The sequence below is a fragment of the Streptomyces sp. NBC_00076 genome, assembly GCF_045041235.1.
GTDB lineage: Bacteria > Actinomycetota > Actinomycetes > Streptomycetales > Streptomycetaceae > Streptomyces.
Genome location: NZ_CP108242.1, coordinates 7,016,870 through 7,072,206 on the forward strand (window position 1 = coordinate 7,016,870; position 55,337 = coordinate 7,072,206).

The window sequence follows — 55,337 nt, forward strand, 5'->3', positions numbered from 1 at the left end:
CGCACCGGCCGCTTCGGCATCCTGGACGCGGAGGTCGCCACCCCCCTGTCGATGGTCCTGACGGAAATCCTCCAGAACGCCCTCGAGCACGGCTTTGGCGAGGGGGAGACCGGCACCGTCGAGGTCTCGGCCGTCCGCGGCGGCACCACCCAGGAGGCCCGCCTGCTGGTCACCGTCCAGGACGACGGGGTCGGCCTGCCCGAGGGCTTCGACCCGCACACCGCCGGCAACCTCGGCCTGCAGATCGTACGGACGCTGGTGGAGGGCGAGTTGGGGGGCACCTTCGACATGGTCCCGGCTCCGGGGCGGGGGACCCGGGTGATCCTGGACGTCCCGGTGCGGGCGAACAAGTAACGCCGGAGGGACGCGCCGGGGCGCGGATACACAGCAAAGAGCCCCGGACCGTTCAGGGGTCCGGGGCTCGTCATGCTCGTTGCCAGCATTTGCTGCGCATCGGGGGTACTGCGCGCTGCGGCTCGGGAGCGGGAGTTGCGTACTCGCTGTACGCGCCGCCAAGCCAGGCTGTCGCGGGGCGGGTGTGTCAGGCGGTGGCCTGACGGGCCCGGTTGCGGGCGGCGCGGCGCTTCATGGCGCGGCGCTCGTCCTCGCTGAGACCACCCCAGACGCCGGAGTCCTGGCCGGACTCGAGCGCCCACTGCAGGCACTGCTCCATGACGGGGCAGCGGCGGCAGACGGCCTTGGCTTCCTCGATCTGCAGCAGCGCAGGACCGGTGTTGCCGATGGGGAAGAAGAGCTCGGGGTCTTCCTCGCGGCAAACGGCGTTGTGACGCCAGTCCATGGCTGCTACCTCTCCTTGGTATTACGTGCGGGTTGCTTGTGAATGTGAACGCTTTCACGAATCCCTCAACAACGGAAGGGCCGCCCGCCAGCGTCAGCCGACGTGGTCCTGTGGTTTGAAGAGGGGTTCTGGTGATCAGTGGAGGCTGGTGTTGCGGGCCGTCCCGATCGCCATGTAGAGACTCGCAAACCTCAGCGGCGGATACAACCCCTACCGGAAAGTTTTTTTTGATTCCTCGGTGTCGACTAGGTCACAGCCGTACTTCCATGGGGTGGACCCTGGCCTAAACGTTCGAGTGAAAGGACTTCAGCCCTTTCTGCTCACACAATCACACGCAGTGCACGGCGTACGCCTGTGAACGTCACGCTCGTACGGAGCCCTAGGTGGTCGCCGTCCATCTGAAGGGGGAGTGGCACCTTCGAATGCAAGGTGAACTGGTCCATGTCGTGCAGGGATATCGCGTGCTTGCCATGCGGTCCGCGCTCGGGGGACGAAGTGAGCAACTGGGTGCCATACCGGGCAACCGCGGGTGTCGTCATACGGCTCAGACCGAGTACGTCGAGGCCTTTATCGAACGAGGCCTTAGGTGAGGCGTACATCGGGTGATTGCCCAGGAAGGTCCACGGAGAGGTATTCGAGACTATGGACAGCACCAGATCGGTCACCGGTTTCGCGTCCGGCCGCTCCAGCGTGATGGTTCCCTGGCGGCGGTGCGCCTCGCCGAAGAACTGGCGCATGGCCTGACGCACATAAAGCGCGTGGGTGGATTTCCTGCCTCGCTCGCGCTGCTGTTCGACGCGCCCCACGACGCCGGCGTCGAAGCCGAGGCCCGCGTTGAAGGTGAACCAGCGCGCCGGTACGGCCTCGTCCTCCGTGCCCGGGGTGCCCGAGGTCAGTCCCAGGCCTACGGTCCGTTCACTGCCCTCGCTCAGGGCGTCCAGCAGGGCGCCGGTGGCCTCCACTGCGTCGTTGGGCAGACCCAGGGCGCGGGCGAAGACGTTCGTGGAGCCGCCGGGGACCACCGCGAGGCCGGGCAGACGCTCCGGGTCCGGGCCTGCGTGAAGGAGGCCGTTGACGACCTCGTTGACCGTGCCGTCGCCGCCGAGGGCCACGACCAGGTCGACGTCCGAGCTGTCCGCTGCGTGCCGGCCCAGGTCGCGCGCGTGGCCGCGGTACTCGGTGGTGACCGCTTCCAGCTTCATCTCGCTCGCGAGCGCGTGGATAAGGACATCGCGCGTACGTGCGCTTGTGGTGGTTGCCGCCGGATTGACCACGAGAAGTGCACGCATGAGTTGCAGCGTACCTACTGCCTGGTACCGGGCACAGAGCGAGGTAGGGATCAAGTAAGACTTCGGGCGTGAACCTCGCCACGAGACCGTACGGACCGAGGGCTACCCTTCAGGGGTGAGCGCCGATCAGAACCCCACTCCCGAAGCGGAATCCGCCGGTCCGGCGGGGCCCCGTCCCGGTCGGCTGGCCGCCGCGGCGGCGCTGACCGCGCTGGAGGGACTCGCCCTGGTCGTCGGCGGTGCCTGGATGCTTGTGGAGGGTTTCGCGGGGGCCCCGGACGACCGGCGGTCGGCCGTCACCGGGGGCATCACCCTGATCGTGCTCGCGCTGCTGCCGCTGCTCGCCGCGCGCGGGCTGCTCGGCCGACGCGGCTGGAGCCGTGGGCCTGCCGTGATCACACAGATCATGGCGCTGCCGGTGGCCTACAACCTGCTCCAGGCAGACAGTGTGGCCATTCCGGCGGGGATTGCCCTCGGGGTGGTCGCGATCGCGGCGCTGGTGCTGCTCGTGAACGCGGGGACGACCCAGGCCCTCGGGATCAAGGGGCCGGGTCGTAGGCAGGAACCCGGCCAGTAACCGGTCCGGCCGGCGCTACCGTCCCGGCGACCGGCCGTCGTCCCGACGAGTAGCCGTCCGGCCGCTGCCGCGCCCGGGTCGGCGGCCGACTACTCCTCCACCAGAAGCTTCTCCCGCAGCTGGGCCAGCGTGCGGGCCAGCAATCGCGAGACGTGCATCTGCGAAATGCCGACCTCCTGCGCGATCTGCGACTGGGTCATGTTGCCGAAGAAGCGCAGCAGCAGGATCCGCTTCTCCCGAGGGGGCAGGTCCTCCAGGAGCGGCTTGAGGGACTCGCGGTACTCGACGCCCTCCAGCGCCTCGTCCTCCGCGCCCAGGGTGTCCGCGACCGCCGGGGACTCGTCGTCGGTGTCGGGGACGTCCAGGGACAGGGTGGAGTACGCGTTGGCGGACTCCAGACCCTCCAGGACCTCCTCCTCCGAGATGGCCAGCTTCTCGGCCAGCTCGTGCACCGTCGGGGAGCGGCCGTGCTGCTGGGACAGCTCCGCCGTCGCCGTCGTCAGGGCAAGCCGCAGCTCCTGGAGCCTGCGCGGTACCCGCACCGCCCAGCCCTTGTCGCGGAAGTGCCGCTTGATCTCCCCGACGACCGTCGGTGTCGCGTACGTCGAGAACTCGACGCCGCGGTCCGGGTCGAAGCGGTCCACCGACTTGATCAGGCCGATGGTGGCGACCTGGGTGAGGTCGTCCAGCGGCTCACCGCGGTTGCGGAAGCGGCGCGCGAGGTGCTCGACGAGCGGCAGGTGCATGCGGACCAGCTGGTTGCGCAGCTCCGCGTACTCCGGGCTGCCCTCCTTCAGGGCGCGCAGTTCGACGAACCTGGCGCGCGCCCCGCTGCGGTCCTGATGGTCGTGCCGGGTGGCCTGCACCCGCTGCGCGACCTTCGCGTCGTCCTCGGAGTTTCGCTGGTGCTCGCTCATCGTCCCGCCCGTCGCCCTTCCCCGAGCCCTCGCCTCGGCTCGGACAGGGGTGACCTCGATCCGTCCGTCCAGAGGCGTGCTCTGCACGGCACCTTCCCGATCATGCTGCCCGCCGTCCGGGAGGCCCGCCTCCGAGGAGTCGCCCTCCGGGTGCGGCCGGGCCTGCTCGGGGATGCCGTCGATGCCGTCCGCCATGCGCCGGGACGTGCTCGGACCGCCCGTGCCCGTGGCGGCCGGCTGCTCCCGTGTGCCGCGCTCTTCGTCCCGCACCGGCCCGTCCCCGTTCCTCACGCCGGCCCGGGTCCCGCGCCGCGCTGTTTGTAGAGGCTGATCGAAACGGTCTTGTCCTCGTCGACGGCCGATGAGACCTTGCCGGCGAGGGCCGACAGCACCGTCCACGCGAAGGTGTCCCGCGCGGGGGCGTGACCGTCCGTGGTCGGCGCCGAGACGGTGACCTCCAGTGAGTCGTCGACAAGGCGGAACACACAGCTGAGGACTGAGCCGGGCACGGCCTGCTGGAGCAGGATCGCGCACGCCTCGTCCACCGCGATGCGCAGGTCCTCGATCTCGTCGAGGGTGAAGTCCAAACGGGCCGCGAGACCGGCCGTGGCCGTACGCAGCACCGACAGGTAGGCACCCGCAGCGGGCAGCCGGACTTCGACGAAGTCCTGGGTCGCGGGCTCGCCTGCGATCTGGGACACCCTCACCTCCAAGGTGGTACAAGCTTTTCAGGGCCGAGGGTCGCCCCCCGGGATAACGCGATACATGGTTCAGCGGTGACGCTACCGCGCTCTGAACTTTCCTGTCCCCGGGACCCCAGCCCCTTGCTGTCACTCATAGTAAACACACGGACACGCTCCGTGGCTAGGGGGTCTGCGGGCCCAATTGGGAAGAGCGCGCGCCGGGTTGACGTACCCAGACGTCAGACGGTCGAACCGTCCAGATCCGGGGGCGGTCGGGGGTCATACGAGGACGTGGTCGACGAAGCACCACCGCCATGCCTCACCGGGCTCGAACGTCCGCATGATCGGATGTCCGGCGTCCTTGTAGTGCTCCGTCGCGTGTCGTCCCGGCGAGGAGTCGCAGCAGCCGACGTGGCCGCAGGTCAGGCACAGGCGCAGCTGTACCGGATGGGTGCCGGTCGCCAGGCACTCCGTACAGGTCTCGCTCAGTGGCTCGGGTTGGGGGTGCGGCAGCTCGTCGGCGTGCGTGCACTGTTTCATGATTGCCAGGTTACGACGGGTGCGCGGACGGCCGCGCGGAAAACCGAGGGCGGGCACCCGACGACGGACGAGGGTGGGCGGGAAACATGGACGTGATGCCACTGCTGTTGCTGGTGGCGGGCAGTGCCGTGGTCGCGGCGGCGGCCCGGCGCACCCCGGTGCCGGCGCCGCTGCTGCTGGTCGCGGCAGGACTGGCGATCAGTTACGTCCCCGGAGTCCCCGGGTACACCCTCGACCCGCATGTCGTCCTGCCGCTCGTGCTGCCCCCGCTGCTGTACACGTCGGCCGCCGACAGCTCCTACCTCGACCTGCGCGCGCAGTTGCGGCCGGTGGCGCTGCTGTCCGTGGGGTACGTCCTCTTCGCGACCTTCGCCGTCGGCTGGGCCGCCTACCTCATCGTGCCGAATCTGCCGCTGACCGCGGCCCTGGTGCTGGGCGCGGTGGTGGCGCCGCCGGACGCCGTCGCGGCCACGGCGGTCGCGCGCCGGGTGGGGCTGCCCTCCCGGATCACCACGATCCTGCAGGGCGAGTCCCTGGTGAACGACGCCACCGCGATCACGGCCTACCGGGTGGCCCTCGCGGCGGCCGTCGGAGAGGGTGCCACCTGGGCCGGCGGGATCGGCGAGTTCCTGCTCGCGGCGGTCGGCGGCGTCGGCTTCGGGCTGGTGCTCATGGTGCCGATCCACTGGCTGCGCACCCACCTGAAGGAGGCGTTGCTGCAGAACACGCTCTCCCTGCTGATCCCGTTCGTCGCGTACGCGGCCGCCGAGCAGGTGCACGCCTCCGGTGTCCTCGCGGTCGTGACCGTGGCGCTCTATCTCGGCCACCGTGCGTGGCAGGTCGACTTCGCGACCCGCCTCCAGGAGGAGGCCGTCTGGAAGATGGTGGCGTTCGTCCTGGAGTCCGCGGTGTTCGCCCTGATCGGACTGCAGCTGCCGGTGATCCTCAAGGGCCTGGGACGGTACGAGGGGGGTCGGGCCGCCTGGTACGCGATCGCCGTGTTCCTCGTGGTGGTCGCCTCCCGTTTCGTGTGGGTGTATCCGGCGACCTTCCTGCCCCGCAGGCTGTCGGCGCGGATCCGGGAGCGCGAGGAGAACCCGACCTGGAAGGCGCCGTTCGTCATCGCCTGGGCGGGCATGCGGGGCGTGGTGTCCCTGGCCATCGCCTTCTCGATCCCGTTGACCGTGCACGGCGGCGGCCCCTTTCCCGAGCGCAACCTCATCCTGTTCCTGACCTTCACCACGGTCATCGGGACCCTGGTCCTCCAGGGCCTCACCCTGCCCTCGCTGGTCCGCCTTCTGAAGCTCCCCGGCCGGGACCCGCAGGCCGAGACCCTCGCGGAGGCCAATGCTCAGGCGCAGGCCTCCCGGGCCGCCGAGCGGCGCCTGGACGAACTCCTCTCCGACGAGCGCAACGCCCTCCCGGGGCCGCTGGCCGACCGCCTGCGCTCGGTCCTGGAGCGGCGCCGCAACGCGGTCTGGGAACGCCTCGGCCAGGTCAACCCGCTCACCGGTGAGACCGTCGACGATGCCTACCGGCGCCTGTCCCGGGAGATGATCGGCGCCGAACGCACGGTCTTCGTCAAGTTGCGCGACTCCCGCTACATCGACGACGAGATGCTGCGGACCCTGCTGCGCAGGCTGGACCTGGAGGAGGCGGCAGCTTATCGGGAGGCGGTGTGAGGAGCGGTCGTTTCCCCCTAATGTGGTCACGACGGTGATTTCCGTACGCGGTGATCTCTGTACGTAGCACGGGGGGCGGGGCAGATGCAGGACACGTGTGAGCCCGGGGCGGACGTCACGCTCGCCATCAACCAGGTCAGTGCGTGGATCTCCGCGGCCGACACCAAGGCGGGGCTGCTGGCCGCGAGCCTGGGGGTCCTCCTCGCCGGGCTTCTGACCCAGGCGGATCCGCTGCGGACGATGGCTCCGCCGCACACGGTCCGGGAAACGCTGGCCCTGGTTCTGGCTCATCTGGTGATGGTCTCGGTCGCGATGTCGGGCTGGTTCATCCTCCGCACACTGGCCCCGAAGTCCACGTCGGGCCTGCCGACGCGGTACGGCTGGCCGACGCTCGCGCGGCGGACCGGCGCTCCGGAGCCGGCCCCGGAACCGGACGGGGGGAACGGGCGGGCGCGGGCCGAGGCATGGCAGCACGCGGTCGACCTCGCGGTCATCGCAGAGCGGAAGTTCGTCGCCTTCCGGGTCGCGTTGGGGTGGGCGATGGTAGCGGGCGGAACCCTCCTGTCGCTACTGATTGTCGTTGTTTGGGCATGATCTGATGATCCATTGGCTTAACACACTGCTCCTGGCTAATCTCTGATTTCTCCCCGCCGAGGTGGCCGGATCCGCCGCCTCACACATCAACGGCGGGGTGTTCTGGGGTGCTTGACCTTGGGGGACGAGCAGCTTGACCACTTCCGGTGTTTTTCCTGTTCATCACGTCATGCTCGGCATCGACATCCAGGGTTCCTCCCGGCCTTCCCGTGACGACAGCGTCCTGCCGACGCTCCGCGCGGCGCAGACCAGGCTGATCGCCGAGGCCCTGGGGCAGCAGGGCGTCGACAAGAGCGCGTACGCGCTGCGCAGCCGCGGCGACGGCGGTCGCTACGACTTCCGTCCGGGGGTCTCCCCGGTCCCCGTGGTGGAAGCGGTGACAGGCCGGCTCCCCGGCCTGCTGCGGCGCCACAACAAGGAGTCGTCGGAGGCGCTTCAGCTCGTGCTGCGGCTCGTCGTGCACGGCGGATACCTCGTGCCCACGCCTGACGGAGGCGACGCCGACGGAGCGGACGTCAACCTGTTGCACGGGATGCTGGACGCGGAGCAGCTGCGTTCCGAGCTGGCCGACAACAGTGCGTCGTACGTGCTCGCGGTGTCGGAGAGCATCTGGTACGGCGCTGTCCGGCACGGGCACGGCGAGCTCGACCCGGACGCCTTCACGCCCACGGAGCTGACCGTCAAGGGTGGCGTACGGGCGGCCGCCTGGCTGACCCCGGCCGCACGTACCCCGCGGCCCGCACTGAGTCCCGAGCATTCGGAGGCGGGGAAGGCCGGCCGGGCGCCTCGCCAGGACGGAGGCGACTCCGCCTCCCCGGACGAGCGTCCCCGGCCGGGCATCACCTTCAACGGACGGGTGCGGGCCAAGAACGTGGTCAGCGGCGAGCAGTGGAACATTCGGTGAGTCCGCAGGAGTCCCCGGACACCGCCGACGGGACCGAGGCGAAGGACGACGATTCCGCTGCTCGTGGGCCGGGCGGGACCGGCGACCAGGTCGACGGTGCCGACGGGGACCAGTTCGATCCCGGGGACATGCACCAGCTGCGCTCCGACCTGGACAACGACGTGGGCCGCTTCGACGGCGCCGGGTCGATGACCTTCCAACGCCGGGTGCGGGCCGAGTCGATCGTGGGCGGCGACCAGTTCATCCTCAACATGGCCCAGCGCCCCGCCCGCCGCGCCAGTTGGTACCGCCTCACGGACGCCGAGCTGACGGAGATGGAGCAGGTCTATGTGCGTCCGTCGTGCGCTCAGGACGCGGAGGACGCGCTGCGCCGCCACCATGTGCTCGTGCTGCGCGGTCCCCGCCACAGCGGCCTGCGTTTTCTCGCCACGGCCGTCGCCGTCACCCTGGCGCCGCCCGACGGACAGTGCCGGCTCCTCCACCCGGGCACCGATCCGGACGCCCTCGTGGCTCAGGACGTGGCCGCCGGCTGCGCGTACGTACTGGAGACCGGGCCGGGGCGGTCGGACCGCCCCCTGAGCGGCTTCACGCTGTCCAAGCTGTCGCAGATCCTCACCGACCGGGGCGCCTTCCTGGTGCTGACGGTCGACGACGCCTCGCCCGCTCCGACGGACACGGCCGCGTGGTCGGTGTCGGTGGACGAACGCCCGGACGGCGCCCGCCTGCTGCGCAGCCACCTGCGGCACCGGCTGCCCATGGCGCGGCGCTCGCACGAGGAGACCCTGCTCGGCCACGAGGAGGTGACCGAGTGGCTCGCGACCAGGCCGACACCGACGGAGATCGCGCAGACCGCACGCGAACTGGCGCGGACCGCCGACGGATCGGTGACCGTGGCCGAGTGCATGGCCCAGGTCGCCGTACGCATCAAGCAGGACGCGGCGGACCTGCTCAAGAACCAGGAGCTGCCCCGGGAACTGGCGCTCAGCGTGGCCTTCTTCGGCGGGTTCCCCTACGCGACGGTCACCCGCCTGGAGAACCGGCTGGCCGACGTCGTCCACGAGGCGATGGCACACGACGGAGCCCGCCCGCGCCCCTTCCTCAACGTCACGCGCAGGGAACGACTGGAAGCGGTACGCGCCGTCACCGCCACCGGGACGGTGTACACCCGCTACGGCAGCAGTCCGGCGGAGGTCGTGGACTTCTCCGCGCGAGGCCTGGCGCCGGCGCTCATCGACGCCATGTGGCTGGATTACGACGGCTTCGAGTTGCTGCGTTGGCTCTCCGAGCTCGTGCACGACCCCGACGCGGCGGTCCGGCGGCGCGCGGCGGTGTGCGTGGGCCGGCTGTCTCTGTTGAGCTTCGTCGAGATCGCGGAGGAGGTGCTTCAGCCGTGGTCCCTCTCGACCGATCAGCGCGACCGGGTGGCCGCGGCGATCGCGCTCTCCGTGGCGGTGCGCGACCCGGCCGTCGCGGGGCACGCTCTGGGCCTGGTGGAGTCCTGGGGCGCGGCCTCCAACCGGTACCGGCGCATGACCGCCGCGCTCGCCTGGGGACTCGCGGTGAGCCCCGTACAGCCGGTCGTCGGCATCCAGGGGCTCGGCCAACTCCTGGACACCAAGGACGCGGGCGTGGCCTGGTCGACGAGGGTGGGTCTGTCCGCCGCGTTCACCAGCGGGCTGTCCTCGCTCGTCCTGGAAGCGATGGGCACCTGGCTCGACGGCGCCGACGATCCCGCCCGCGGCCAGCTTCTCGCCGCGTTCCTACGGGTCTGCCGCCTGCGTGGCGCCGACGGCAGGCCGGACGCCGTGAACTGGCCCACCGTCCTGTGGCTGTTCGGACGGAGTGGGGCGACGGTGCAGGGCCGCCCCGGAGACCTGGGCGGCGCCGCCGGGGTCGACGATGACGTCGTCGACCTCTGGCGGTCAGCGCTCGCGCACCGTGCCACGGCCAGGGAGGCGCTCGACGTACTGGAGTCCTGGATCCGGCAGGCCGACCGCAACGGAGAGTGCCGTGAGGCACTGCTCGACCTGATCGACGAACTGATCGTGGACGCCGGCGACTTCCGCCGGCTCGACCATCACCTGAAGCGGCTCGCCCATGGGCGGCCCACCCCGTCCTACACCGCGCAACTGGCCCTCGACGAGCTGGACGCGCTGCGCTGAGCGGCAACGACACGAACGACAGGAGCCAGTGTGGCCATGACCAACGGGCCGGTGCGCGGACCCTTCCCGGTGACCCGCCCGCGTGACATCGGGGACCAGGGGCGCCCGGGAGCCGGCGAGTGCGCGGTGGTCCAACTCGGCAATCAACTCCAGCCGCTTCCCAAGGGCGAGCTGCCCACGTCCGGTATCGGCTGGTTCCGGCCCAAGGGGCAGTACTGGATCGTGGACCTGAGGGAACTTGGGACGACCCTGGACGTGGAACTCGAGAGCGCGGACAAGGGGCTGCGCTTCCAGGGCTCGGTCGAGGTGGCCTGGCGCGTCGCCGACGCCCGGCTGGCGGCCGAGCAGGCACCCTTCGACGTACCGAAGATCCTCAAGCGGCGTATCGTGCCGCGCCTGAACAGCGCCGCACGGAACTACGGACTGGACGCCGTGGGGGAGTTCGAGTCCTGGGCCGCCCGCGAGCAGTGGACCGGACACCTCGGTGACGGACTGCTGGAGGTTCTGGAGGTCGCCTGCGCCCTGCGGCCCGACGCCGAGGCCACGGACATCACCCGTACCGGCACGCTGAGCAGCATGCAGCGCACCAACGCGGCCGCGATCCTCAACGAGGGCGAGATCGGCCTGATGGCCGAGGCGCTCAGCAAGGACCCCGAGGCGGCCATGGAGTTCTACCGCGACCTCCGGGAGGACAAGCGGGTCGCGATGCTCGCCCATCTGGAGATCGTCAAGGCCGTGGCGGGGTCGGATTCCAGTGAGGAACACGAACGGGCCCACGCGGTCAACGAGTTGCTCGCGCAGATCCAGAACACCCTGCCGAGCTCGGCGACCCAGCTGCCGCCCGCGGCCTCGGCGAACGTACCCCGCCAGCTCGGCGAGGGCCGGTCCCGCCGCCGGGACCGGCGGGCCGGCCGCCAGGACGGCATCGCGTACGAGGACGTCCGCGACCACCGGCCGGGCTCCGACAAGGGCGACGACGCCGGACAGTCACGCCATGAAGACGACTGACGGGGCACGCCTGCGATGATCGAGACCTTCGACCTTCTCGTGGACGTGTGGACCGAGGCCTTCTCCTGGTTCGTCTATCCGATACGCGTCCCCCTGCTGATCCTCGCCGCGATCGTGGTGCTGTGGCTCGTCCTGCGCCATGTCGTACCGCGTGCGGGCGGGACCGCCGAGTGGACGGGAACGAAGCTGTCCGCGCTCGTCGCGACGGTGCTCCTCGCCCCCGAGTACGCGTGCACCCTGCTGTTCCTCCGCCAGGGCCGGGGTATTCCGCTGGTGCTGCGGATCTACGGCCAGTGGGCGGAGAACGTCTCCGACTGGACGAAGACCGCGGGCCGGAGCCTGGGCGCGGGTATGCGGGCCTGCACTCGGGTCTCCTTCAAGGCGGTCACCGCCGTGATGGTCGTCTACCTCGTCGGCTACAACGTGCACGCGATCGGCAGTGCCGAGCGACCGGCCTCCCAGGACGCCCCGGTGATCGTCTGGTGGGACTCCTTCCAGGGATGGATGGACGCCTCCGAGCATCCGCTGCTGGAGGAAGGGGGAACCCCGTCCGCGCGCCCCGCCGGCGCCCACCAGCCGCTGACCGTTCTGTCTGCCTGACCCGTCGGCCCCGCCCGTCCGCTACGGCCGCCCTGTGATCACCGCGGCCACGGTGGTTCCCGGCACGAAGAGACCCTCCTGCGCCTGAGCGACAAGTCCGTACAGCAACTTGGCGACATAGAGCCGCTCGACCGGCAGGCCGTGGCGGCTCTCGAAGTCGTCGGCGAAGTCGTCGAGTTCGGGGGTGGTACGGGCGTAGCCGCCGAAGTGGAATCGTTCGTCGAGGCGCCAGCTGCCGCGAGGGCCGCCGAAAGCCCGGTGCTGCAGGGCCTGTATGTCGCCGCTGAGGAAGCCCCCCTTGAGGACGGGGACGCCCAGCACGCGCCGACCGGGGCCGAGTCCGGCCGCCAGCCCCGCGAGCGTGCCGCCGGTGCCACAGGCGATCCCGACGACATCGGTGTGCCCGCGCAACTCCTCGCCCAGTGCCCGGCATCCCCGTACCGCGAGGGCGTTGCTGCCGCCCTCGGGCACGACGTACGCGTCCTCGGCGTGCGCCGCGCGCAGCACGGCCGCCAGGGTCTTCGGCTCGGTCTTGCGACGATAAGTCGACCTGTCGATGAAGTGCAGTCGCATGCCGTCGGCCGCGCAACGGGCCAGCGACTCGTTGAGCGGTCGGTCGGCGAGTTCCTGCCCGCGCACCACGCCGAGGGTGGACAGGCCGAGGAGGCGGCCCGCGGCGGCCGTGGCGCGAAGGTGGTTGGAGTAGGCGCCGCCGAAGGTGACGACGGTACGGCCGGCCGCCGCGGTGAGGTTCGGCGCGAGCTTGCGCCACTTGTTGCCGATGAGCTCCGGGTGGATGAGGTCGTCGCGCTTGAGGACGAGACGGACGCCGTACCGGGTGAAGCGGTCGTCCTCGATCTCCTGCAAAGGGGAGGGGAGCCGGGGGCGCAGGGAGGCGAGGCTGGTCACGGATCCATTGTCACCACGGGCCCGCGGCGTCCGTCACTTCAGACGGTCCCGGATCCGCTTCCGCATCGACGCCATGGTGAACCCCCGCGGGTCCACCTTCCCCGGCTGCCACTCCAGGTGGCCGATGACCGAGCGCTCCGTCCAGCCGTGATGCCTGCACACGGCCGCCGCGGCCTTCTCGATCGCCTCCAGCTGCGCCTTGGGCCAGGGGTCGTCCCCGTCGCCGAGGTTCTCGCACTCGAAGCCGTAGAAGTGCCGGTTGCCGTCGGTGTTGGTCTCGTTGTCGTGCGGCAGCGCCTTCTCGGCGATCACCGCGCGCAGGACGTCGTCGTCGCCGAGTCCGGCGTGGTTGGCCCGGCCGTAGCCGACGAGGTGGACCCTGCCGTCCTTGGTGATGACACCGTGGCACAGCGGCCCGGGCAGGTCCGCGTAGCCGTCGCGGCAGAGCTGCACGGTCCGTGCGCTGCCCTTGGTCACCGTGTGGTGGATCATCACTCCGTTGACCGGGCCCCAGGGACCTTTGTGGTTGCGATTGTGGTGCTTCCAGTCGCCCACCTCGACGACGGTGAGGCCCTCCGCCCTCAGAGCTGCCAGGAAACTACCCGCGGACATGGGTGAGGCCATGACCGGCTCCTTCGTGCTGCGCGCCGACCGCCCTGCGCGACCGTCTCGTACCGCTGCTTGTACCGGAACCCCCTCGATCGGCACACCTTCTTCGCGCGGGGTGCGAGCCGATCCGGACAATATCGTTCCGCCGGCCCGTGACCCGTCCCGATCGGACAGGAATCGCTCATGTGCCCAGTCGGCGGTGATCCAACCCCGCTCTTTCGTGTAATAGCACCGGCACGTTCCGTGATGGAAGGCTGATCCGTGCAGATCGATGCGCGGAGCAGACGCTGCCGCGTATGACCGGGAGGGCAATTCCTTATGTCGGTAGGCGAAGAGGTCCGCGCAGAGCAGGACAAGCCGCAGCAGAGTCTCGGCACGGCGGCCGCGCGGAACCTGGCCACCACCACCAAGTCCGCACCCCAGATGCAGGAGATCAGCTCCCGCTGGCTGCTGCGCATGCTTCCGTGGGTGAACGTGCAGGGCGGTACGTACCGGGTGAACCGGCGACTGACCTACGCGGTCGGCGACGGCCGGGTGACGTTCGTGAAGACCGGCGACCGCGTCGAGGTGATCCCCGCGGAGTTGGGCGAGCTGCCCGCACTGCGGTCCTACGAAGACGAGGACGTGCTGACCGAACTGGCGCGGCGCTGCGAGCAGCGGGAGTTCGGCGCCGGGACCGTGATCGCCGAGTTCGGCAGCCGGGCCGACGAGGTCTTCCTGTTGGCGCACGGCCGGGTGGAGAAGGTCGGCACCGGCCCCTACGGCGACGACTCGGTCCTCGGAGTCCTCGCTGACGGCGCGTACTTCGGCGACCAGGCGCTGCTGGACCCGGACGCCATCTGGGAGTACACGGCCCGCGCGGTCACCGCGTGCACGGTGCTCGTGCTGCCCCGCCAGTCGGTCGAGCAGGTCGCGGAGCGCACCGAATCCCTGAGCGAACACCTTCAGGAGCAGCGCTCGATCCCCTCGCAGCGCACCAACAAGTTCGGCGAGAAGGCGATCGACCTCGCGGCCGGCCACAACGGCGAGCCGGACATCCCGCACACCTTCGTCGACTACGAGGCCCGGCCCCGTGAGTACGAACTGAGCATCGCCCAGACGGTGCTGCGTATCCACTCCCGCGTGGCCGATCTCTACAACCAGCCCATGAACCAGACCGAGCAGCAGATCCGGCTCACCGTCGAGGCGCTGAAGGAACGCCAGGAGCACGAGCTCGTCAACAACCGCGAGTTCGGTCTGCTGAACAACTGCGAGTACGACCAGCGGATCCAGCCGCACGACGGCGTGCCCGGCCCTGACGACCTGGACGAGCTGCTCAGCAGGCGTCGCGGCACCAAGTTGCTGCTCGCCCATCCACGCGCGATCTCGGCGATCGGCCGTGAGCTCAACAAGCGCGGACTCGTCCCCGAGACCATCGAGGTGGCCGGCAACCGGATTCCCACCTGGCGTGGGGTGCCGATCTACCCGTGCAACAAGATTCCGGTCAGCGAGTCCCGGACGACCTCGATCATCGCCATGCGTACCGGCGAGGCCGAGCAGGGTGTCATCGGCCTCCAGCAGGCCGGCATCCCGGACGAGATCGAGCCGAGCCTGTCCGTGCGCTTCATGGGCATCAATGAGCAGGCGATCATCAAGTACCTGGTGACGGCGTACTACTCGGCGGCGGTCCTGGTGCCGGACGCGCTGGGTGTCCTGGAGAACGTCGAGATCGGCCGCTGGAGGTGACGTCTCCGCACCTGAAGGCCGTGTTCCCGCCCTTCGGGGCGGGTACACCCCGGTCGTCCGCGCCCCGCCGCGGCGCTGACGACACCGTCCGCGGACTCTCCGAGGGGGACCTCATGAACGAGTTCATGGCGGAGACGGAGCAACGCTCCACCGGGACGCACCCGCTCGACGGTCACGAGGCGGGGGTGATCCTGGAGCGGACGCGGGCGTCGGTCGATCCCGAACTGCGCTCCGCGCTCGAGTCGCTGCCCGCCTCCATGCGCCGTATCGCGCTGTACCACTTCGGCTGGGAGCACGCGGACGGCACCCCGGCGGCGGGCAACTCGGGCAAGGCCATACGTCCGGCGCTGGTCCTCACCGCGGCCGCCGCGCTCGGCGGACCGGGGGCGCGGGAGGCGGCGGTGCGGGCGGCCGCGGCGGTGGAACTGGTCCACAACTTCACGTTGCTGCACGACGACGTGATGGACCGGGACAGAACCCGTCGGCACCGTCCCACGGCGTGGACCGTGTTCGGCGACGCCGACGCGATCCTCGCCGGGGACACACTCCAGGCGCTGGCCCTCCGGCTGCTGGCCGAGGACCCGCATCCGGCGTCGGCGCGGGCCGCCGCCCGGCTCGCCGACTGTGTCGTCGAGCTCTGTGCCGGCCAGCACGCCGACACTGCCATGGAGGCGCTCGGCCCGCGCGACGTCACTCTCGACGAGGTGCTCGCCATGGCCGAGGCCAAGACGGGCGCGTTGATCGGGTGCGCCTGCGCCTTGGGCGCGCTGTACGCGGGAGCGGGGGAGGAGGAGGTCCGGGCGCTGGACGGGTTCGGCCGGGAGGCCGGGCTCGCGTTCCAGCTCATCGATGACGTGATCGGCATATGGGGTGACCCGCGCAGCACCGGCAAGCCGGCCGGGGCGGACCTGGCCGCCCGCAAGAAGTCCCTGCCGGTGGTGGCCGCGCTGGTCTCGGGGACCCGGGAATCCGCCGAACTGGCCGCACTGTACGCAGCCCCTTACGCCGAGGAGGACCTGGAGCGGACCGCCCTGGCGGTGGAGCGAGCGGGCGGGCGCGACTGGGCGCAGGTCCAGGCCGCCGACCGGATGGCCCGGGCGATGCAGGAGCTGGCCCGGGCGGTGTCCGACCCGGAAGCGGCGGGGGGTCTGCTCTCGCTGGCCGAGTTCGTGACCCGGCGCAGCGGCTGACGCGCGTCCATCGGGAGGCGTCCACCGGGGGGAGGGCGCCCAGGACCCGGAGTCCCCGGTGGCCGTGCGGTTCCTGACCCCGCACGGCCACGGGCTCCGGTCTCGGCGGGTCCCGCACATCCCCACGGCGTGCGGGCCCCGCCCTTTGTCCCCGTGCTTTGCCCCGTCCTCCGTCACCGTCCTCTGTCTCCGCCCTTTGTCCCTGCCCTTCGTCCCCGGCGCCGGGAGGTCCCGTATAGGCTCAACCGCCGTACAACCAAGGCTGGTTGAGGCGAAGGGGTGGACATGGGTGTGGCGGTGAGGACGGCGGGCGCAGAAGACCGGGAGTTGCTCGTCCGGTTGCTGGACCAGGCATTTCAGGACGATCCGGTGAGCTGCTGGGTCTTTCCGGGGGACGAGCACCGCCGTATGACTCACCCGATGCTGATGGGCGCGTTCACCGACATCGTGCTCGCCGAGGGCCGGGTCGACGTCACCGAGGACGGCACGGCCTGCGCGCTGTGGCTGTCCGTGCCGGGAGACGACCATGGGCACGACTCCGCCGCGGACGACTCCGCGGCGGACGGCTCCGGCTTGGACGACTCCGACGACTCCGTCAAAGGCGACGCCGCTGAGAGCGATGGCCCCGCCCTGCTGCGCGAGGCCGTCGACCCGGACAATGAGCGGGTCGAGCTGATCGGTCGGCTCACGGCGGACATCCACCCCGAGGGCCGCGCCCACGCCTACCTGTGGATGATCGCCGTGGCCCCCGAGCGCCAGGGGGAGGGCCTCGGCACCGCGCTCATGGCCTCGGTCCTCGACCGCTGTGACCGCGAGGGGCTGCCCGCCTATCTGGAGGCGAGCAACGCCCGCAGCCGCAAGCTGTACGAGCGCCTCGGCTTCACGCTCGCGGGCCGCCCCCTCGACCTGCCCGACGGCCCCACGATGTGGCCGATGTGGCGAGAGCCCCAGGGCTGAGCCGAACCGTCATCGGCCCCTCGAGCTCGACGACGTACGGACCTTCCAGAACGGCGTACCGGTGCGCACGTACAGCAGGAAGCGCTGACGCCGCGCTCGTCCTACTCTGAGGACATGGACAGCGACGCATATGCCTGTCCCGTCTGCGGACAGCCCGTCGATACGGTCGTCCGGCGTCACAAGACGCTGGGCGCGTGGGTCCCGGTGTGGGTGGCCGGACCGTGCCGAGATCCCGAATGCGCGGCGTACGTCGCGGAAGGCGCGGACAACGCGGAAGGCACCGAGGCCGGGAGGAAACCCGGAAGGCCCGAGACCGGCTCAGGAGATCCTCGGACCACCGCCGCGCACAGGACCGGGAAGAGAACCTGAGAACACGACCCGAACGGCGTCGAGAATTCCCGACCGGCTCCGACGTCCCCCTTGTGGGCGCCCCGTGCGAGCGCCCCCGCACAGGGGGACCACCGAAGACAGTCGAAGGAGTGGGCTCATGGCGAAGTACATGGTCATGGTGCAGGGCACCCAGGCGGACTACGAGGCGATGCGCGGCAAGACGACCGAGGGCTCCCCGGCCTGGAACGAACAGGACCTCCAGGCGATGTACGCCCACATGGGCGCGATCAACGAGCACCTCTCCGAGACCGGTGAGCTCGTGGACGCACAGGGCCTGGCCGAGCCGGCGCGGATCCGCACGGTCACGCTCGGCGAGGACGGCAAGGCAGTGATCACCGACGCGCCGTACAGCGAGACCAACGAGCTGATGGCGGGCTACTGGGTGGTGGAGTGCGCGAGCCTTGACCGGGTCACGGAGATCGCCGACCGTGTCACCCGCTGCCCCCAGCCCGAGGGCGCTCCCGTCCACCCGGTGGTGATCCGGCCCATCATGGACGGCGCGGGGGACGTCGGCTGAGAAGTCCGACCATGAGGCGCCGCCCGACCGCGGTCGGCTAGCGTGCGGTGCGTGCGGGAGACATGGGCATGACGGGGGAGAGGCCCCGCCGGGTGTGGCGGTGGGTCGTGACGGTGTGGCTGGTCGCCGTGGCGCTCGGGGGCGGGGTGACCCTGTGGCTCCAGGACTCGGCCCGGCCACCCGGACCGTATTCGTGGCAGCGGGCGGAGCCCACGGCGACCCCCTCGCCGCCGGAAGGCTGGGAGACCCGCTGCCCGAGTCCGACGACCGACCCCGACTCGTACGACCGGATACTCACCGCCTGCGCGTTCACGAGAGGTTAGGGAGCCCGCCCGTCTCGGGGTCGCGGCCCGTCAGGCAGTACGTGCCACCCGCCGGATCGCGCATCACGGTCCAGTGCCTGCCCTGGAAGACCGCCCTCGCCCCGAGGCGTTCGTGCGCGGCGCGGGTCGCCTCGATGTCCGCGCAGGCCAGATCGAGGTGGGCGGCGGCGGGGCGTTCCTCGTCGAGCCGTTGCAGGAGGATACGGACCGGCAGTCCCGGCGGCGGCTTGACCACGTGGAACTCGGGGAGCGAGCCGGGCCGGGATTCCCAGTCGGGCAGCAGGCCGCTCCAGAACGCGACTTCGGCGTCGTAGGACGACGGTGCGAGGTCGAGGCAGACCTGGTCGACGCGGCTGCCGAGCACCACCGGCGGCCGCCTCGACTCGCCGTTCCACCGCACCGCGCAGAACAGCAGACCGGCGGGGGAGCGCAGGACGACGAGGGTGCCGAGGTCGGTCACCGTCCGTGCCCCGAGCCGGTGCGCCGACGCGACGAACTGAGGCACGTCGTCCACGGCGAGGTCGAGATGCGCGCCGCCCTCGCCGTCGAGCACCCCCTGGACCTTCACACAGGCGTCGGACCCGTCCGCCAGCAAGGTCACGAACTCCTGCCGCTCACCCCGCGGTGCGGACAGCCGGGTGCCCGTGGCGGCGGTCCAGAACGCGCAGGTCCGGTCGAGCAGCGGGAGAGGCCGGTCGATGAAGGCGTAGGTCCACAGGACGGATCGGCTCATGGCGGTGATCGTAGATCGCCGAGGCCAGGGCCTCGCCCGAATTGCGTCAGGCCCGCTCCGTGAACCGCAGCGTGTTCCCCGCCGGGTCCCGGAACGCGCAGTCCCGCACGCCGTACGGCTGGTCCGTCGGCTCCTGGAGCACATCGGCGCCGGACTCCTGGACCCGGGAGAACAGGGCGTCGCAGTCGGCGGTGGTGAAGATGACCCCGCGCAGCACGCCCTTCGCCAGCAGCCGGGCCATCGCCTCCCGGTCGGCGGGCGAGGCGTCCGGGTTCGCGGCCGGCGGCTCCAGCACGATCTCCACGTCCGACTGCAGCGGTGAGCCCACGGTCACCCACCGCATCCCCTCGAAGCCGACGTCGTTACGGATCTCCAGGCCCAACACGTCCCGGTAGAAGGCGATCGCCTTGTCATGGTCGTCGACGGCGATGAAGCACTGCTTGAGTTTCAGATCCATGCTCGAAGCCTAGAACCGTGGCGGCCCTCCCGCCCCTCGTCTGGGGCGGGTGTACATCCGGGCCACGCACGCCGGGATCGCCGCGCCCTCCTCGTGCGAGCGGGCCCGGTAGGCGCTCGGGGTCTCGCCGACCAGTTCGGTGAAGCGGGAACTGAAGGAGCCCAACGAGGTGCATCCGACCGCCATGCACACCTCGGTCACGGTGAGATCGCCGCGGCGCAGCAGGGCCTTGGCGCGTTCCACCCGGCGGGTCATGAGATAGGCGTACGGCGTCTCGCCGAACGCCTCCCGGAAGCTGCGCTGGAAGTGGCCCGGTGACATCAGGGCGGTGCGGGCGAGCGCGGGGATGTCGAGCGGCTCGGCGTATTCGCGGTCCATCCGGTCGCGCGCCTTCCGCAGCCGGACGAGGTCCTCAAGGGTCACGCCCACAGCATCACACGGTCTCCATCACTTGTGCGCGGGGTCCTGGAACGGCCTTTGCCTCCGGTTCTCCGGCCATTGGCCTGGCCTTGTTTGCATGGCGGGATGGACCACATCACGTTCCTGGTGGCCGTCGTCATCGTCACGGCGCTCGCCTTCGACTTCACCAACGGGTTCCACGACACGGCGAACGCGATGGCCACCTCCATCGCCACGGGGGCGCTGAAGCCGAGAACCGCCGTCCTCATCAGCGGAATCCTCAACGTGGTCGGCGCCTTCCTGTCCACCGAGGTCGCCAAGACGATCTCCGGCGGCATCGTGGACGACACCCTGGTCTCGCCGGGAATGATCTTCGCGGGACTGATCGGGGCGATCCTGTGGAATCTGCTGACCTGGCTGGTCGGGCTGCCGTCCAGTTCGTCGCACGCGCTGTTCGGCGGGCTGATCGGGGCGGTCTGGGTCGGTGCCGGCTCCCACGGGGTGCACTTCGACAAGGTGGTCGAGAAGGTGCTGATCCCGGCGGTGGCCTCGCCGCTGGTCGCCGGGGTCGCGGCCCTGATCGCCACGTACTTCGCCTACAAGCTCACGGCACGGGCCCGCAAGGGGTCGGTGACCAAGGGCTTCCGGCTCGGACAGATCGCCTCCGCCTCGCTGGTCTCGCTCGCGCACGGCACGAACGACGCGCAGAAGACCATGGGCGTCATCACCCTGACGCTCATCTCGGCGGGTGCGCTCGGACACGACGCCGGTCCGCCGGTGTGGGTCGTCGCGTCGGCGGGGCTCGCCATCGGCCTGGGCACCTACCTCGGCGGCTGGCGGATCATCCGCACGATGGGCAAGGGCCTGACGGAGATCCAGTCGCCCCAGGGCTTCGCCGCCGAGACCGCTTCCACGACCGTCATCCTGACCTCCGCCCACCTCGGCTTCGCCCTGTCCACCACCCAGGTCGCCTCGGGAAGCATCCTCGGCGCGGGCCTCGGGCGGCGGCTCGCGGAGGTGCGCTGGGGTGTCGCGGGGCGGATGGTCGCCGCCTGGCTGATCACCCTGCCCGCCGCCGCGTTCGTCGGCGGTGTCTCCGCGAGTGTGGTCAAGCACGGCGGCAACCTCGGCACCGTCGTCGTCGCACTGGTCGGCGCGGCCGTCGCCGGGGGCATCGTGATCCTCTCCCGGCGCAACCCGGTGCACGCGAACAACGTCAACGACACCCATGAGGTCGCCGTCCGAGCCACCACGCCGGCCGGCGTCGGTACGGCCGCCTGAGACAGGGGAGTTCACAGCATGAGTCTCGACTGGAGCGCACTGGGCCAGGTCACCGCGGTGAGCATCGGCGTCACCGTCGCCGTGGTCGTCGTCTTCGCCCTCGGCGTCCTCGGCCTCGCGCGGTTCGAGGGGGCACGTGAGGAGAACGGCACCGTCCACGCCGGGAGCCTCACCCAGGCCGCCCTCTGCTTCGCCGCGTGCGCGGCGGTGGTGGCGTACGGGATCTATCTGATCGTGCCGCGCTTCCACTGACCTCGGTTCCCTCCACGCCGCCTGCCGTGCGGGAACAGCCAAGGGGCCCGGCCGGAACGTCTCCGGCCGGGCCCCTTCGGGGTCCGCGTCGATCACTGCGTCCGTTGCGGCGCCGCCCTGAACTACAGCAGCGCCGGCGCGTGGAACTCCCCGAGCCCCGACGTCAGATCCCGGTCCAGCCAGTAGCGGCGCGGTTCGGCGAGCATGACGGCGGCGCTGACCGTGAGGATGCCGGGGATCTTGGCGAGGTCGTCGTCGATGAAGACCGCGAGGGCGGAGCGGTCGGTGACCAGGCCGGCGCACAGGACGGACATGTCGCTGGCTACGTGGACGGCGAGCCGGGTCTGGGGGAGCTGGTCCAGTCGGCGCATGACGTCGGGGGTGTCGCCGGGGGCGACGCGTAGGCGCAGTAGGAAGGGGGTCTGGAAGCCGAGCCATTCCGACACGATCTCCAGGCGCGGCTTGACCCATTGTTCGTCGAGGACCCGGCGGACGACGCGGTGCGCGGTGGAGGTGGCCAGGTCCGCGGCCCGCGCGATGCTCGCCGCGGAGGACCGGCCGTCCCGCATCAGCAGGGTGACGGCCGCGCGCTCGGCCTCGCTCAGGGGTTTGGCGGGAGGGGTCGCCGTCGCGATGCCCTCCGGCTGTGCACCAGTGAGTGTCAGCAGGTCGGCCCGTTCGGTGTCGTTCAGGAGCTGCGGGTCCCAGGTGATGCCCCGGCGCAGGGTGCTGAGCGCGGGCAGGGCGTTGACGCGGCGGACTCCCGGGAGCGAGAACATCCGGTCGATGGCCTCGCTGGTGGCGGCCTCGCTGGGGGCGTGGACGACGGCATAGAGCGGATGGTCGCCGGAGACCTGCGCCAGGAGCTGCACGTGGGGCAGGTCACGCAACCGGTCGAGGACGGCCAGCGGGGTTTCGCCAGTAATGTCCAAAAACACGTGGATCGGCATCGCCGTGGAGTGCATGCCCCAGTCGGCCTGCCCGATCACGCGGACCATTCGGGCCTCGTGCAGTCGGTCGTAGCGGCGCTTCAGGGTGCTGGCGTCGGCGGACAGGATCCCGCCGATGTCGTCCCAGGTGGCCCGGGGTGCCAGGTGCAGCGCCCCGATCAGGCGCCGGTCGAGCTCGTCCAGGGGGAGGCGGGTCATGTGCCCACCTTAGACGGCCGTCGTCTGCTGGTTAATTCCACTGTTACATGCCGGCACTAGAGAATCTCTCATTTTGCTGTCATGGTTTGCAGGAACATCCCCCAGGCGTCATCTTGAGCCCTCCCCGAATGCACGAAGAGGTACCCATGAGTGCCACCGCCACCGAGCCCCAGCCGACCGAACCACCTTCGAGAGTCCTGCGCGCCGCGTTCCGTGCCTTCGCGGCGATCGAGAGGGTCGGCAACAAGCTGCCCAACCCGTTCTGGCTGTTCTGGATCCTCGCGGGGGTCGTGATCGTCCTCAGCGCGATCCTGGCGGCGGCCGGTGTCAGCACCCCGCACCCCGGAACGCACGAGACCATCAAGGTCCAGAGCCTGCTCAGCAAGGCCGGGCTCACGACGATGGTCGAGGGGGCCGTCGACAACTTCGCGACCTTCCCGCCGCTGGCCACCATCCTCATCGTCGGCTTCGGCATCTCCGTCGCCCAGGCGAGCGGGCTGTTCACGACCCTGCTGCGCCGCATGGTCGCGCGGGTGCCCGGCAAGTACCTCACCTTCGCGCTGTCGATGACGGCGATGGTCGCCCACGTCGCCGGCGACGCCGCGTACGTCACCCTCATCCCGCTCGGGGCGCTCGTCTTCCGCGCGGCCGGCCGCAGCCCGGTCCTCGGCTGCATCGTCGCCTACGTCTCCATATCCGCCGGCTACGACGCCTCCCCGTCCCTCACCACGACCGACGTACTGCTGTCGTCGATCTCCACCGCCGCCGCCCACACGATCGACCCGCACTACGTCGTCACCCCTGTGGCGAACTACTTCTTCGGCGTCGCCTCGTCCGTCCTCGTGGCCCTGGTCATCACGCTCGTCGTCGACAAGGTCATCTCCAGGCGCTCGGACCTGGCCCCCGACGAGCCGGTTCAGGCGCTGAACACCGCGGAGTTGAAGGCGATCGAGGTCACCCCGGAGCAGCGCCGCGCCCTGCGGACGACCGGCCTGGCCGCGCTCGGCTTCACAGCCGTCCTGGCGGCCGCCATGATCCCGGTGTCCTCCCCGCTCCGCGGTGAAGGCGGCTCCCTGGTCGAGTCCCCGGTGATCAGCGGCATGTCGATCGTGCTGTTCCTGTTCTTCTCCCTGCTCGGCTGGGTCTACGGCCGTATGGCAGGGACCTTCCGCTCGGCGGGCGACATCGTGGACGCGCTGGTCGAGGGCACCCGCACCTTCGCCCCGATCCTCGTCCTGTTCTTCGCGATCTCCCAGTTCCTCGCGTACTTCAAGTGGACGAACATCGGCAACGTCATCGCCATCGAGGGCGCGGAGACGCTGAAGCAGATGCACCTCAGCGGCTGGAGCGTGCTGGTCGGCATCGCCGTACTGATCACCTTCATGAACCTCGTGATCACCAGCGGCTCCGCCCTGTGGGCGTTGGCCGCCCCGGTGCTCATCCCGATGCTGATGCTCATCGGCATCGAGCCCGAGACCACCCAGGCCGTCTACCGCGTCGCCGACTCGGTCACCAACTGCGTCACCCCGATGAGCCCCTACTTCGCGATGGCGCTCGCCTTCATCCAGCAGCACAGGAAGTCCGCCGGCATTGGCACGCTGGCCTCCTTCACCATCCCGATCGCCGCCGTCGTCTGGGTCGTCTGGGTCGCGTTCTTCGTGCTCTGGTACCTGCTCGGCATCCCCTTCGGCGTCGGCTGACCCGGCGCTGCCATCGAGAAACGCCCCCACACCGTCGTACGGGACGTACGACAGACACGAGTGCCGTACGAGGCGTACGGCAGACACGAGAAAGCCGATCATGACCGCATCGCCCGTACCCGCGCCCGCCACCCTCACCGCCCGCGCCCAGGAGGTCTCGTCGGAGATCGTCACCGACATCCTCACGCTCGTCCGCCAGGAGACCAGCAGCCACGACCTGGCCGGCCTCGCGGCGGGCCTGGACCTCCTGCGTGAACTGGCCGTGCACCGACTCGGGCGGCCCGACCACGAGCACCGCCACCCGGGCGGCGAGTGCGGCGACACCCTCACGCTGACCTACACCGGCACCGGGGCCGGGCACGTCGCGCTGGTCGGCCACTACGACACCGTGTGGCCCACGGGCACGTTCGCCGGATGGGTGCAGCCGGAGGCGGACGGCGACGGTCGGGAGAAGCTCAGCGCGCCCGGCATCTTCGACATGAAGACCGGTCTGGCGCAGGGAATGTGGGCCCTGAAGCTCGCTCGGGAGAGCGGCGCCCCTCTGCCCACCGTCACGTTCCTCTTCAACGGCGACGAGGAGATCGGCTCCTTGTCCTCACGCCCCGTGATCGAGGACCTCGCGAAGAAGGCCGACGTCACGCTGGTCCTGGAGCCCACCGCGCACGGCGCCGTCAAGACCGCCCGCAAGGGTTCCGGGATCTTCAGGGCCGCCGCCACCGGCGTCGAGGCCCACGCCGGGCTCGCACCGCAGGACGGGGCGAGCGCGATCCTGGCCCTGTCCGAATTCGTGATCGCCGCCGCGAAGGTCGCCCGCCCCGAGAAGGGCACCACCGTCAACCCCGGCCTGATCAGCGGCGGTTCGGCCACCAACGTGGTCGCCGGACAGGCCACCGCCAGCATCGACATCCGGATCAGCAGCGAGTCCGAACAGGACCGTGTGGACGCCGAGTTCGCCGCCATCGAGGTCAGTGACCCCCGCGTACGCATCGAGGTCGACCACGCCTGGAACCGGCCGCCGATGACACTGAACGACGCCTCCGCCCCGCTCTTCGCCCTCGCCCGCGAGGTCGCCCGCGAGCAGGGACGCGCGGACCTGCCGGAGGCGGCCGTCGGCGGCGCCAGCGACGCCAACTTCGTCGCCGCGCTCGGCCTGCCGGTCCTGTGCGGCATGGGCGCGGTCGGCGACGGCGCCCATGCCCAGGGCGAGTTCATCTACCCCGACACCGTGCCCGCCCAGACCGCCCTCGTCGCCGGACTCCTCGGACGCCTGGCGCAACCGCTGCGCGGCTGAACCACACAAGACCGCACCCGGACCGCCTTGGACGCCGTTCTCGGCGGCCTGCGGACCGGGTGCGGGCAGGAATACCGGGCGACCAGGGAAAACGCAGGTCGAGCGGCAGGATCGAAGATCAAGCCTTCTTGGTCTCCCAGAAGATCTTGTCGATCTGGGCGATGTAGTCCAGGGCCTTCTGGCCCGTGGCCGGGTCGGTCGAACCCTTGGCGGCCGAGAGGGCCTTCAGGGCGTCGTTGACCAGCTGGTGCAGCTCCGGGTACTTCTCGAAGTGCGGGGGCTTGAAGTAGTCGCTCCACAGCACGGAGACGTGGTGCTTCGCGAGCTCGGCACGCTGCTCCTTGATGACGGTGGCGCGCGCTTGGAAGTGCGGGTCGTCGTTGCCGGCCATCTTCTCCTGGACAGCCTTGACCGACTCCGCCTCGATGCGGGCCTGGGCCGGGTCGTACACGCCGCAGGGCAGGTCGCAGTGGGCGCTGACCTTGACCTTGGGGGCAAACAGGCGGGAAAGCATGGAGCGTTCCTTCCTCGTGATCGTCTTCTCAGGTGCGACATTACTCCCCGGGGGAGCTGATTTCGCGGGTGCCCCCATGGGCTTAGGACAAAAGTCCGGGGTCAGACTGAGACTGGTGGAGGATGGACCGGGGAGGTGCCGGGAGATGCCGGAGTTGTCGCAGGAGACCGAGGGCCGGGGCGCCGTGCTGCCGTTCGGGCTGGCCGAGGTGACCGGACCGTCGATGGTGCCCACGCTCCGTCACGGGGACCAGCTCGTGGTGCAGTGGGGCGCCCGGATCAGGCCGGGGGACGTGCTCGTGCTGCGTCATCCGTTCCAGCAGGACCTGCTGGTCGTCAAGCGGGCGGCGGAGCGGCGCGAGGGCGGCTGGTGGGTGCTCGGTGACAACTCGTACGCGGGCGGCGACAGCACCGATTACGGCACCGTGCCCGATGAGTTGGTCCTGGGCAGGGTCCGCTTCCGTTACCGGCCGCGCCGGCCGGATCAGCGTTCGCCGTTCGCCGCGATGCGCTGGGCGCTGTCGGCCGCGAGGCCGGTGCTGTCCGACCGGTCCGCCTCCAGACGTTTGCGGGCGCGGTAGGCGGCCACGTTGGCGCGGGTGGCGCAGCGGTCGGAGCAGTAGCGCCGGGAGCGGTTGGTGGACGTGTCCAGGTAGGCGTTGCGGCAGGGCGGCGCCTCGCACAGGCCCAGCCGGTCGACGCCGTACTCCGTGAGGTGGAAGGCCAGGCCCATCGCCGCGATCGCCGCGTAGCCCGCGGTCGCGTTGGACGGATGGTCCGCCAGGTGCATGTGCCACAGCGGGCGGCCCTCGTCGTCCCGGTGGTCGTGGCCGGAGATCTGCGGGCTCACCGGGAACTCCAGGAGGAGCGAGTTCAGCAGGTCCACGGCCAAGGTCTCGCTGCCCGCGTCCGCCGCCTCGAAGACCGCACGGAGCCGGGCCCGTACGCCCCGGAACCGCGTGACGTCCGCGTCCGTGGCGCGCCGGGCGGCCCCCTGGTTGCCGCCGAAGAGGTCGTGGATTGCCTCGACCGAGGTCAGCACGTCCTTGCCCCGGCCCGGCTCCTCGCTGTTGACGAGGCGCACGGCGTAGTCCGAGTAATAGGCCAGTTCCACTTGTAGTCCTTACGGAGGCGTTCTATGGTCGTGGTGCGGTCGGGGTAACAGCCGGTCGTGCATCCAGGGTATTACGTGACATCGCACGACGGAGGGGCTCGATGACGGACACGGACACCACCACGGCGGCTACCGACTGGCAGGCCTGGCAGGAGAGCTGGGACCGGCAGCAGGAGTGGTACATGCCGGACCGGGAGGAGCGCTTCCGGATCATGCTCGACATGGTCGAGGCGCTCGTCGGCACCGCCCCGCGCGTTCTGGACCTGGCGTGCGGTACGGGAAGCATCACGGCCCGGCTCTTCGCGCGGTTCCCCGAGGCCACCAGCACCGGAGTCGACCTCGACCCGGCGCTCCTCGCCATCGCCGAGGGCACCTTCGCCGACGACGACCGGGTCACCTTCGTCACCGCCGACCTCAAGGACCCCGACTGGCCTTCGAGGCTGCCGTACGACTCGTACGACGCCGTTCTGACCGCCACCGCCCTGCACTGGCTGCACAGCGAACCCCTCGCCGCCCTCTACGGTCAGGTCGCGGAACTCGTCCGTGACGGTGGTGTCTTCATGAACGCGGACCACATGATCGACGAGTCCACGCCCCGGATCAACGCCGCCGAGCGGGCGCAGCGGCACGCGGGCATGGATCGGGCCAAGGCGAACGGCGCTCTCGACTGGGCCGAGTGGTGGCAGCTCGCCGCCCAGGACCCCGTCCTCGCCGGCCCCACCGCCCGGCGCTTCGAGATCTACGGCGAGCACGCCGACGGCGACATGCCGTCCGCCGCGTGGCACGCACGGACCCTGCGCGAGAAGGGGTTCGGAGAGGCACGGCCGGTGTGGTGCTCGCCGTCGGACACCTTGTTGCTGGCACTCAAGTAGGTGTGCCCCTTCCTGCCGGAGGAATGCGAAGGGCCGGTGCGGCGGGACATCTCCCGCCGCACCGGCCCTTCGCCGTTTCCCACCGAGCAGTCGACCGAGGGGTCAGAGGACCTTGGACAGGAACGCCTGTGTGCGCTCGTGCTGGGGGTTCCCCAGGACGTCCCTCGGGTCGCCGGACTCGACCACCACGCCGCCGTCCATGAAGACCAGGCTGTCGCCGACCTCGCGGGCGAAGCCCATCTCGTGGGTGACGACGATCATCGTCATACCGGACTCGGCGAGGTCGCGCATGACGTCGAGGACGTCACCGACCAGCTCCGGGTCGAGCGCCGAGGTCGGCTCGTCGAAGAGCATCAGCTTCGGGTCCATCGCCAGCGCCCGGGCGATCGCCACGCGCTGCTGCTGGCCACCGGAGAGCTGCATGGGGTAGCTGCTCGCCTTGTCGGCCAGGCCGACCCGGTCCAGCAGTTGCTGGGCGCGCTCCCTGGACTGGGACCTGCTCTGGCCCTTGACCTGGACCGGCGCCTCCATGACGTTCTCGACGGCCGTCATGTGCGGGAACAGATTGAAGCGCTGGAAGACCATGCCGATGTCCCGGCGCTTCAGGGAGACCTCGCTGTCCTTGAGCTCGTACAGCTTGTCGCCCTTCTGGCGATAGCCGACCAGCTCGCCGTCGACGTACAGCCGACCGGCGTTGATCTTCTCCAGGTGGTTGATGCACCTCAGGAAGGTCGACTTGCCGGAGCCGGAGGGGCCGATGAGGCAGAACACCTCGCCGGTCTTCACTTCCAGGTCGATGCCCTTGAGGACCTCGACCAGACCGAAGGACTTGTGGACGCCTTCGGCCTTCACCATGGCGGTCATGCGGTACCTCCCGCCGAGGACGAACGGTTCGACAGGGACAGCAGGTTCGCCCTGATCTTCTGCAGCGGCGTCGCCGGCAGGCTGCGGCTGGAACCGCGGGCGTAGTACCGCTCCAGGTAGTACTGGCCGACGCTGAAGATCGAGGTCAGCACCAGGTACCAGGCCGCGGCGAGGAACAGCATCTCCGCCGGGGCGCCGGATGTCTGGCCGATGTCCTGGGCGGCGCGGAGCAGCTCCGGGTACTGGACGACCGAGACCAGCGAGGTCGTCTTCAGCATGTTGATGACCTCGTTGCCCGTCGGCGGCACGATCACGCGCATCGCCTGCGGCACGACGATCCGGCGCAGCGTCTTGGCGTGGCTCATGCCGAGCGCGTGCGATGCCTCGGTCTGGCCCTCGTCGACCGAGAGCAGACCGGCCCGGCAGATCTCCGCCATGTACGCGGCCTCGTTGAGACCGAGGCCCAGCAGAGCCGTCAGGAACGGGGTCATGAAGTCCGACCACTCGTTCTTGTAGATCGGCCCGAGGTTGATGTACTCGAAGACCAGGCCCAGGTTGAACCAGACGATCAGCTGGACCAGGACCGGGGTGCCGCGGAAGAACCAGATGTAGAACCAGGCGATGGACGAGGTGACCGGGTTCTTCGACAGGCGCATCACCGCCAGCAGGATGCCGCCGACGACGCCGATCAGCATGCACAGCACCGTGAGGAGCAGCGTCCTGCCCACGCCGCTCAGGATGCGGTCGTTGAAGAAGTAGTCCGGGATGGCTCCCCAGTTGATCCTGCCCTGGGAGAACGCGTAGACGATGCCGGCCAGCACGGCGAGGGCGGCCACGGCGGAGACGTACCGCCCGTAGTGCCGGACCGGGATGGCCTTGATCGCCACCGGGCCGGGCGGCGGGGTGTCCGCCGGCCCGTCGGTCTTGTCGATGTCAACAGTCACGGGTGTTGCCTTTCAGTGCCCGCGCGCGGTCACTTGGCGCCGTTGATGACGGCTGCCTTGATGGCACCGGCGTCGGCACCCCACTTCTTGAGGATCTTCTCGTACTCGCCGCTCTTGATCACCGCGTCGAGCGCCGCCTTCAGGGCGTCCCGCAGCTGGGTCTGGTCCTTGGCGACCGCGATGCCGTAGGGCGCCGCCTCGACCTGCTCGCCGACGAGCTGGAAGTCGTTGCCGCCGCCGGAGGTCTTCACGGCGTACGCGGCCACCGGGAAGTCCGAGGAGCCGGCGTCGGCGCCGCCCGCGCGCAGCCGGGTCTGGGCCTGCTGGTCGTTGTCGAAGGACTGGAGGGCGATCGTCTTGCCGCCGGTGCACTTCTTCGACTCGGACTTGGCGAGGTCCTCGGAGACCGTGCCGCGCTGCACGACGAGCTTCTTGCCGCACAGGTCGGACCAGGTCTTGATTGCCTGGTCGTCGCCCTTCTTGGTGTAGATCGAGACACCGGCGGTGAAGTAGTCCACGAAGTCGACGCCCTCACCGACCTTCTTGCCGGTGTCGGAGTCGATGCCCTCCTGGCGGTCCTTCGTGTCGGTCATCGCGGACATGGCGATGTCGTACCGCTTGGAGCGCAGACCGGTGATCAGGGTGTCGAAGGTGCCGTTCTGGAAATCGAACGTCACGCCCAGCTGCTTGCCCATCGCGGCCGCGACGTCCGGGTCGATGCCGACCGTCTTGCCGGAGCTGTCCTTGAACTCGACCGGCGCGTACGCGATGTCGGAGCCGACCTTGATGACGCCCTTGTCACGGATCGACTGCGGCAGCTTGTCGGCCAGCGGAGCCGTGCTGCTGCTGGTGCTGCTGCCCGAGTCACTGTCCTTGGTCTGGTCACCGCAACCGGTGAGAATCAGCGCGCCTGCGACCGCGATCGCACCGACCGCTGCTGTCCGGGTGTGCGCGGCGGTGGTACGACGGGTGGAGCTTGCGGTCATGGTCAGTTCCTCCGGCGGATGGGTGGAGTTGCCGATGTGGCGGGCGCCGCCAGTGGGTTCGGCAGCTGCCTGGGTCCTGGGTCGACGAGTGCACACACCTTCGAGTGTCGCGACCTTGTGTGATGACCGCATCTTGCCATTCGGACGAAGGCGTGCAGGGCGCCCGCCATGTCAAAATCGGATAACGGGCCACCCCCGAACCGGGCCAGTTCGGTACATCCTGACCGCACCATCTGCGGGAATCCGCCCTTCCGGCCGGAATATCTCCGGTGCGGCTCGGGCCCCGGGCCGAGAGCGCGGAGCTGGTCAGAGCCGGTTGAACGTCGGTTCAGCGTCCATCGAGGGGACCTTGAGGGCTTGCCCCTAGGCTGTCGCCATGATTCATGTCACCGACACGGAGTTTCCGTGCCGCGGCATGGCGTCGGGGACGGGACGCGGGATGTGATCTTGCAAGCCATGTGACCCATTGGACTCGTCCTCGGCGCCGTTCGTCCGGTAAGAAGGTTCTTTACACCCCTCATCCGGGGCTCAGGGCGCGTGTGCGGCGCGCCCGTCGCGTATGTGCCCGTACGTACCCCCCCGTACGCAGCACCATTCAAGGGCCGTACGCGGTGCCCGCCCACTTCTCAACCAGGAGTGGCCACCCTCAACCATGCATACCTAAGGGGTAGAACAAAGTGGCAGCGGAGATCGTCAATCCTCGCAGCGACAGCAATACGGACCAGGAAGGCGAGGCCGAGCCCGTCGATTCCTTCGATCCGGCGTTCGCGCTGCACCGTGGCGGCAAGATGGCCGTGCAGGCCACCGTGCCCGTCCGTGACAAGGACGACCTGTCCCTGGCGTACACGCCCGGCGTGGCGAAGGTGTGCAGCGCCATCGCCGAGCAGCCGGACCTGGTCCACGACTACACGTGGAAGTCGTCCGTGGTCGCCGTCGTGACCGACGGTACGGCCGTGCTCGGGCTCGGTGACATCGGGCCCGAGGCCTCCCTTCCGGTGATGGAGGGGAAGGCGATCCTGTTCAAGCAGTTCGGTGGCGTCGACGCCGTGCCGATCGCGCTGGCATGCACCGAGGTCGACGAGATCGTCGAGACCGTGGTGCGGCTCGCGCCGTCGTTCGGTGGCGTGAACCTGGAGGACATCTCGGCGCCGCGGTGCTTCGAGATCGAGCGGAAGCTGCAGGAGCGGCTGGACATTCCGGTCTTCCACGACGACCAGCACGGTACGGCGGTCGTGACGCTGGCGGCTCTCCGGAACGCGGCGAAGCTGACCGGCCGGGGCATCGGTGAGCTGCGAGTCGTCATCTCGGGCGCGGGCGCGGCCGGTGTCGCGATCGCGAAGATGCTGGTCGAGGCCGGTATCGGGGACGTCGCCGTCGCGGACCGCAAGGGAATCGTTTCGGGTGACCGGGACGATCTGACGTCCGTCAAGCGGGAGCTGGCCTCCTTCACGAACAAGGCCGGGATCACCGGATCGCTGGAGGCGGCCCTGGAAGGGGCTGACGTCTTCATCGGCGTCTCCGGCGGTACGGTCCCGGAGCCGGCGGTGGCGTCGATGGCGGACGGGGCCTTCGTCTTCGCGATGGCCAACCCGAATCCCGAGGTGCACCCCGAGGTCGCGCACAAGTACGCGGCGGTCGTGGCCACCGGACGATCGGACTTCCCGAACCAGATCAACAACGTGCTGGCCTTCCCCGGCATCTTCGCGGGGGCGCTGCAGGTGCGGGCCTCCCGGATCACGGAGGGCATGAAGATCGCGGCGGCCGAGGCGCTGGCCGCGGTGGTCGGGGACGACCTCGCCCCGGACTACGTGATCCCGTCGCCGTTCGACGAGCGGGTGGCCCCCGCGGTGACGGCGGCGGTGGCCGCGGCCGCTCGGGCCGAGGGTGTGGCTCGTCGCTGAGCCCCGTCTGGTTGCGATGGCCCCGTCGGTTCTGGCGGGGCCATTTCTTTACCCGCTCGTCCGCCCGTTCGGGTGGCGGGTCGACAGGGCCCGGGCGGTGGGGCGTCCGGGGCTCGGGCGGACCTGGGAGGCACCCGTAGGTCCGCTCCCGGGCCCTGACAAGAGGGCGTGTGTCACAGCGCCCTGTGGTTCCCCGGGTCGCCGGCGGAGCCTATCGTCAAGGTCATGTTCGCTGCCTACGCCGCCCGAATCGACCGCGACCAGCCGCTCGCCGGCCTCGAACTGGGAGAGCGTCCCGCTCCCGAGGCGCGCCCCGGCTGGAGCACCGTGAACGTCAAGGCCGCCTCCCTCAACCACCACGACCTCTGGTCACTGCGGGGCGTGGGCCTGCCCGAGGACAGGCTGCCGATGATCCTCGGCTGTGACGCCGCCGGCGTCGACGAGGACGGCAACGAGGTCGTCCTGCACTCCGTCATCGGGCAGAGCGGCCATGGCGTCGGCCCGAAGGAGCCACGGTCCATCCTCACCGAGCGCTACCAGGGCACGTTCGCCGAACAGGTCGCCGTGCCCACCTGGAACATCCTGCCCAAGCCCAAGGAGCTCTCCTTCGCGGAGGCAGCCTGTCTGCCGACCGCCTGGCTGACGGCGTACCGGATGCTCTTCACGAACGCGGGTGTGCGGCCCGGTGATTCGGTGCTCGTCCAGGGTGCGGGCGGTGGTGTCGCCACGGCGGCCATCGTGCTCGGAAAGGCAGCGGGGCTGCGGGTGTTCGCCACCAGCCGTGACGAGGCGAAGCGGAAGAGGGCCGTCGAACTCGGAGCCGTGGAGGCAGTGGAGTCGGGGGCGCGGCTGCCGCAGCGCGTGGACGCCGTGATCGAGACGGTCGGTGCCGCCACCTGGTCGCACTCGGTCAAGTCGCTGAAGCCGGGCGGCACGCTCGTCATCTCCGGGGCCACGAGTGGTGACCGGCCCGCGCACGCCGAGCTGACCCGGATCTTCTTCCTGGAGCTCAAGGTCGTCGGGTCGACGATGGGAACCAAGGACGAGCTGGAAGACCTGCTCTCCTTCTGCGCCGCCACCGGTGTACGTCCCGTCATCGACGAGGTGCTGCCCCTGGACCGGGCCCGAGAGGGCTTCGAACGACTGGCGTCCGGCGACCAGTTCGGCAAGATCGTGCTCACGAACGCGTAGCTCGCCTTCGCTCGTAGTTACTTCTCGCTCCTCTCGTCTCCTCGTCTCCTCTCGTCTCCTCGTCTCCTCTCGTCTCCTCGTCTCCTCTCGTCTCCTCGTCTCCTCTCGTCTCCTCGTCTCGTCTCGTCTCGTCTCCTCTCGGCCGGTCCGGTTTCCGGGCCGGTCGGCGGTGTATCCGGGGGTCCATGTCAACTGGGGTTGACGCGCATGGGTGTGTCAACGTAGGTTGACATCATGACCGAAGCAACGGATCTCGCCGAGCGAGCGGGTGACCGCGATCCCCGGGTGGGGCTGCGGGCCGTCGCCGCGCTGCGCCGGCTGCTGGAGCAGTTGGAAGCGGTGCAGGTGCGTGGCGCGCGCAATCAGGGCTGGTCGTGGCAGGAGATCGCCGCGGAACTCGGTGTGAGCAGGCAGGCCGTGCACAAGAAGTACGGGAGGCATTGATGTTCGAGCGCTTCACCAAGAATGCCCGGGACGTGGTGCGAGGCGCGGTCGAGCACGCCGAGCGTTCGGGAGCACCGTCCGTGGAGGCGGAGCACGTGCTGCTGGCTCTCCTCGACGGGGAGGCCGGCCGGGGCTCGTTCGCGCTGGCCGCGCTCGGGCTGGCCGAGCGAAAGGACGCGGTCCGGGCGGCGCTGGTCGAGGCGCGACGGCGGGCCGGGCTGTCCCAGGCGGAGTCCGACGCCCTCGCCGGGCTGGGGATCGATGTCTCGGAGATCGTCGCCCGGGTCGAGGAAGTGCATGGCGTCGGCGCGATGTCCGGCGACCGGAAGGACAAGGTGTGGTGGTCGGGGCGCCGTTCTTTCGGGCGGGGCGCCAAGGAGACCCTGGAGAGGGCTCTGCGCATCGCTGTCTCCCGTCGTGACCGCCACATCGGCGACGAGCACATCCTGTTGGCCCTCACCGCCCGCCCCGGCGTACCCGCCGAGGTACTCGCCGACCACGGAGTGACGTACGAGTCCCTGACCCGGGTGCTGTACGGCGAGGGAGAGGACAAGGCGAGCTGAGCGACCGCGCTGAGCGATCGGGCTGAGCGAGCCGGGCGGTCGGGTGAGTGGTGCCCGACCGCCCTGACGGAAGCGATCCCGACCGCGCTGACAGGCGCGGGCGCTCAGGGCTTCGGTGTGCGCAGTAGCGCCCCGATGTGCGCCGCCGCCGTCGAGAGGTGGCGGCGGGTGTCGCGGAGTTGGTCGGGGGTGACGCCGTGGTCGCGGGCGGCGTCGCGGATGTCGTCGCGGAACCGGTCGAGCAGGCGCTCCAGGTCGCGGGGCGGGTCACCGGTGGGGTCCTCGTGGGCCCAGGACGGCTCGTACCCGGCGGGGAAGTCCTCCGGGGTGTGGGTGTACTCGGGGGCGGGGGCCGCCTTCTCAGCGTGGCCGCGGCCGAAGCCGAAGTCCTTCCCGAACTCCTTGCCGTAGTCCTTGCCGAACTCACCGAACTCCTTGGCCAGTTCGGTCAGACCCTCGCGTACCCCCGTCGGCCAGTCGCCCCGTGCGAAGTGGTCCTGTACCTGTTCCTGGACGCGCCGGGCGATGCGCTGCACATCTTCCTGGGCCTGTGTCCGGGCGTGCTCCTGCGCCTCCTTGGCCTGGCGACGGGCACGCTGGGCCTCCTCACGGGCCCGTCGGCTCTCGTCCTTGGCGCGCCGGGCCTGTTCCTTCCATTCCTGCTTGACGCGGCGCATCTCCTCCTTGGCGGCGCGCCACGCCTCCTTGTCGCTGTCGTCCTTGAAGTCCCCGAAGGAGCCGTCCTGTTCGCCGTCGGTCGTGGCTCCGGCTCCCCGGGAAGCGGAACCTCTGCGGGCCTCGGAGGCCGCCGCCCGCATCTCCCGCCGCAGGTCGCCCGCAGCCCCGCGCACGTCGGCCCGGATCTCGGCGGCGAGTTCAGCGACCGACTCGCGGATCTCCAGTTCCAGGTCGGCCAGTTCGCCGCTGCGGTCGGCCAGCTCGGCGCGGCCGGCGTCCGTGATGGAGTACACCTTGCGGCCGCCCTCGGTGGTGTGGGTGACCAGGCCCTCGGCCTCCAGCTTGGCCAGGCGGGGGTACACGGTTCCCGCTGAGGGTGCGTACAGGCCCTGGAAGCGTTCTTCCAGGAGGCGGATCACCTCGTAGCCGTGACGCGGGGCCTCGTCCAGCAGCTTCAGCAGGTAGAGGCGGAGGCGGCCATGGGCGAAGACGGGGGGCATGTCAGAGCACCTTCTTGTCGGTCGTGCCGTCGGCCTGGGCACCGGTGGAGCCGGTGTCAGGGCCGGAAACGGAATTGTCCCCCGAGGTGTTCCGCGGTCCGTGCGCCGGGGCGCCGCTCGCGGGTGCGGCGTCCTGCCGTGTTCCGCTCCGGTCCTCCTGGGGGCCGCTCTCGTCCTCACGGGGAGGACGGCGCAGCAGGGCGATCGAACCGGAGACGGTCGTGGCCCGCAGCTTGCCGGTTCCCGCGCCGAGGCGGCCGGTGATCTTGTGGGCCCCCCACTGGCCGTGCACACGGAGGCCCTCGAAGGCGTTGGAGATCGTGCCGCTCGCGGTGTTGGCCTCCACATCCGCGTCGGCCGGCTGCGGCAGTCGGATGGCGATCTCGCCCGAGACGCTGGTCAGCCTGATGTCGGTGGGTCCGTCCGGATCGAGGTCGACGATCATGGAGCCGCCGACCGAGTCGGCACGCACGGAGGGGCCAGAGCCCTCGACGACCGTGAGATCCCCGGAGACCGAGTTGAACCGGAGGTCACCCGTGACGGCCTGTGCCTCCAGGTTCCCGGAGACCGTGTCGGCGCGCACCGGGCCGGAGACCGCGACGAGGGTGGTGTCGCCGGTCACCCCCTTGATCACGGACGGCCCGCGCAGCCCGGAGACGACGGCCCCCGCGTCGACCACACCCACCTCCACGCGGGTGTCCGCCGGCACTGCCAGCGAGACGACGGCGCTGCGCCGCCAGCCCTTGCGGTCGAGCCACTTGAGGAAGCCCTTCCACGGCAGGTCGTCGTACGCCACCGTGAGCGTGTCGCCCTCGAGCGTGACCGCCAGTGGCGGGCCCTGGATCTCGGAGACCTCCAGGCGTGCGGAACCTTCGTCCGTGCCCACCACGTTCACCGTTCCACTGACGATGCGTACGTGAAGGGTCGTGACGGGATCGTCGAACGTGAGCTTGGTGGGCTCCGTGACAGACCACTCGGACATGGTGCAGACCTCCCCGTCGCAACGCGCCATATCGCGTCTTCTCGCTATTCACGATATATCGCGGACACGGAAAGTCAAGACACCCGATCAGGTGACCCCCACGAGCCCGCCACGAAGACCGCCGCCCGCCACGGAGACCGCCGCCCGTCACGAAGACCAGCCACCCGGCCCCTGGTCGGCCCGAACGCAAAAGCAGGGCCCCATCCGGAGCCCCGCACACAAGCGACGCCGCACAAGCGACGCCCTCACCTCACCGAAACCGCGGCGCCGATCCCGTACGGCCCCGGGCCCTGGCCCTCTATTCGTCGTCCTCGTCCTCGTCGTCCAGCCGAGCCAGCCACGTCGCCAGCCGCTCCACAGGCACCTCGAAGTCCGGGTTCAGGTCGACGAAGGTCCGCAACTGCTCGGCGAGCCACTCGAAAGTGACCTCCTCCTCGCCGCGCCGCTTCTCCAGCTCTTCGATGCCTCGGTCGGTGAAGTACATGCCCCCAGAATAATTGCCACGCAGGCCGGTCCGCGGCCTCCCCCGGTCCCCAGCCCTGCCTCCCCACCCTCGAACTGGCCCATGAGGCACATGCCGAAGGGCCCGGTTCCAGGTCGCGACGACCTGGAACCGGGCCCTTCGATCAGAACCGTCAGAGGCTCACGCCTCGAACACCTCTCGCACGAGCTGCTCCTGCTCGGCCTGGTGGCGCTTCGCCGAACCCACCGCCGGCGAGGAGCCGTGCGGACGGGAGATCCGCCGCAGCCGCTCCCCGTGGGGCACGTCCGCGCCGACCGCGAGGTCCAGGTGGTCGATCAGGTTGAGGGCGATGAACGGCCAGGCACCCTGGTTCGCCGGCTCCTCCTGGGCCCACAGGTACTTCTCGGCGTTCGGGTACTTGGCGATCTCGGCCTGGAGCTCGGCACCCGGGAGCGGGTACAGGCGCTCGATGCGGATGATCGCCGTGTCCGTCGCTTCGCGCTTCTTCCGCTCGGCCTCGAGGTCGTAGTAGACCTTGCCCGCGGTGAAGACGACCTTCTTGACCGCCGCCGGGTCCACCGTCGCGTCGCCGATGACCGGGCGGAACTGGCCCGTCGTGAACTCCTCCGCCTTCGAGGCCGCCGCCTTCAGGCGCAGCATCGACTTCGGGGTGAAGACGACCAGCGGCTTGTGGTGCGGGTTGTGCACCTGCCACCGCAGGAGGTGGAAGTAGTTCGACGGGAGCGTCGGCATCGCGACCGTCATGTTGTTCTGCGCGCACAGCTGGAGGAAGCGCTCCGGGCGGGCGGACGAGTGGTCCGGGCCCTGGCCCTCGTAGCCGTGGGGGAGCAGCAGCGTGACGCCGCTCGTCTGGCTCCACTTCTGCTCCGCCGACGAGATGAACTCGTCCACGACCGTCTGCGCGCCGTTGACGAAGTCGCCGAACTGCGCCTCCCACATGACGAGCGCGTCGGGCCGGGCCAGCGAGTAGCCGTACTCGAAGCCCATCACCGCGTACTCGGACAGGAGGGAGTTGTAGACGTTGTAGCGCGCCTGGTCCTCGGACAGGTACATCAGCGGCGTGAACTCGTCGCCGGTCTCCCGGTCGATGATCACCGCGTGGCGCTGGCCGAAGGTGCCGCGCTGCGAGTCCTGGCCGGACAGCCGGACCGGGACGCCCTCCAGGAGGAGGGAACCGACGGCCAGCGTCTCGCCCATGCCCCAGTCGATCGTGCCGTCCTCGACCATCGTCGCCCGGCGCTGCAGCTGCGGAAGCAGACGCGGGTGGACGGTGATGTTGTCCGGGACGTTGACCTGGGACTCGGCGATCCGCTTGACGACCTCCGTGGAGATGGCCGTGTTGACCGTCACCGGGAACTCCGCCTGCGGGTCCGCGGGCTCCACCGAGGCCGGCTGCGAGGTGGCCTCGCGGACCTCCGTGAAGACCTTCTCCAGCTGGCCCTGGTAGTCCTGCAGCGCCTGCTCGGCCTCTTCCAGGGTGATGTCGCCGCGACCGATCAGGGACTCGGTGTACAGCTTGCGCACCGAGCGCTTCTTGTCGATCAGGTCGTACATCAGCGGCTGGGTGAAGGCCGGGTTGTCGGACTCGTTGTGACCGCGGCGGCGGTAGCAGATGAGGTCGATCACCACGTCCTTGTTGAACGCCTGACGGAACTCGAAGGCCAGCCGCGCGACGCGCACGACCGCTTCCGGGTCGTCGCCGTTCACGTGGAAGATCGGGGCCTCGATCATGCGGGCCACGTCCGTCGCGTACATGGAGGAACGCGAGGACTCGGGTGCCGCGGTGAAGCCGACCTGGTTGTTGATGACCACGTGGACCGTGCCGCCCGTGCGGTAACCGCGCAGCTGCGACATGTTCAGGGTCTCGGCCACCACGCCCTGGCCCGCGAAGGCCGCGTCGCCGTGCAGGGCCACCGGCAGGACCGTGAAGTCCGTGCCGCCCTTGTTGATGATGTCCTGCTTGGCGCGGGCGATGCCCTCGAGAATCGGGTCGACCGCCTCCAGGTGCGAGGGGTTGGCGGCCAGCGAGACCTTGATCTGCTCGCCGTCCAGGCCGGTGAAGGTGCCCTCGGCGCCCAGGTGGTACTTCACGTCGCCGGAGCCGTGCATCGACTTCGGGTCGAGGTTGCCCTCGAACTCGCGGAAGATCTGCGCGTACGACTTGCCGACGATGTTCGCCAGGACGTTCAGCCGGCCTCGGTGGGCCATGCCGATGACGACCTCGTCGAGACGGGACTCCGCCGCCGAGTCGATGACCGCGTCCAGCAGCGGGATGACGGACTCGCCGCCCTCGAGGGAGAAGCGCTTCTGGCCGACGTACTTCGTCTGCAGGAAGGTCTCGAAGGCCTCCGCCGCGTTCAGACGGCGCAGGATGCGCAGCTGCTCCTCGCGCTCCGGCTTGGTGTGCGAGCGCTCGATGCGGTCCTGGATCCACTTGCGCTGCTTCGGGTCCTGGATGTGCATGAACTCGACGCCGGTGGTGCGGCAGTACGAGTCGCGCAGCACACCGAGGATGTCGCGCAGCTTCATCAGGGACTTGCCCGCGAAGCCGCCGACCGCGAACTCGCGCTCCAGGTCCCAGAGGGTGAGCCCGTGCTCGGTGATGTCGAGGTCGGGGTGCTTGCGCTGGCGGTACTCCAGCGGGTCGGTGTCGGCCATGACGTGGCCGCGGACCCGGTAGGAGTGGATCAGCTCGAAGACCCGGGCGGCCTTGGTGACGTCGTCGTCGTGGCTGGCGTCGATGTCCTTGAGCCAGCGGACCGGCTCGTAGGGGATGCGCAGGGCCTCGAAGATCTCGTCGTAGAAACCGCCCTCGCCGAGGAGGAGGTTCGCGACGATCCGCAGGAACTCGCCGGACGCGGCGCCCTGGATGACCCGGTGGTCGTAGGTCGACGTGAGCGTCATGACCTTCGAGATGCCGAGCTTGTTCAGGGTGTCCTGGGAGGTGCCCTGGAACTCCGCCGGGTAGTCCATCGAGCCGACGCCCATGATGACCGACTGGCCGGGCATCAGACGCGGGACCGAGTGGACGGTGCCGAGGCCGCCGGGGTTGGTCAGGGAGACCGTGACACCGGTGAAGTCGTCCATCGTGAGCTTGCCGTCGCGGGCACGCCGGACGATGTCCTCGTAGGCCTGCCAGAACTCGAAGAAGTTCAGCGTCTCGGCCTTCTTGATGCCGGCGACGACGAGCTGGCGGTCGCCGTTCGGCTTCACCAGGTCGATGGCCAGGCCGAAGGTGACGTGCTGCGGCTTGACGAGGGTGGGCTTCCCGTCCTTCTCCGCGTAGTGCCAGTTCATCGACGGCATGGCCTTGATGGCCTGCACCATCGCGTAGCCGATCAGGTGCGTGAAGGAGATCTTCCCGCCCCGGGCGCGCTTGAGGTGGTTGTTGATGACGATGCGGTTGTCGAAGAGCAGCTTCACCGGGACGGCGCGCACGGACGTGGCCGTGGGCAGTTCCAGGGAGGCGTTCATGTTCTTCGCGACCGCGGCGGCGGGACCGCGCAGCGTCACCATTTCCGGACCGTCCGCCGACGCCGCGGCGGGCGCGGCCTTGGCCGCCGGCTTGGCGGCGGCGGGCTTCGCGGCGGGTGCCGGAGCGGCAGCCGGCGCCGGTACGGGCGCCTGGGCCTGGGCCGGCGGGGCGGTAGGCGTGGATGGGGCCGGAGCCGGGGTGGTGGTCCCTGCGGCCCCCGCGGCCGCAGTACCCGCCGGAGCCGAGGCGGCGGCCGCACCCGGCTTGTAGTCGGCGAAGAAGTCCCACCAGGCACGGTCTACCGAGTTCGGGTCCTGGAGGTACTGCTGATAGATCTCGTCGACGAGCCACTCATTGGGTCCGAACGCGGCCGCGGGGTTCTTCCCCGCTTGGTCGGTGTCGGTCGAGATGCTCGAGTTACTGGGGGACTGTGGCGACACGGCGGCAACCGCCCTCTTCCGCTTCACAAGGTGATGGACAGCGGGAATAAAGGCTACGCCCCCTTGACCGGGAAGGTCAGGCCGGGCCCGTTCATCGTCGTGTAAGTCACATCAAAGAGCGGGTTTCGGGGCCGGAAATGGCGGGAAACAACTGTGGTTCTGCTGCGCGAGGGATGAGTCGGCCGGGCCTCGGCGCGCCATACGCGCGGGCCTGTGCCTGATCACACGTGTCCGCCGTGGCGGACGCCGGTGGATCTTGTGGCTCCGCTTCGAACTTTACGTCAACTTGGCAAAGAGGGAAGACCTGGAAGGGTGACAAGGATCCGGCAGCCGCGCTCGGATTCGGCCACTCCGATCCGGCCGCCGTGCAGATCCACAGCCCAGCGGGCGATCGCCAGACCGAGGCCCGTACCGCCGTCGCTGCCGGGCCCGTGCGGCCGGTTGACACTGCCGCGGTTGAACCGCTCGAAGACCCGGTGCCACTCCGACCTCGGAATGCCGGGGCCCTCGTCGAGCACCTCCAGCTCCAGGGACTCGGACCGGGCCCCGCGCCGCGCCTTCACGGTGACCCGGCCGTGCGGCGGACTGTGCTTGACCGCGTTGTCGATGAGATTCGCCACAACCTGGTGGATCCGCTCCGGGTCCGCGTGCGCGGTCAGCTCCGGCGGGGACACGTCCAGGTGCAGATGGACGTCCGTACGGGTGTGGCTGCCGGAGCCGGAGGCGATGCCGGCGCGCGCCGAGGCGACCATGTTGGCCTCCTTCAGCACGCCCGACAGGTACGGCCACACCTCGAAACGCCGCTTCCGCAGCGGTACGACCCCGTTGTCCAGCCTGGACAGGTCCAGCAGCGTCTCGACCAGCCGGCCGAGCCGCTCGGTCTGTTTCAGGGCCGTCCGCATGGTCTCCGGGTCGGCCTGGGTCACACCGTCGACGATGTTCTCCAGGACCGCCCGCAGGCCCGCGATCGGCGTGCGCAGCTCGTGCGAGACATTCGCCACGAGCTCCTTGCGCTGCCGCTCCTGGGCCTCCAGCTCGTCCGCCATGCGGTTGATCGTCTCGGCCAGGTCGCCCAGCTCGTCGCGGCGGTTCTCCCGCACCCGGCGGGTGTAGTCGCCGTGCGAGATGGAGCGGGCCACCGCGTTCATCTCGTCCAGCGGTGCGGTGAGCGAATGCGCCACGAACTGCGTAATGAGCAGTGTGGCGATCATCGAGAAGACCGTGATGAAGCGCAGCTCCGTCTTGGTCTGCACCGCGATCATCGACAGGCCGGTGGTGATCAGCACCGACGTGACGACCAGCGCGCCCAGTTTGGTCTTGATCGAGAACGGGCGTACGCCGCCCCAGGATTCCCCGGGGCCTCTCCGTCCGGCCGAACCCTCGCTCATGGCGTCGGCGTCTCCAGGGCGTAGCCCACACCGTGCACCGTGCGGATCCGCTCGGCGCCGATCTTCCGGCGCAGCGCCTTGATGTGGCTGTCGACCGTACGGGTGCCGGAGGCGTCCGCCCAGTCCCAGACCTCGGCCAGCAGCTGCTCGCGGGAGAGCACCGCGCGCGGGGTGTTCGCCAGGCAGACCAGCAGGTCGAACTCCGTCGGCGTCAGATGGACGTCCTCGGAGCGCACCCGTACCCGGCGCTGCGCGTGGTCGATCTCCAGCTCGCCGAGCCGCAGGATGCCGCTGCGCGGAGTGGCGGCGGCCAGCGCGGCCCGCTCGACCCGGCGCAGCAGCACGTGCACCCGCGCCGCCAGCTCGCGCATCGAGAACGGCTTGGTCATGTAGTCGTCGGCGCCGACTCCGAGCCCGACCAGCATGTCGGTCTCGTCGTCCCGCGCGGTGAGCATCATCACCGGCACCGGGCGGGCGGCCTGCACGCGTCGGCAGACCTCCAGGCCGTCGAAGCCGGGCAGCATGATGTCGAGGATCAGCAGATCGGGCTGCCAGGCCTCGGCCGTGTCCACGGCGGACGGACCGTCCACCGCCGTTTGCACGAGGAATCCCTCGGCGCGCAGGCGGGTCGCGATGGCGTCCACGATCGTCGGATCGTCCTCGACGACCAGAACCCGGCGCTGCGCGCCCTGGGTTGCCGCCGTGCCGTTGTGGGAGGTGTGTGTCTGCTCCATCGCCCGCCCCTGAGGTGTGCAATTCCGGAACCAGTGGGGTGATCCCTTGTCTGCGCATGACTGCGCTTGACGCTTGAATGATCGGCGTCAGGGAAGCAGAGTACGGGGAGTTACCGCGCCTTTGCTATCCAGGTCGGACGGCGAGATGTACGACGTCCGGAACGCCCCGGGCAACCGGGATCTCTTCGGTACGCACCTGCTGGAACCCGGCATTCCGCAAGGTTCCCTCGAATTCCGGCGAGGGTCGGGCGGACCATACCGCCAGCACCCCTCCCGGCCTCAACACCCTTGCGCAGCAGGAGAGTCCGGCTGGTGAGTAGAGGCCGTGGTTGCCCTCAGTCACCGTCCAGTCGGGCCCGTTGTCGATGTCGAGGCACAGGGCGTCGAATGTGGCGCATGTCTCATTGACGAATGCGACCAGATCGGTTTTCAGAATGTCGGTGCGCGGATCGGCGAGGGCGGGGGCGGAGAGAGCGGACAACGGCCCCTCGCGATGCCAGTCGATCACGGCGGCCTCGCGCTCGACCACCGTGATGCGGCCCCAGCGGGGATCGGCGGCGGCGTGTGCGAGCGAGAAGCCCACGCCAAGACCCCCGATCAGCACACTCGGCTCGGCCCGTCCGTCGAGAGCCTCCAGCGCCGCGTCGATCAGTCGTCGCTCCGAACGGCCGTCGGACGTGTCCATCAGGAAGCACCCGTTGGCGATGATCTGAAGCAGCCCACCATGGCGTCGCAGCACGACCTCGCCGTGCGGGCCCTCGCGACGGTCCAGGACCTCGGGAGTGTCGTTCTGAGTGCGCACCGGCTCATCCTGGCAGTCCCGTGCGCGGCGGGGCACGCGGTTTTCCTGGGAAGTCGCTGTGAATCACGGCTTTCGTGGCACCGGTCATAGACAGTGCCGCGCCGGACGACGAAGGGTGAGGGAAACGGAAGGAGCGCCTCACCGTGGACCGGACCGTGACGGCCGCCGACGCGACGGCGAATGTGGCTCCTCCGCCGTGCGACGTGCCCTGTGACATGCCGTGCGACGTGCCGTGCGAGGTGGCGCACGAGGCTCCCTCCCGGGCATCCTCCGGCGCCGGTCCGCCCGGGGTGTCGGGACTGCTGGAGGCGATGCCGCGGCAGCGGAGCGTGGACGCCGGTGCCACGACCACCGCGCCGACCCCGCCCGCCGCCCCCACCGCACCGGCCGCCCCCGCGCCAGTCCGGCGCCCGCGCCCCTGGCTGCTGCTGCCCACGCCCACCCGGACGCCGTTCACGATCGGGTACGCCACCGTGCTCGCCGTCACCTCGCTGGTCACGGAGTACGCCGCCCCGTCGGTCGTGCACACCCTGCACCAGGCTTCCAGCACCGATGTGGCCCACCTCGTGCAGTGGCCCGTGGCGGTGCTGCTGGCCAGCGCGCTGTGGATCGCGGGCGGGCTCCTGTCGCCGTACGCGATCGGGCTCCTGCTCGTGCTCACGGCCCTGGAGCGCCGGATCGGCGGTGCGCGCACCGCCGGGGTGTTTCTGCTCGGGCACGTCCTCGCCACGCTGGCGACCGAGGGGGCCGTGGGGCTCGGGGTCCTGGTCGGGCATCTGCCCGACAGCTCGTTGCACCGCCTCGACTACGGCGTCAGCTTCGGCGTCGCCACCTGTGTGGGCGCCCTCGCCGGGCTGCTCACGCCGTGGCTGCGCCGGCCCCTGCTGACCGCCTTCGGCGGCATGGTGGTGCTGGACCTGATCGCGTTCACGGACCCCATGACGAACTGGGGGCACCTGATATCGCTGGGGATCGGCGTGGCCACCTGGCCGGTGACGCGGCGCCACCGGGCCCGCCCGGCCACGACCGCCCCGTAACTCTCCGCTGCCCACGGGCATCTTTCGAACCGTCCGGCTGTTGGGCCGAGGGACGGCCGCTCCGCCTCCCCGAACGTGATCGCTCACAGCGAACGCTCCGTGGGGAACATTCAACCGCTCACATGCATTGAGTCGGCATAGCTCAACTTGACTGCCGAAGGGGAGATCATGGCTTCGACGTCCACACCGCTCACTCTGCCTGTGCTGCCGCTCGACGGCGAGGTCGTACTGCCCGGCATGGTGGTTCCGCTGGACCTGAACGACGCCGATGTGCGCGCCGCGGTGGAGGCGGCCGAGGCCGCCGCCCGCTCGGAGCCCGGGAAGCCCCGGGTCCTGCTGGTGCCGCGCATCGACGGGACATACGCGAGTACCGGTGTGCTCGGCACCATCGAGCAGGTCGGCCGGCTCGCCGACGGCGACCCGGGCGCGCTGATCCGCGGCCGCGGCCGGGTGAAGATCGGCGCGGGGACCACGGGCCCGGGTGCCGCCCTGTGGGTCGAGGGCGTCCGCATCGACGAGAACGTGCCCGAGCCGTTGCCCGGTCACGTCACCGAACTGGTCAAGGAGTACAAGGCGCTGGCCACGGCGTGGCTGCGTAAGCGTGGTGCCTGGCAGGTCGTGGACCGGGTGCAGGCCATCGACGACGTGTCCGCCCTGGCCGACAACTCCGGTTACTCGCCCTTCCTGACCACCGAGCAGAAGGTGGAGCTCCTGGAGACCGCCGACCCGGTGGCCCGGCTGAAGCTCGCCACCCAGCAACTGCGCGACCACCTCGCCGAGCAGGACGTCGCCGAGACCATCGCCAAGGACGTCCAGGAGGGTGTCGACAAGCAGCAGCGGGAGTTCCTGCTCCGCCGCCAGCTGGACGCCGTACGCAAGGAACTGCGCGACCTCAACGGCGAGTCGGAGGGCGAGGAGTCCGACGACTACCGGACCCGGGTCGAGGCCGCCGACCTGCCCGAGAAGGTCCGTGAGGCCGCCCTCAAGGAGGTCGACAAGCTGGAGCGGTCGAGCGACCAGTCGCCCGAGGGCTCATGGATCCGGACCTGGCTCGACACCGTCCTCGAACTGCCGTGGAACGAACGGACCGAGGACGTGTACGACATCCAGGGCGCCAAGGCGGTGCTGGACGCCGAGCACTCCGGGCTGGCGGACGTGAAGGAACGGATCACCGAGTACCTGGCGGTGCGCAAGCGCCGCAGCGACCGTGGGCTGGGTGTCATCGGCGGGCGGCGCGGCGGTGCCGTGCTCGCGCTCGTCGGGCCGCCCGGTGTCGGCAAGACCTCGCTGGGCGAGTCCGTCGCGCACGCCATGGGGCGGAAGTTCGTCCGGGTCGCGCTCGGCGGTGTCCGGGACGAGGCGGAGATCCGCGGCCACCGGCGTACGTACGTCGGCGCGCTGCCCGGCCGGATCGTGCGCGCGATCAAGGAGGCCGGGTCGATGAACCCGGTGGTCCTGCTGGACGAGATCGACAAGGTGGGGTCCGACTTCCGGGGAGACCCGGCCGCGGCGCTGCTGGAGGTTCTCGACCCGGCGCAGAACCACACCTTCCGGGACCACTACCTCGAGGTCGAACTCGACCTGTCGGACGTCGTCTTCCTGGCCACGGCCAATGTGCTGGAAGCCATCCCGGAAGCGCTGCTCGACCGTATGGAGTTGGTCCGGCTCGACGGCTACACCGAGGACGAGAAGATCGTCATCGCGCGTGACCACCTGCTGCCCCGTCAGCTGGAGCGGGCCGGCCTCAACAAGGACGAGGTGACCCTCGACGAGAGCGCGCTGCGCAAGCTCGCCGGCGAGTACACCCGCGAGGCCGGGGTCCGAACCCTGGAGCGCTCCGTCGCGCGGCTGCTGCGCAAGGTCGCGGCCCAGCACGAACTGGGCGAGCGGGAACTGCCGTTCACCGTCACGGACGAGGACCTGCGCGCGCTGATCGGCCGGCCGCACCATGTGCCGGAGTCCGCCCAGGACCCGGCGGAGCGGCGGACCGCCGTGCCGGGTGTGGCGACGGGGCTCGCGGTCACGGGAGCCGGTGGTGACGTGCTGTTCGTCGAGGCGTCGCTGGCCGACCCGGAGACCGGAGCGGCGGGCCTGACGCTGACGGGCCAGCTGGGCGACGTCATGAAGGAGTCGGCGCAGATCGCGCTGAGCTTCCTGCGCTCGCACGGAGCCGAACTGGAGCTGCCGGTCGCGGACCTGAAGGACCGGGGCGTGCACATCCACTTCCCGGCGGGCGCGGTGCCGAAGGACGGCCCGAGCGCCGGTGTCACGATGACGACGGCGCTGGCGTCGCTGCTCAGCGGCCGCCTGGTCCGTACGGACGTGGCGATGACCGGCGAGGTCTCGCTGACCGGCCGTGTGCTGCCCATCGGCGGGGTGAAGCAGAAGCTGCTCGCCGCGCACCGGGCGGGTGTCACCACTGTCGTCATCCCGAAGCGCAACGAGCCCGACCTGGACGACGTCCCCGCGGAGGTGCTGGACAAGCTCGACGTCCACGCCGTCACGGACGTCCGCCAGGTCCTGGAGCTGGCGCTGTCCCCCGCGACGAACGGGGCCGCGCCGGAGGTTCCGGCCGCGGCGTGACGGACGCGGTCGGATGAGGGGAGGCCCGGGTCCCGTGAGGGAGGCCCGGGCCTTCACCTCGTGTGCGCCGCGCACCTCGGCCCTCGCCGTCGGCGGTGTCCGGGGCGCGAAGTGATGAAGAAGCTACGCACGTAGAACACCGAGGGAGAGACCGAGAGAGAGGAGGGGTCGAACACCGCTGTTCGTCCGGCCCTGGGAAATACTGGCGGAGCTGCGGCGACGACGGCGCTTGGCGGAAACTTTCAGGATCGGGAAACCGAGGCAGGGGCTGACGTGCACGAAGACGGAACCGGCGACGGACGCGGTGTCGAAGCCGGCGTTGCCGCGAGCGGTGTGGACCAGCCCGCGTTCCTCGCGCTGGAACGCGAACTGACCGTTCTGCTGCGGCGGGCCCGCGCCAACCAGGGCGAGATGGCCCGCGAGGTCCACCCGGACCTGGAGTCCGCGGCGTACGGCCTCCTGGTGCGCCTGGACGAGTGCGGACGCCAGCGCGCCACCGAACTCGCCGCGTACATCGGTGTCGGCAAGGCCACGATGTCCCGTCAGTTGCGCGCGCTGGAGGAACTCGGCCTGGTGGCGAGGGAGCCGGACCCGGCCGACGGCCGCGCCTGGCTGGTCGCCCTCACCCAGGAGGGCCACGACCGGGTGACCAGGGTGCGTGAGGCGCGGCGGGCGCGGTACGCCGGTCGTCTGGAGGACTGGGACTCGCGCGAGGTCGCGGAACTGGCGCGACTGCTCAACCAGTTGAACCGGGGCATGGAGAAGTAGTTCCGCGGGACCGTCGGCACCCGCACTGGCCGGCCCCGTCCGGTGGGCCGGTTCCTCAGAGCCCCACGTACACCACCGTCGCGTCGTCGTGCGTCTTGCTGCGGCCCAGGTGCGTCCGCTCCCGCGCGTCCGCCCGCTCCAACTCCCGTACGCGGTCCACCAACGCCTGCGCCCCCTCCTTGCGGACGTAGGTGAGACAGTCCGTCCAGTCGCCCTCGTGGAACTTCTCCACCCAGCGGGTCGCGCCGTCCGTCAGAGCGGTCAGGGCGCGGACGTCCGCACGCGGTACGACCCCTGTCACCGCGCGCGCCGCCACCGTCGGATCCGCCGCCGCCGTGAAGAAGCCGCCCTCCTTGTTGCGGATCGTGGAGTCGATCAAAGCGTCCGTGGCGAGGGCGGATCGGGGGAGGAGTGCCAGACGGTCGTCCAGGTGCGGGGTCACCGCACCGTCGGGGGACTCCAGCAGGAGTGCCGAGTCCGAAAGAATCAGGTACTCGACCGTCTCCGACGACCAGCGGGCCAGAACCACCGTGGCCTGTGGGGTGCGCGGGTGAGAAAGGTCACAAGTGGATTGATGGGCCCCGGTTGTTCGAAGGATCGCCCGGGAGAGGATCTCCGGCAGGGGAAGATCCCGACAGGAAACGGTCAGTTCGGTCAGGGCCCCGCCGAGTCGCGCGGTGAACCAGGGGACGGAATGCAGACAGCCCGTCGCACCCTTCGGTGGAGTCACCCCGTCCAGGACCACGAGCGCACCGCCCAGACCGGAGGCCGGTAGCGCGACACTCGCGAAGTCCTCGTTGGCGCGGGCCCGGTCGCCGGGCTCCGAAACAAGTTCCGTACGCATTCGGCCAGTCTGCACGAGCCCTCCACAAGCTGTGCAAAAGGCTGGCATCGGTTCCCGATTTCACGCAGCCGTGCAGGTCAGACGTCTGGTTTGGGATGGAATGACTCACTCCGGGAAGGCGTGTCGGCGAATATTGCCACCGCCCGCCGTGCACGTCCAACCGGCCCGCCACGCAAGATCGCTGCACGGGCCAGAGAAACTTGCCCGCCAACTCCGGTCCGATGTTCACTCCTTCGGGTGGCGGGTCAGGTGATGCGCGACCGCCGCCCACCGGCACTGGGAGGGTCGGGAACCGCACCGGGTGTATGCACCAGTTGGCCCTGATAGGTGGGTTGATGGGCCGCCACCCGGGCCATGGGTATTCACGAGTCAGGAATGCGAGCACCGGTGCAGAAGACGCGGCCTCGTCGTACAGGCAAGCAGGCGGCCTCCGGCAAAGGCGTGGAGCAGACACCCGGCACGCCCGACCCCGGCACGCCTGGAACCCCTCACTCCGGCATGCCCGGCAGCCCCTCCGCCGCTGCCGTCGCCGCCCCCGTCGGCAAGGGCCGCCCCACACACGTGCGCACGCGGCTCATTCTCGCCGTCACCGTCGTAGCCGCCGCCATCGCCGGAGCCGGTGTCCCCTCCCTGGTCACCGCCTCCGGGCAGCTCAGTGACTCCCAGGACCTGGTGACCCTCGCCGAGCAGACCCAGGACGCGCTCACCCTCGCCCACTCGCTCGCCGACGAACGCGACGAGGTCACCCCGTACATCGCGGCCGGCCGGCCCAAGTCCAAGGCGCCCAACGAGCAGCAGAGCGCCCGTGTCGACCGGCAGGTCGAGGAGATGCGCGCCGACACGGACACACCCGCCGCCGTCCGCGAGGACCTCGACACCATCGCCGCCGTGCGCAGGTCGGCCCTCACCGGCAAGAGCGGCGCGCTCGAGGCGCACCAGGCCTACTCCGCCGCCATCACCGACCTGCACCTCCTCGCCGAGCAGCTGGCCGACCAGATGCCGCCCCGCGCGGGCTCCGGCGCCTACGCCCTCGCCGAGCTGGACTCCGCCGTCCAGCAGGCCGCCGCGACCCGAGGGCTGCTGCTCGCCGCGCTGAACGTGCCGACGACGACACAGTCCGTCATCGACCCCGCCACCGGCCTGCCGACCACGCGGCCCACCTCCTCGGCCGCCGACACCAAGCTGCGTGGCGCCCTCAGCGCCGCCGCCCAGCAGGCCCGCCTGCGCTCCGACGCCGCCCTCGCCGACTTCCAGGAGTCCGCGCCCGCCGCGGCCAAGGCGAGCTACGACTCCACGGTCACCGGCCCCGAGGTCAACTCCGCCGAGAAGTACCTCGCCGCCCTCACCGACCAGCCGGCCCTCGCCGACAACGAGCTCGACACCAGCGCCGGCAAGGTCGACGCCGCGCTCTCCGCCCGGATCGACGCGATGCGCGGCGCGGAGGCCGCCCTCTACGACCGCCGGGTCAAGGAACTCGCCCAGCTGCGCGACGACGACGTCACCGCGCTGGAGATCCGGATCGCCGTTCTCGGCGCCCTGATACTGCTGGCCGTCGGCGTCGCCACCGCCATGGCCCGCACCCTCACCCAGCCGCTCTCCGTGCTGCGCCGCGGCTCCGCCCGACTCGCCCAGGCGGAGAACCCCGGCGCCGAGGAACCCGTCGCCTTCACCGGCCGCGACGACGAGTTCGCCCAGGTCGTACGCTCCGTCAACGCCCTGCACGCACACGCCGCCGCCCTCGCCGAGCGCGTCACCACCCTCGAGGCCGACCGCAAGCACCTGGTCGGCCAGCGGCAGCGGATGGCCGACGCCCGCGAGCAGCTCCAGGCGGAACTCGCCGAATCCGCCGCCCAGTTGGAGCGGACGCGCACCAGCATCTCCGCCACCTTCGTGAACCTCGCGCTGCGCACCCTGGGCCTGGTCGAGCGGCAACTCGGCGTCATCGAGGGCCTGGAGGAACGCGAGCAGGACCCGGACCGGCTGGCCACGCTCTTCAAGCTCGACCACTTCGCCACGGTCATGCGCCGGCACAGCGAGAACCTCCTCGTCCTCGCCGGCACCGAACACGTCCAGCAGACCGCAGGTCCGGTACCGCTGATCGACGTCGTACGCGCCGCGGTCAGCGAGATCGAGCGGTACGAACGGGTCCGCATCGCCGCGCTCCCGCCGCACGCGCACCTGGCCGGGTTCGCCGCTGACGACCTCTCCCACCTGCTGGCCGAACTCATGGAGAACGCCACCTCGTTCTCCCCGCCCGACGTGCCCGTCGAGGTCTCCGGCTGGCTCCTGGAGAGCGGCGAGGTCATGCTCTCCGTCCAGGACGAGGGCATCGGCATGACCGCCGACCGCCTGGCCCGGCTCAACGCCCGCCTCGCCGACTTCACCCCCGAGACCTCGTACGACTCCTACGGCTCTCCCGACCCGTCCGAGGAGGACGGCGAGGAGGGGCTCGGGCTCGGGCTGTACGTGGTGGCCCGGCTCGCTCACCGGCACGGGGTGCGGGTGCAGTTGCGCGAGCAGAAGCAGGGCGGGATCGCCGCGGTCGTCGTACTGCCGAAGGGCCTGCTGGCCCCCGCGCCGTCCGCCGCCGTCCCGACGGCGTCGTCGGCGCCGGTCGCCGGCGGTACGCACACCTTCTCCCTGCCCGGCGCGAACGCCGAGGCCAACTCCAACGTCCTCAGGGGTCGTTCGAAGGCCGAGGACCCGCTGGTCACGCTCGCGGAGAACGCCGTACGTCACTCGGAGACGGGCCCGGACGACCACTCGGCAGTCCCCGAGACCCCGGCCGAGACCACGATGGAGCTTCTGGTTCCGATACCCGCGCAGGCGGAACCGGAGGCCGCCGAACCCGAGATCCCCGAACCCGAGGCCTCCGAACCCGAGACATTCGAACCCGGGGTTTTCGAACCAGCACTCACCGACCACGAGGACGCCCGACCGGGACCACTCGCGGCCGCCGAGGGCCTCCGCACGGACCGTGCGGACGGAACCGGGCCCGCCGCAGGCGAAGCCGAGACCGAACCGAGCCACGACCGTGCCCCGGACACCCCGGATACCTCGGCCACCCCGGATACCTCGGCCACCCCGGACGCGCCGGAGGAGCTCGTCACCGACAAGGGCCTCCCCAAGCGCACCCCGAAGATCACCGCCCCGGCAACCGCCCCGCGCTCACGCGGCGGATCCGTCGACGCCGAGGCACTCCGCCGCCGCCTGGGCGGCTTCCGCCGGGGGGCGGAGGCCGGCTATCGCGACGTCGAGGCGGAGATCGCCGAGGAGACGGGACAGCACCAGGCGCCCGCGGGGGGAACCGCAGGAACCGCACCATCCGATGAAGCCACGGGGGGCACCGTCGAGGAGGCAAGCAGTTGACCGCGCCCAGTACCTTCGGACTGAGCCGTGAGGCCCGCAATCTTCACTTTCTGCTGACCAATCTCGTCGAGGAGGTGCCGGGCATCCAGTCGGTGGCGGTCGTCTCCTCCGACGGCCTGCTCCTGCTGTCCACCGACCCCGTCCTGCCCCGCGCCCGGTCCAACCCGCGCGAGGGGACCCCGGGTCTCCCGGTACGGGAGACCCGCACGGAGACGCCCTCAGGGCCGCGTGGCTCCGCAGCCGACCTCGCCACCATCGTCTCCGGCATCGGCAGCCTCACCATCGGCGCCGCCAGGCTGATGGAGTCCGGCCCGGTGAAACACACCATGGTCGCGATGGACGAGGGCAGCCTGTTCGTGATGTCGATCAGCGACGGCTCGCTGCTCGGTGTGCACGGCTCCGCGGAGTGCGACATGAGTGTCGTGGCGTATCACATGGCACTGTTCGTGGGCCGCGCCGGGCATGTCCTGACGCCCGAACTCCGCAGCGAGCTACGACAGACCCTGGAGAACGGGTCGACGCCGACAGGGAGCGCCCGATGAGCGGCACGCCGAGCAGTTCCCCGAAGGGGCTCCCCGTGCGCGGCGCGGACCGCAAGCCCGCCCGGGTGCGCCCGTACTCGCTCACCGGCGGCCGGACCCGCTTCGGACACGTCCTTCTCGTGGAGACATTCGTAGGAAGCACAGCGGCGCTCGAAGCGCCCGAGGAGCGCAAGGAACTGGCGAACGGCTCCCTCAACACCCGGGTCATGCCGGAGATGCGGGCCATCGTCGAACTGTGCCGCCGGATGCGCACGGTGGCCGAGATCGCGGCGTTGCTGAAGATGCCGCTCGGTGTGGTCCGGGTGCTGCTGAGCGACCTCGCGGACCAGGGAAAGATCCGTGTGTACGGAACAGGGACCGGTCACGGCACCGGCCGGCCGGACCGTGTGCTGCTGGAAAGGGTGCTGAGTGGACTCCGTCGCCTCTGACGCCGCTCGTAGCGTCGTCTCCCCGTTCGTCGAGGCCGAGGAGGACCTGAGGTCCTGGCAGACGGACCGTACCCGGGCCCCCATCGCGACGAAGGTCGTGGTGGCGGGCGGCTTCGGCGTCGGCAAGACCACCCTGGTCACCGCCGTCTCGGAGATCACGCCCCTGCAGACCGAGGCGTTGATGACCCAGGCGAGCGAGGAGCACGACGACCTCACCGCCACGCCCGACAAGCTGACCACCACCGTGGCCATGGACTTCGGCCGCCTCACGCTCGACGACGACCTGGTGCTCTACCTGTTCGGCACGCCCGGCCAGCAGCGGTTCTGGTTCATGTGGGACGACCTGGTGCGCGGCGCGATCGGCGCGGTCGTGATGGCCGACACCCGCCGTCTGAAGGACTGCTTCCCGGCGCTGGACTACTTCGAGAGCTGCGGGGTGCCGTACGTCGTCGCGGTCAACCACTTCGACCACAGCGAGCTGTTCGAGCCGGACGACGTGCGGGAGGCGCTCACGATCCCCCCGCACATACCTGTCATGATCATGGATGCTCGGCGCAGGATCTCGGTGATCGAGACCCTTCTGTCCCTCGTCGGCCACGCGCTGGACGAGACCCCCGAGTAGTCCAGAGCAGTCCCCTGTAAGGAGCCAGCACCCGTATGCGGAAGATACTCGTCGTCGGAGCCGGCCAGTCCGGTCTCCAGCTCGCCCTCGGACTCCAGTCGCAGGGGTACGAGGTCACCCTGATGTCCAACCGGACGGCGGACGAGATCCGCTCCGGCCGGGTCATGTCGACGCAGTGCATGTTCCACACGGCACTCGACCACGAGCGCGATCTCCAGCTGAACTTCTGGGAGTCCCAGGCCCCGAAGATCGAAGGACTCGGCGTCTCGGTGGCGGCCCCCGGCTCGCACGACCCGGGCCCGACCCAGCGGGCGATCGACTGGGTGGGCAGGCTCGACGGTTACGCGCAGTCGGTCGACCAGCGGGTGAAGATGGCCGGCTGGATGGAGACGTTCGCGCAGCGCGGCGGCCAGCTGGTCATCCACGGCGCGGCGGTCGGCGACCTCGACTACTTCGCCCGTACCTACGACCTGGTGCTGGTGTCGGCGGGTAAGGGCGAGCTGGTGCAGATGTTCGGCCGGGACCCGGAGCGCTCTCCCTACAGCGAGCCGCAGCGGGCCCTGGCGGTGTCGTACGTCCACGGGCTGGGGCCGCGGCCCGAGCACCCCGACTACGACGCGGTCCGCTGCAATC

The 55,337-nt window shown here is 70.2% G+C and carries 56 protein-coding genes (2 of these 56 running past the window's edge); 32 read left to right on the top strand and 24 right to left on the bottom strand.

Translation table 11 applies throughout. The features are described 5' to 3' along the window. Positions 1-354: the end of a sensor histidine kinase gene (locus OHA64_RS32070; RefSeq protein WP_405624209.1), read on the top strand. Its footprint begins 1,113 nt before the window's first position; 354 of the gene's 1,467 nt are visible here — the last part of the coding sequence; the start codon falls outside the window, past its left edge; its stop codon occupies positions 352-354. 187 nt (positions 355-541) lie between these two features. Here OHA64_RS32070 and OHA64_RS32075 read toward each other — a convergent pair whose 3' ends face one another. Together OHA64_RS32075 and OHA64_RS32080 are read right to left on the bottom strand one after the other, a co-directional pair. Further along, complete coding sequence (locus tag OHA64_RS32075; RefSeq protein WP_006380970.1) at positions 542-799, bottom strand: WhiB family transcriptional regulator; 258 nt, start codon at positions 797-799, stop codon at positions 542-544. Between the two features lie 320 nt (positions 800-1,119). Beyond that, positions 1,120-2,088, bottom strand: a complete 969-nt coding sequence (locus OHA64_RS32080; RefSeq protein WP_405619029.1) for a diacylglycerol/lipid kinase family protein — start codon at positions 2,086-2,088, stop codon at positions 1,120-1,122. Between the two features lie 115 nt (positions 2,089-2,203). On the opposite strand from OHA64_RS32080, the gene OHA64_RS32085 reads away from it, so the two are divergent. Beyond that, a complete protein-coding gene (locus tag OHA64_RS32085) occupies positions 2,204-2,665 on the top strand; it encodes a hypothetical protein (protein ID WP_405619031.1) in 462 nt (153 codons plus the stop codon). Positions 2,666-2,754: 89 nt separating this feature from the next. Here OHA64_RS32085 and OHA64_RS32090 read toward each other — a convergent pair whose 3' ends face one another. From OHA64_RS32090 to OHA64_RS32100, 3 genes are all read right to left on the bottom strand, one after another. Further along, positions 2,755-3,852: an RNA polymerase sigma factor SigF gene (locus tag OHA64_RS32090; RefSeq protein WP_405619033.1), complete on the bottom strand. Its 1,098-nt coding sequence runs from the start codon at positions 3,850-3,852 to the stop codon at positions 2,755-2,757. A 17-nt stretch (positions 3,853-3,869) separates the two neighbouring features. Then, on the bottom strand, positions 3,870-4,283 hold the full coding sequence (locus OHA64_RS32095) for an anti-sigma regulatory factor (protein WP_019058277.1): 414 nt from the start codon (positions 4,281-4,283) through the stop codon (positions 3,870-3,872). Positions 4,284-4,544: 261 nt separating this feature from the next. Then, on the bottom strand, positions 4,545-4,805 hold the full coding sequence (locus tag OHA64_RS32100) for a UBP-type zinc finger domain-containing protein (RefSeq protein ID WP_405619035.1): 261 nt from the start codon (positions 4,803-4,805) through the stop codon (positions 4,545-4,547). 86 nt (positions 4,806-4,891) lie between these two features. On the opposite strand from OHA64_RS32100, the gene OHA64_RS32105 reads away from it, so the two are divergent. The 6 genes from OHA64_RS32105 to OHA64_RS32130 all read left to right on the top strand — a co-directional run bounded on the left by OHA64_RS32105 (position 4,892) and on the right by OHA64_RS32130 (position 11,755). Beyond that, positions 4,892-6,487, top strand: a complete 1,596-nt coding sequence (locus OHA64_RS32105) for a Na+/H+ antiporter (protein WP_405619037.1) — start codon at positions 4,892-4,894, stop codon at positions 6,485-6,487. Between the two features lie 84 nt (positions 6,488-6,571). Continuing rightward, positions 6,572-7,081, top strand: coding sequence for a hypothetical protein (locus tag OHA64_RS32110; RefSeq protein WP_405619039.1), 510 nt, complete (start codon positions 6,572-6,574; stop codon positions 7,079-7,081). 169 nt (positions 7,082-7,250) lie between these two features. Continuing rightward, positions 7,251-7,985, top strand: a complete 735-nt coding sequence (locus OHA64_RS32115; RefSeq protein ID WP_405619040.1) for a hypothetical protein — start codon at positions 7,251-7,253, stop codon at positions 7,983-7,985. Next, positions 7,982-10,147 carry a hypothetical protein gene (locus tag OHA64_RS32120; RefSeq protein WP_405619042.1) on the top strand — a complete coding sequence of 722 codons (2,166 nt, stop codon included), beginning with the start codon at positions 7,982-7,984 and terminating at the stop codon, positions 10,145-10,147. Before OHA64_RS32115 ends, OHA64_RS32120 begins: the two co-directional genes overlap by 4 nt. Before the next feature lie 36 nt (positions 10,148-10,183). Further along, the gene (locus OHA64_RS32125) at positions 10,184-11,155 is read left to right on the top strand and encodes a hypothetical protein (RefSeq protein WP_405619044.1); all 972 of its coding nucleotides are present in this window, start codon (positions 10,184-10,186) and stop codon (positions 11,153-11,155) included. 15 nt (positions 11,156-11,170) lie between these two features. After that, positions 11,171-11,755: a hypothetical protein gene (locus tag OHA64_RS32130; RefSeq protein ID WP_405619046.1), complete on the top strand. Its 585-nt coding sequence runs from the start codon at positions 11,171-11,173 to the stop codon at positions 11,753-11,755. 21 nt (positions 11,756-11,776) lie between these two features. On the opposite strand, the gene OHA64_RS32135 is transcribed toward OHA64_RS32130, so the two are convergent. Next, positions 11,777-12,664 carry a 1-aminocyclopropane-1-carboxylate deaminase/D-cysteine desulfhydrase gene (locus OHA64_RS32135; RefSeq protein ID WP_405619048.1) on the bottom strand — a complete coding sequence of 296 codons (888 nt, stop codon included), beginning with the start codon at positions 12,662-12,664 and terminating at the stop codon, positions 11,777-11,779. A 33-nt stretch (positions 12,665-12,697) separates the two neighbouring features. Beyond that, on the bottom strand, positions 12,698-13,288 hold the full coding sequence (locus tag OHA64_RS32140) for an N-acetylmuramoyl-L-alanine amidase (protein ID WP_405619050.1): 591 nt from the start codon (positions 13,286-13,288) through the stop codon (positions 12,698-12,700). A gap of 303 nt (positions 13,289-13,591) precedes the next feature. Here OHA64_RS32140 and OHA64_RS32145 point away from each other — a divergent pair, with 303 nt between their 5' ends. From OHA64_RS32145 to OHA64_RS32170, 6 genes are all read left to right on the top strand, one after another. Next, on the top strand, positions 13,592-14,998 hold the full coding sequence (locus tag OHA64_RS32145) for a family 2B encapsulin nanocompartment shell protein (protein ID WP_405619052.1): 1,407 nt from the start codon (positions 13,592-13,594) through the stop codon (positions 14,996-14,998). Positions 14,999-15,111: 113 nt separating this feature from the next. After that, complete coding sequence (locus OHA64_RS32150) at positions 15,112-16,188, top strand: family 2 encapsulin nanocompartment cargo protein polyprenyl transferase (protein WP_405619054.1); 1,077 nt, start codon at positions 15,112-15,114, stop codon at positions 16,186-16,188. 285 nt (positions 16,189-16,473) lie between these two features. Next, positions 16,474-17,145, top strand: a complete 672-nt coding sequence (locus OHA64_RS32155; RefSeq protein ID WP_405619056.1) for a GNAT family N-acetyltransferase — start codon at positions 16,474-16,476, stop codon at positions 17,143-17,145. 114 nt (positions 17,146-17,259) lie between these two features. Further along, a complete protein-coding gene (locus OHA64_RS32160; RefSeq protein WP_405619058.1) occupies positions 17,260-17,514 on the top strand; it encodes a hypothetical protein in 255 nt (84 codons plus the stop codon). 118 nt (positions 17,515-17,632) lie between these two features. Continuing rightward, positions 17,633-18,052 (top strand): YciI family protein, encoded by a 420-nt coding sequence (locus OHA64_RS32165; RefSeq protein WP_405619060.1) that lies wholly within the window; start codon positions 17,633-17,635, stop codon positions 18,050-18,052. Positions 18,053-18,120: 68 nt separating this feature from the next. Continuing rightward, complete coding sequence (locus OHA64_RS32170; protein ID WP_405619062.1) at positions 18,121-18,375, top strand: hypothetical protein; 255 nt, start codon at positions 18,121-18,123, stop codon at positions 18,373-18,375. Here the strand turns inward: OHA64_RS32170 and OHA64_RS32175 are convergent. Genes OHA64_RS32175 through OHA64_RS32185 form a run of 3 tightly spaced genes read right to left on the bottom strand, consistent with a single transcriptional unit; the run spans position 18,362 to position 19,988 of the window. Next, positions 18,362-19,108, bottom strand: coding sequence for a VOC family protein (locus OHA64_RS32175; RefSeq protein ID WP_405619064.1), 747 nt, complete (start codon positions 19,106-19,108; stop codon positions 18,362-18,364). The genes OHA64_RS32170 and OHA64_RS32175 overlap by 14 nt on opposite strands. 46 nt (positions 19,109-19,154) lie before the next feature. Further along, entirely contained in the window at positions 19,155-19,565 is a 411-nt protein-coding gene (locus tag OHA64_RS32180; protein WP_405619066.1) for a VOC family protein, read from the bottom strand. 9 nt (positions 19,566-19,574) lie between these two features. Continuing rightward, positions 19,575-19,988: a helix-turn-helix transcriptional regulator gene (locus tag OHA64_RS32185; RefSeq protein WP_405619068.1), complete on the bottom strand. Its 414-nt coding sequence runs from the start codon at positions 19,986-19,988 to the stop codon at positions 19,575-19,577. Positions 19,989-20,090: 102 nt separating this feature from the next. Between OHA64_RS32185 and OHA64_RS32190 the strand changes: the two genes are divergently transcribed. Beyond that, on the top strand, positions 20,091-21,245 hold the full coding sequence (locus OHA64_RS32190) for an anion permease (RefSeq protein ID WP_405619070.1): 1,155 nt from the start codon (positions 20,091-20,093) through the stop codon (positions 21,243-21,245). A gap of 18 nt (positions 21,246-21,263) precedes the next feature. Next, positions 21,264-21,497, top strand: coding sequence for a hypothetical protein (locus tag OHA64_RS32195; RefSeq protein WP_405619072.1), 234 nt, complete (start codon positions 21,264-21,266; stop codon positions 21,495-21,497). A gap of 122 nt (positions 21,498-21,619) precedes the next feature. On the opposite strand, the gene OHA64_RS32200 is transcribed toward OHA64_RS32195, so the two are convergent. Then, complete coding sequence (locus OHA64_RS32200; protein ID WP_405619074.1) at positions 21,620-22,645, bottom strand: Lrp/AsnC ligand binding domain-containing protein; 1,026 nt, start codon at positions 22,643-22,645, stop codon at positions 21,620-21,622. Positions 22,646-22,791: 146 nt separating this feature from the next. Here OHA64_RS32200 and OHA64_RS32205 point away from each other — a divergent pair, with 146 nt between their 5' ends. Continuing rightward, on the top strand, positions 22,792-24,345 hold the full coding sequence (locus OHA64_RS32205) for an AbgT family transporter (RefSeq protein ID WP_405619076.1): 1,554 nt from the start codon (positions 22,792-22,794) through the stop codon (positions 24,343-24,345). A gap of 100 nt (positions 24,346-24,445) precedes the next feature. Beyond that, on the top strand, positions 24,446-25,636 hold the full coding sequence (locus OHA64_RS32210) for a M20 family metallopeptidase (protein ID WP_405619078.1): 1,191 nt from the start codon (positions 24,446-24,448) through the stop codon (positions 25,634-25,636). A gap of 118 nt (positions 25,637-25,754) precedes the next feature. On the opposite strand, the gene sodN is transcribed toward OHA64_RS32210, so the two are convergent. Next, the gene (gene sodN / locus OHA64_RS32215; protein WP_030928916.1) at positions 25,755-26,150 is read right to left on the bottom strand and encodes a superoxide dismutase, Ni; all 396 of its coding nucleotides are present in this window, start codon (positions 26,148-26,150) and stop codon (positions 25,755-25,757) included. A gap of 145 nt (positions 26,151-26,295) precedes the next feature. Here sodN and sodX point away from each other — a divergent pair, with 145 nt between their 5' ends. Continuing rightward, the gene (sodX, locus tag OHA64_RS32220; RefSeq protein ID WP_405619080.1) at positions 26,296-26,730 is read left to right on the top strand and encodes a nickel-type superoxide dismutase maturation protease; all 435 of its coding nucleotides are present in this window, start codon (positions 26,296-26,298) and stop codon (positions 26,728-26,730) included. Here the strand turns inward: sodX and OHA64_RS32225 are convergent. Beyond that, a complete protein-coding gene (locus tag OHA64_RS32225; RefSeq protein WP_405619082.1) occupies positions 26,634-27,263 on the bottom strand; it encodes a CGNR zinc finger domain-containing protein in 630 nt (209 codons plus the stop codon). The two genes, sodX and OHA64_RS32225, sit on opposite strands and share 97 nt — an antisense overlap. 101 nt (positions 27,264-27,364) lie before the next feature. Between OHA64_RS32225 and OHA64_RS32230 the strand changes: the two genes are divergently transcribed. Next, on the top strand, positions 27,365-28,135 hold the full coding sequence (locus OHA64_RS32230) for a class I SAM-dependent methyltransferase (RefSeq protein WP_405619084.1): 771 nt from the start codon (positions 27,365-27,367) through the stop codon (positions 28,133-28,135). Between the two features lie 102 nt (positions 28,136-28,237). On the opposite strand, the gene OHA64_RS32235 is transcribed toward OHA64_RS32230, so the two are convergent. The 3 genes from OHA64_RS32235 to OHA64_RS32245 are packed head-to-tail and all read right to left on the bottom strand — an operon-like array spanning position 28,238 to position 30,929. Then, complete coding sequence (locus tag OHA64_RS32235; protein ID WP_405619086.1) at positions 28,238-28,999, bottom strand: amino acid ABC transporter ATP-binding protein; 762 nt, start codon at positions 28,997-28,999, stop codon at positions 28,238-28,240. Continuing rightward, positions 28,996-29,943 carry an amino acid ABC transporter permease gene (locus OHA64_RS32240; RefSeq protein WP_405619088.1) on the bottom strand — a complete coding sequence of 316 codons (948 nt, stop codon included), beginning with the start codon at positions 29,941-29,943 and terminating at the stop codon, positions 28,996-28,998. The genes OHA64_RS32235 and OHA64_RS32240 overlap by 4 nt, the downstream gene beginning before the upstream one ends. Before the next feature lie 29 nt (positions 29,944-29,972). Next, positions 29,973-30,929: an ABC transporter substrate-binding protein gene (locus OHA64_RS32245; protein WP_405619090.1), complete on the bottom strand. Its 957-nt coding sequence runs from the start codon at positions 30,927-30,929 to the stop codon at positions 29,973-29,975. 677 nt (positions 30,930-31,606) lie between these two features. Here OHA64_RS32245 and OHA64_RS32250 point away from each other — a divergent pair. The 4 genes from OHA64_RS32250 to OHA64_RS32265 all read left to right on the top strand — a co-directional run bounded on the left by OHA64_RS32250 (position 31,607) and on the right by OHA64_RS32265 (position 35,028). Continuing rightward, positions 31,607-32,830 (top strand): NADP-dependent malic enzyme, encoded by a 1,224-nt coding sequence (locus tag OHA64_RS32250; RefSeq protein ID WP_405619092.1) that lies wholly within the window; start codon positions 31,607-31,609, stop codon positions 32,828-32,830. Between the two features lie 225 nt (positions 32,831-33,055). Beyond that, positions 33,056-34,021 carry a zinc-binding dehydrogenase gene (locus tag OHA64_RS32255; RefSeq protein ID WP_405619094.1) on the top strand — a complete coding sequence of 322 codons (966 nt, stop codon included), beginning with the start codon at positions 33,056-33,058 and terminating at the stop codon, positions 34,019-34,021. Between the two features lie 234 nt (positions 34,022-34,255). Next, complete coding sequence (locus tag OHA64_RS32260) at positions 34,256-34,465, top strand: helix-turn-helix domain-containing protein (protein ID WP_232026758.1); 210 nt, start codon at positions 34,256-34,258, stop codon at positions 34,463-34,465. Beyond that, positions 34,465-35,028, top strand: coding sequence for a Clp protease N-terminal domain-containing protein (locus OHA64_RS32265; RefSeq protein WP_405619096.1), 564 nt, complete (start codon positions 34,465-34,467; stop codon positions 35,026-35,028). Before OHA64_RS32260 ends, OHA64_RS32265 begins: the two co-directional genes overlap by 1 nt. A gap of 104 nt (positions 35,029-35,132) precedes the next feature. On the opposite strand, the gene OHA64_RS32270 is transcribed toward OHA64_RS32265, so the two are convergent. From OHA64_RS32270 to OHA64_RS32300, 7 genes are all read right to left on the bottom strand, one after another. Beyond that, positions 35,133-36,206 carry a helix-turn-helix transcriptional regulator gene (locus OHA64_RS32270; RefSeq protein WP_405619098.1) on the bottom strand — a complete coding sequence of 358 codons (1,074 nt, stop codon included), beginning with the start codon at positions 36,204-36,206 and terminating at the stop codon, positions 35,133-35,135. A 1-nt stretch (position 36,207) separates the two neighbouring features. Beyond that, complete coding sequence (locus tag OHA64_RS32275; protein ID WP_405619100.1) at positions 36,208-37,188, bottom strand: DUF4097 family beta strand repeat-containing protein; 981 nt, start codon at positions 37,186-37,188, stop codon at positions 36,208-36,210. Positions 37,189-37,486: 298 nt separating this feature from the next. Then, on the bottom strand, positions 37,487-37,672 hold the full coding sequence (locus OHA64_RS32280; RefSeq protein ID WP_007266501.1) for a DUF6104 family protein: 186 nt from the start codon (positions 37,670-37,672) through the stop codon (positions 37,487-37,489). Between the two features lie 159 nt (positions 37,673-37,831). After that, entirely contained in the window at positions 37,832-41,587 is a 3,756-nt protein-coding gene (locus OHA64_RS32285; protein WP_405619102.1) for a multifunctional oxoglutarate decarboxylase/oxoglutarate dehydrogenase thiamine pyrophosphate-binding subunit/dihydrolipoyllysine-residue succinyltransferase subunit, read from the bottom strand. A 281-nt stretch (positions 41,588-41,868) separates the two neighbouring features. Then, on the bottom strand, positions 41,869-42,975 hold the full coding sequence (locus OHA64_RS32290; RefSeq protein ID WP_405619104.1) for an ATP-binding protein: 1,107 nt from the start codon (positions 42,973-42,975) through the stop codon (positions 41,869-41,871). Beyond that, the gene (locus OHA64_RS32295) at positions 42,972-43,709 is read right to left on the bottom strand and encodes a response regulator transcription factor (RefSeq protein WP_356763665.1); all 738 of its coding nucleotides are present in this window, start codon (positions 43,707-43,709) and stop codon (positions 42,972-42,974) included. The genes OHA64_RS32290 and OHA64_RS32295 overlap by 4 nt, the downstream gene beginning before the upstream one ends. 124 nt (positions 43,710-43,833) lie before the next feature. Then, on the bottom strand, positions 43,834-44,511 hold the full coding sequence (locus OHA64_RS32300; protein WP_405619106.1) for a spermidine synthase: 678 nt from the start codon (positions 44,509-44,511) through the stop codon (positions 43,834-43,836). Positions 44,512-44,726: 215 nt separating this feature from the next. Here OHA64_RS32300 and OHA64_RS32305 point away from each other — a divergent pair, with 215 nt between their 5' ends. From OHA64_RS32305 to OHA64_RS32315, 3 genes are all read left to right on the top strand, one after another. Then, complete coding sequence (locus tag OHA64_RS32305) at positions 44,727-45,548, top strand: rhomboid-like protein (protein WP_405624211.1); 822 nt, start codon at positions 44,727-44,729, stop codon at positions 45,546-45,548. A 168-nt stretch (positions 45,549-45,716) separates the two neighbouring features. Further along, positions 45,717-48,131, top strand: coding sequence for an endopeptidase La (gene lon / locus OHA64_RS32310; RefSeq protein ID WP_405619108.1), 2,415 nt, complete (start codon positions 45,717-45,719; stop codon positions 48,129-48,131). 273 nt (positions 48,132-48,404) lie between these two features. Then, positions 48,405-48,899 carry a MarR family winged helix-turn-helix transcriptional regulator gene (locus tag OHA64_RS32315; RefSeq protein WP_405619110.1) on the top strand — a complete coding sequence of 165 codons (495 nt, stop codon included), beginning with the start codon at positions 48,405-48,407 and terminating at the stop codon, positions 48,897-48,899. A gap of 55 nt (positions 48,900-48,954) precedes the next feature. On the opposite strand, the gene OHA64_RS32320 is transcribed toward OHA64_RS32315, so the two are convergent. Next, positions 48,955-49,743: a hypothetical protein gene (locus tag OHA64_RS32320; protein WP_405619112.1), complete on the bottom strand. Its 789-nt coding sequence runs from the start codon at positions 49,741-49,743 to the stop codon at positions 48,955-48,957. A gap of 387 nt (positions 49,744-50,130) precedes the next feature. On the opposite strand from OHA64_RS32320, the gene OHA64_RS32325 reads away from it, so the two are divergent. The 5 genes in view from OHA64_RS32325 to OHA64_RS32345 are tightly spaced (at most 35 nt apart) and all read left to right on the top strand, a layout consistent with a single transcriptional unit that may run on beyond the window. After that, complete coding sequence (locus OHA64_RS32325; RefSeq protein WP_405619114.1) at positions 50,131-53,112, top strand: nitrate- and nitrite sensing domain-containing protein; 2,982 nt, start codon at positions 50,131-50,133, stop codon at positions 53,110-53,112. Then, complete coding sequence (locus OHA64_RS32330; RefSeq protein WP_405619116.1) at positions 53,109-53,654, top strand: roadblock/LC7 domain-containing protein; 546 nt, start codon at positions 53,109-53,111, stop codon at positions 53,652-53,654. Before OHA64_RS32325 ends, OHA64_RS32330 begins: the two co-directional genes overlap by 4 nt. Then, entirely contained in the window at positions 53,651-54,082 is a 432-nt protein-coding gene (locus tag OHA64_RS32335; RefSeq protein ID WP_405619118.1) for a DUF742 domain-containing protein, read from the top strand. The genes OHA64_RS32330 and OHA64_RS32335 overlap by 4 nt, the downstream gene beginning before the upstream one ends. Further along, the gene (locus OHA64_RS32340; protein WP_405619120.1) at positions 54,063-54,704 is read left to right on the top strand and encodes a GTP-binding protein; all 642 of its coding nucleotides are present in this window, start codon (positions 54,063-54,065) and stop codon (positions 54,702-54,704) included. The genes OHA64_RS32335 and OHA64_RS32340 overlap by 20 nt, the downstream gene beginning before the upstream one ends. A gap of 35 nt (positions 54,705-54,739) precedes the next feature. Then, positions 54,740-55,337, top strand: the beginning of a protein-coding gene (locus tag OHA64_RS32345) for a styrene monooxygenase/indole monooxygenase family protein (protein ID WP_405619122.1). It continues 656 nt past the right edge of the window; the window shows 598 of its 1,254 coding nt (coding positions 1-598); it begins with the start codon at positions 54,740-54,742; its stop codon lies beyond the right edge, outside the window.

Excerpts from the sequence above, each read along its gene's own strand:
- OHA64_RS32075 (WP_006380970.1), bottom strand. The coding sequence starts at position 799 with ATGGACTGGCGTCACAACGCCGTTTGCCGCGAGGAAGACCCCGAGCTC.
- OHA64_RS32080 (WP_405619029.1), bottom strand. The coding sequence starts at position 2,088 with ATGCGTGCACTTCTCGTGGTCAATCCGGCGGCAACCACCACAAGCGCA.
- OHA64_RS32100 (WP_405619035.1), bottom strand. The coding sequence starts at position 4,805 with ATGAAACAGTGCACGCACGCCGACGAGCTGCCGCACCCCCAACCCGAG.
- OHA64_RS32105 (WP_405619037.1), top strand. The coding sequence starts at position 4,892 with ATGGACGTGATGCCACTGCTGTTGCTGGTGGCGGGCAGTGCCGTGGTC.
- OHA64_RS32110 (WP_405619039.1), top strand. The coding sequence starts at position 6,572 with ATGCAGGACACGTGTGAGCCCGGGGCGGACGTCACGCTCGCCATCAAC.
- OHA64_RS32115 (WP_405619040.1), top strand. The coding sequence starts at position 7,251 with ATGCTCGGCATCGACATCCAGGGTTCCTCCCGGCCTTCCCGTGACGAC.
- OHA64_RS32125 (WP_405619044.1), top strand. The coding sequence starts at position 10,184 with ATGACCAACGGGCCGGTGCGCGGACCCTTCCCGGTGACCCGCCCGCGT.
- OHA64_RS32130 (WP_405619046.1), top strand. The coding sequence starts at position 11,171 with ATGATCGAGACCTTCGACCTTCTCGTGGACGTGTGGACCGAGGCCTTC.
- OHA64_RS32140 (WP_405619050.1), bottom strand. The coding sequence starts at position 13,288 with ATGGCCTCACCCATGTCCGCGGGTAGTTTCCTGGCAGCTCTGAGGGCG.
- OHA64_RS32145 (WP_405619052.1), top strand. The coding sequence starts at position 13,592 with ATGTCGGTAGGCGAAGAGGTCCGCGCAGAGCAGGACAAGCCGCAGCAG.
- OHA64_RS32150 (WP_405619054.1), top strand. The coding sequence starts at position 15,112 with ATGAACGAGTTCATGGCGGAGACGGAGCAACGCTCCACCGGGACGCAC.
- OHA64_RS32155 (WP_405619056.1), top strand. The coding sequence starts at position 16,474 with ATGGGTGTGGCGGTGAGGACGGCGGGCGCAGAAGACCGGGAGTTGCTC.
- OHA64_RS32160 (WP_405619058.1), top strand. The coding sequence starts at position 17,260 with ATGGACAGCGACGCATATGCCTGTCCCGTCTGCGGACAGCCCGTCGAT.
- OHA64_RS32165 (WP_405619060.1), top strand. The coding sequence starts at position 17,633 with ATGGCGAAGTACATGGTCATGGTGCAGGGCACCCAGGCGGACTACGAG.
- OHA64_RS32170 (WP_405619062.1), top strand. The coding sequence starts at position 18,121 with ATGACGGGGGAGAGGCCCCGCCGGGTGTGGCGGTGGGTCGTGACGGTG.
- OHA64_RS32175 (WP_405619064.1), bottom strand. The coding sequence starts at position 19,108 with ATGAGCCGATCCGTCCTGTGGACCTACGCCTTCATCGACCGGCCTCTC.
- OHA64_RS32180 (WP_405619066.1), bottom strand. The coding sequence starts at position 19,565 with ATGGATCTGAAACTCAAGCAGTGCTTCATCGCCGTCGACGACCATGAC.
- OHA64_RS32190 (WP_405619070.1), top strand. The coding sequence starts at position 20,091 with ATGGACCACATCACGTTCCTGGTGGCCGTCGTCATCGTCACGGCGCTC.
- OHA64_RS32195 (WP_405619072.1), top strand. The coding sequence starts at position 21,264 with ATGAGTCTCGACTGGAGCGCACTGGGCCAGGTCACCGCGGTGAGCATC.
- OHA64_RS32200 (WP_405619074.1), bottom strand. The coding sequence starts at position 22,645 with ATGACCCGCCTCCCCCTGGACGAGCTCGACCGGCGCCTGATCGGGGCG.
- OHA64_RS32205 (WP_405619076.1), top strand. The coding sequence starts at position 22,792 with ATGAGTGCCACCGCCACCGAGCCCCAGCCGACCGAACCACCTTCGAGA.
- OHA64_RS32210 (WP_405619078.1), top strand. The coding sequence starts at position 24,446 with ATGACCGCATCGCCCGTACCCGCGCCCGCCACCCTCACCGCCCGCGCC.
- sodN (WP_030928916.1), bottom strand. The coding sequence starts at position 26,150 with ATGCTTTCCCGCCTGTTTGCCCCCAAGGTCAAGGTCAGCGCCCACTGC.
- sodX (WP_405619080.1), top strand. The coding sequence starts at position 26,296 with ATGCCGGAGTTGTCGCAGGAGACCGAGGGCCGGGGCGCCGTGCTGCCG.
- OHA64_RS32230 (WP_405619084.1), top strand. The coding sequence starts at position 27,365 with ATGACGGACACGGACACCACCACGGCGGCTACCGACTGGCAGGCCTGG.
- OHA64_RS32235 (WP_405619086.1), bottom strand. The coding sequence starts at position 28,999 with ATGACCGCCATGGTGAAGGCCGAAGGCGTCCACAAGTCCTTCGGTCTG.
- OHA64_RS32245 (WP_405619090.1), bottom strand. The coding sequence starts at position 30,929 with ATGACCGCAAGCTCCACCCGTCGTACCACCGCCGCGCACACCCGGACA.
- OHA64_RS32255 (WP_405619094.1), top strand. The coding sequence starts at position 33,056 with ATGTTCGCTGCCTACGCCGCCCGAATCGACCGCGACCAGCCGCTCGCC.
- OHA64_RS32260 (WP_232026758.1), top strand. The coding sequence starts at position 34,256 with ATGACCGAAGCAACGGATCTCGCCGAGCGAGCGGGTGACCGCGATCCC.
- OHA64_RS32265 (WP_405619096.1), top strand. The coding sequence starts at position 34,465 with ATGTTCGAGCGCTTCACCAAGAATGCCCGGGACGTGGTGCGAGGCGCG.
- OHA64_RS32270 (WP_405619098.1), bottom strand. The coding sequence starts at position 36,206 with ATGCCCCCCGTCTTCGCCCATGGCCGCCTCCGCCTCTACCTGCTGAAG.
- OHA64_RS32275 (WP_405619100.1), bottom strand. The coding sequence starts at position 37,188 with ATGTCCGAGTGGTCTGTCACGGAGCCCACCAAGCTCACGTTCGACGAT.
- OHA64_RS32280 (WP_007266501.1), bottom strand. The coding sequence starts at position 37,672 with ATGTACTTCACCGACCGAGGCATCGAAGAGCTGGAGAAGCGGCGCGGC.
- OHA64_RS32290 (WP_405619104.1), bottom strand. The coding sequence starts at position 42,975 with ATGAGCGAGGGTTCGGCCGGACGGAGAGGCCCCGGGGAATCCTGGGGC.
- OHA64_RS32295 (WP_356763665.1), bottom strand. The coding sequence starts at position 43,709 with ATGGAGCAGACACACACCTCCCACAACGGCACGGCGGCAACCCAGGGC.
- OHA64_RS32305 (WP_405624211.1), top strand. The coding sequence starts at position 44,727 with ATGCCGTGCGACGTGCCGTGCGAGGTGGCGCACGAGGCTCCCTCCCGG.
- lon (WP_405619108.1), top strand. The coding sequence starts at position 45,717 with ATGGCTTCGACGTCCACACCGCTCACTCTGCCTGTGCTGCCGCTCGAC.
- OHA64_RS32320 (WP_405619112.1), bottom strand. The coding sequence starts at position 49,743 with ATGCGTACGGAACTTGTTTCGGAGCCCGGCGACCGGGCCCGCGCCAAC.
- OHA64_RS32335 (WP_405619118.1), top strand. The coding sequence starts at position 53,651 with ATGAGCGGCACGCCGAGCAGTTCCCCGAAGGGGCTCCCCGTGCGCGGC.